Source organism: Amycolatopsis echigonensis (assembly GCF_002846615.1).
Taxonomy (GTDB): Bacteria; Actinomycetota; Actinomycetes; order Mycobacteriales; family Pseudonocardiaceae; genus Amycolatopsis; species Amycolatopsis echigonensis.
Map to the genome: position 1 here is coordinate 964,883 of NZ_PJMY01000003.1, position 57,020 is coordinate 1,021,902.

The following is a 57,020-nucleotide window of genomic DNA, read 5'->3' on the forward strand; positions in this document are numbered from 1 at the left end:
TCGGATTCTCCGGATCCAGGCACGCCCCGCAGCTTGGCACGCGAAGCCGCCCGGCGCTACCCGATCGGCCCAGTCGTTACCAGGGAACGGCTTGCCGAAGCGGTCGAGGAACCGCAGCCCCGGCTCGCCTGCCTGCGCTTCCAGCACCTCGACGACCGCGGGCACGCTTTCCCCGGGCAGCAACGGCCGTTTTGTAGAGCTCGTATCCAGGCTCGACGTTCATCGAGATGCTGCCCTGCTCGGACGACATCACCGCGACCGTGCCGCCCGGCGCGACCAGATCATGCAGTCCTTCGAGAACTCTCAACGGGCCCAACGCGTTAGTGATCATCACTTCGGAGAACACCTCGGCAGAAACTTCGCTGATCGGCAGATTCCCTCAGTCGATCGCCGCGTTCACGAAGAGCAGATCGAGCGGATCGTCCATTCTGCCGCGCAACGCGGCGATCTGTGCGTCGTCGGTCATCTCGAGTCGCTCGATCCGCAGCCCTTCTCGAGGCACCGCACCATCACGAGTCGTCGCGACGACCTCCCACCCGCGCCGGTCCAGTTCGGTGACCAGCGCCCGCGAAGCTCCGACCACCAGTGCCCGGCGGCAGCCATGACCTCTCTTGTTTAGACGCAACGTCACGTCTAGCCGTTAGCACGGGTAAAGTGCCCGGTATGCCCGCCGTCAATTCCCAGCCCCGCAGGGCACGCTCCGGCAACCGGCGCGACGAGGCCGCGCGCCTGGCCGTCCTCCACGCTGCCGACGACCTGCTGGTCGAACACGGCTTCAGCGCACTGACCGTCGAGGCGATCGCGCGTCGTGCCGGCGTCGCCAAGCAGACGATCTACCGCTGGTGGCCGTCCAAGGTCGAAATCCTGCTGGACACGCTGATCGAGGACAGCGAGAAACGCCTGCCGGTGCCGACGGAACTGCCGACGGCCGACAGCATCCGCACGTATCTGCGCGACTTCGCGCACTTCCTCGCCGAAGACCCGGCGGGCAAATGCCTGCTCACCCTGCTGGCCGAGGCACAGCACGACGTCGCGACCGCGGCTCGCTTCCACGAGCGTTACCTGGAACCGCGGCAGATCGCCGAACGCGAGATGCTGACGCGGGCCGCCGAGGAAGGCGAGGTTTCTCCGGCGCTGGGACCAGAAGCCACAATGGACGCTCTGGTCGGGCCGATTGTCTACTGTGCACTGACCGGGGCGGCAGTGCCGGAGGAATTGGTGGATACGTTGGTGGAGAAGCTGCTTCGCCCGCGAGCTTGACCTACCGTCGCACCTCCGCGACCCGCACCGGACGATTCTCCTTACGGGAGACCTCGCACGCCTCCGCGATGTAGAACGCCTCCAACGCATCCCCCGCCCCCGCTGGCGACGGGATCCGTCCGGCGGCCACGTCCAGGAACGCCCGCAGCTCAGCGGCATAAGCCGTCCGGAAGCGTTCCATGAAGCCTGGGTACGCCGGTCCCGGCAATGGCTCGACGCCGGGCTCCACCGACCGCAGCGGAGCCTGGTCGTCCAAGCCCACCACGGCATTCCCCGATGAACCGAGGGCCTCGAAACGCACGTCGTAGCCCGCGCCGTTGTAGCGCGTCAGCGAGACCGTCGCGAGAGTTCCGTCGTCGAGCGTCATCGCGACCGCTGCGGTGTCGACGTCTCCAGAATCGGCGAAGAACTGCTCGCCTTTGTTGCGTCCCAAGGCGAATACCTCCTCGACCTCCCGGCCGGTCACCCAGCGGATGATGTCGAAGTCGTGCACCCCGCAGTCCCGGAACAAGCCGCCGGAGTGCGCGATATAGGCGGCAGGCGGCGGGGCCGGGTCCAAAGTGGTCGCCCGCACGGTGTGCAGCCAGCCCAGTTCCCCGCTTTCCACCGCGACCCGCGCGGCCTGGTAGCCCGCGTCGAACCGGCGCTGGAAGCCGATCTGCACCGGGACGTCCGCGTCCGCGATCCGGTCGATCACCGCGAGCGTGCCGGGGATGTCCGCGGCGACCGGCTTCTCGCAGAACACCGGGACCCGCGCGTCGACCGCCTGGATGATCAATTCCGGATGCGCGTCCGTGGCCGCCGCGATGACCAGGCCGTCGAGGCCAGCGCGGAACAGCGCGTCGATTCCCTCGGCCGCCTCGACCCCGAGCCGAACGGCCACCGCTTGCGCTCGCGCGGGATCCACGTCCGCGACGACCACGGACGTGACCTCTTCGAAGCCCGCCAGCGTTTCCGCGTGCGAAGCACCGATCCGCCCGGCCCCTGCCAGTCCCAACCTCACCGCTGTGCCTCCCCTGAGTTCGGCCCCGTGGTCTGCCGCACGACCAGGGACGGATGGAGCAGATGCCGCACCGGTTCAGTGCGTTCACCGCGGACGCGCTCCAGTAACGCGTCGAAAGCCAGCCGCGCCATTTCCGCGCGCGGCTGGTCCACTGTGGTCAGTGAAATGTGCCGCAGGGCGGCCAAGGACGTGTTGTCGTAGCCGACCACCGAAACGTCCTCCGGTACCCGCAAACCGTGTTCCTCAAGCGCTGAGATCGCGCCGACCGCGTTGAAGTCGTTGCCCGCCAGCAGCGCGGTCGGCCGCGGGGAGTGCGAGGACAGCAACTCCTGCACGGCTTTCTCGCCCGCGGTGTCGGTATGTTCGCTGCGCACCACGATCGGTTCGAGCCCGTGCGCCCGCATCGCCTGCCGAAACCCTCGGCGCCGCGCCGCGGCACCGGCCGCTCCCCCGCCGTCGAGGTGCGCGATCCGGCGATGCCCCAGCTGCACCAAGTGCTCGACGGCCAACGCAGCGCCAGCTTCGCCGTCGTCGTTCACCGTATCCACAGTGGACAGCCGGGAAGTACGCGACACCAACACTACTGGACACTGCCGTGCCGCGGCTTCGATCGCCGCGGCCGGAACCACCGGCGACAACAGCACCACGCCAGCCGGACGGAACGACAGAAGACTGCGCAATGCCGCGCCTTCCCGAGAAGGCATCCGGCCGCCGGTGTTGAGGATCAAGTCGAACCCGGCCGCTTGGGCCGCCGCGTCCAGCCCTTCCACGACGTCGGCGAAGAAGGCGTTGCGCAGGTCGTTCACCATCACGCCCAGCACCGTCGACGTCCGGCTCGCGAGAGACCGCGCCATCACATGCGGCGAATAACCCAGTTCCTCGGCCGCTTTCAGCACCGCCGCGCGCCGCTGCGCCGAGACGTTCGGCGCGTTGCGCATGACGAGCGAGACCAGCGCCCGGGAGACTCCGGCTCGCTCCGCGACGTCCTCCATGGTGGGCTTCCCCATGCGGAAACCTCCCCGGAGAAACGCTTGACTCGACGGGTCGGACGCTACAAGCTTAGAGCGCTCTAATCAAGGGCACGCGCACCGCATCCATCGGAAGGCACTGTCCCCGACCGGAGAGGGATCCATGACCGCGAAGATCCGTGTCGCCGCCGCCCCGATCTCGTGGGGAGTCTGCGAGGTGCCCGGCTGGGGCCGAGTGCTCGAGGCCCCGGCAGTACTCGGCGAGATGGCCGAATTAGGCGTCACCGCAACGGAATTGGGTCCGCCCGGCTACCTGCCGCGCGAACCGGCCGCGCTGAAGAAGCTGCTGGGCAGTCACCGGCTCGAACTCGTCGGCGGCTTCCTTGCGGTGCCGCTGCACGTGAACCCGGACGCGGCGGTCGGCGAGGCGGAAGACTCAGCGGCGCTCTTTGCGGCGTGTGGCGGCGGAACACTCGTCCTCGCCGCGGCGACCGGCCTCGACGGTTACGACGAACGGCCCACCCTGACCGACGCCGAATGGTCCACTTTGGTCAACACGGCGGGCAGGATCCGCGACACAGCGGCAAAACACGGCCTTCAGACGGTCCTGCATCCGCACGTCGGCACGCACGTGGAGACCGAGGCCGAGGTCGAACGCTTTCTCGCCGACTCGGATCTCCAGCTCTGCCTGGACACCGGCCACCTGCTGATCGGCGGCACGGACCCGGTCGCGCTCGCGCAGCGGCACCCGCGGCGGATCGGGCACCTGCACCTCAAGGACGTCCGCGGCGAGCTGGCCGAGGCTGTCCGAGCAGGCCAGCTGCCGTACGCCGAAGCCGTCGGCAAGGGGCTCTACGTGCCGCTCGGCGAGGGCGACGTGGACATCGAAGCCATGGTCCGCTCCGTCGCCGAAGCGGGCTACGACGGCTGGTACGTCCTGGAGCAGGACACCGCGCTGAGCGACGACAGCCCGGTGGACCGCCCCGGCCAGGACGTCGCGACCAGCCTCTCGTATCTGCGCACAATCACCGGTTGACGTAGGAAGACAAGCGAGGAGAGACAACGATGTCCCATCGCTGGGAGCGCGTACGACGCTCCAGCCGCGCGGTGGCGGGCCTGCTGGCCGCGGGCTTGCTGCTGACGGCGTGCACCGGTCCGGCCGCCGAGCCGAAAACGACCGCGCCCGCCGCCGCGCCGACGCCGTCCGGACCGTTGAAGGTTTCGGTGATCACCCACGGCACCGCGGGCGACGCGTTCTGGAACGTGGTGAAGAACGGCGCCGAACAAGCGGGCAAGGACCTGGGCGTCCAAGTCGAATACACGTCCGACGGAGATCCGGGCGCGCAGGCGAAGCTGATCGACAACGCAGTCGCGCAGCAGACCGGCGGGCTCGTGGTGTCGATGGCCAACCCGGAGGCGCTGCGTCCGTCCATCGAAGCCGCGGTGCGCGCCGGGATCCCGGTGATCACCATCAACTCCGGCGAGGACAAGAGCGCGGAGTACGGCGCGCTCACGCACGTCGGGCAGAACGAGTCGATCGCCGGACAGGAAGCCGGGAAGAAGTTCAAAGACCTCGGCAAGCACAAGCTGTTGTGTGTGATCCACGAGGCCGGAAACGTCGGACAGGCGCAGCGCTGTGACGGTGCCAAGGCCGGGTTCGCGGGCACGGTGCAGACGCTGCAGGTGGACATCTCCAACCCGACCGACGCCGAGTCGCGCATCCGCGGCGCGGTGCAGACCGACTCGTCGATCGACGCGGTCCTGACGCTCAACTCGCAGGTCGCCGCCCGTGCGGTGAGCGCGATCAAGTCGGTGAACTCGAAGGCGCAGGTCGCCACGTTCGACCTCAACTCCGACGTGGTCGCCGCGATCAAGGCCGGGGACGTGCTGTTCGCGGTCGACCAGCAGCAGTACGAACAGGGTTATCTCCCGGTGGAGTTCCTGAAGCTGTACCGGGACAACGCGAACGTCGTCGGCGGCGGCAAACCGGTGCTCACCGGACCCGACCTGGTCGACAAATCCACAGTGGACAAGGTCGGCCAGTACGTGCAAAGGGGCACCCGATGACGACCCTCGACGAACGCCTGGCGAAGCCGCGGCTGACCGACCGGCTGGTGGTGCGCCCGGAGATCGGCGCGCTGCTCGGCGCGGTAGTGGTCTTCCTGTTCTTCACCTTCGCGTCCGACAAATTCTTCAGCGCCAGCGGAGCCGCGACCTGGCTGGACGACGCGGCGACGCTCGGCATCATGGCGGTGGCCGTCTCGCTCCTGATGGTCGGCGGCGAGTTCGACCTGTCCGCGGGCGTGATGACCGCCTCGACGTCGCTGGTCACCGCTATCCTCGCCACCCAGGCGGGCTGGAACGTGTGGCTCGCGCTGCTCGTCTCGCTGGTCTTCGCGCTGACGGTCGGCGCGTTCAACGGCTGGCTGGTGATGAAGACCGGACTGCCGAGCTTCATCGTCACCCTCGGCACTTTCCTTGCCCTGCAAGGATTGAACCTCGGCGTGACCCGGCTGGTGACCGGCACCGTCCAGGTGTCCGGCATGCGCTCGACCGACGGCTACGCGTCCGCCGGGTTCGTCTTCGCCTCCACGGTGGACATCGGCGGCACCCCGTTCCAGATCTCCATCGTCTGGTGGCTCGGCGCGATCGCGGTGGCCGCGTGGCTGCTGGTCCGGACGCGGTTCGGCAACTGGATCTTCGCGGTCGGCGGTTCGGCGGCGAGCGCACGCGCGGTCGGCGTTCCGGTGGTGCGCACGAAAATCCTGCTGTTCATGGGCACCGCGCTGGCCGGATGGCTGGTCGGCTCGATCAACATCCTGCGGTTCGCGAGCGTCCAGGCGAACCAGGGCATCGGGCTCGAATTCCAGTACATCATCGCCGCGGTGATCGGCGGCTGCCTGCTGACCGGCGGGTTCGGCTCGGCCGTCGGCGCGGCGATCGGCGCGCTGATCTTCGGCATGGCGCGCCAGGGCATCGTGTTCGCCGGCTGGGACAACGACTGGTTCATGCTGTTCCTCGGGATCATGCTGCTCGCGGCGGTCCTGGTCAACAACGCTCTGCGGCGGCGCGCGGAAAGGGTCCGGCGATGAACGCTCTCCTCGAAGTCAAGGACGTCGGCAAGCGGTACGGCACCGTGGTCGCGCTGCGCGACGTGTCCACAGTGGTCAACGCGGGCGAAGTCACCTGCGTGCTCGGCGACAACGGCGCCGGAAAGTCCACTTTGATCAAGATCCTCGCCGGGGTGCACCAGCACGACGAAGGCGAGTTCCTGGTCGAAGGCGCGCCGGTACGGTTCGCTTCGCCCCGGGAAGCGCTGGATCGCGGAATCGCCACGGTGTATCAGGATCTCGCGGTGGTGCCGTTGATGAGCGTGTGGCGCAACTTCTTCCTCGGCTCCGAGCCGACCGTCGGGTTCGGCCCGTTCCGGGCCCTGGACCGGCGGAAAGGCCGTGAGCTGACGAAGAAAGCTCTTGCCGAGATGGGCATCGACCTGCGAGACGTCGAACAGCCGGTCGGCACGCTGTCCGGCGGCGAACGGCAGTGCGTCGCGATCGCTCGAGCCATCCACTTCGGCGCGAAGGTACTGATCCTGGACGAGCCGACCGCCGCGTTGGGCGTGAAGCAGGCCGGCGTGGTGCTGAAGTACGTGGCCCAGGCCCGCGACCGGGGCCTGGGCGTCGTCCTGATCACGCACAACCCGCACCACGCGTACCCGGTGGCCGACCGCTTCCTGCTCCTCAAACGCGGCGCGGCGCTCGGGTCCTACGAGAAGACCGAAATCGACCTGCCGGAGCTGACCCGGCAGATGGCCGGCGGCGCGGAACTGGAGGCATTGGAGCACGAGCTACGGCAGGCGGAGGCGTCGTGAGTGTTCATCGCGGCTAGAACCGCGATTGCCACTCACGAGGTCACCTTCTCCAGCCACGGCCGCACCACCGGAACCACCGCGGCCGCCTGCATGGCGCTCAGGTGGTCCAGCCCGTCGAGCACCTCGACGGTCCATCCGCGCGCCTCCAGCTCGGCGCGCTCCCGCAGCAACGGACCGGCGATGTCGACGGTCACTCCGCCCCACCGTTCCCCATATTCGATCCGGTCCTCCGAACCCGCGAAACACAGCCGGGGGCACGACAGCTCGACCGCCCGGTCGTCGAAGTCCCGCAACGCCTCATACAACGTCACGAACTGCTTCGTCTGCCCGGCGGACAACGTGACGTCCACCGAATCCCAGTCCCCCGGCTCAGCCGCTGACCCCGAAAGAACAGGCCCGGCCGACGCCATCTCGTGCGTCGCCCGGGTCACCGCGAGCATCGCCGCATACGGCCCGTCCAGCGGCGGATACCCGCCCATCGCCAGCGCGTCCAGCCGATCCGTCCGCAACGCCAGCTGCAACCCGGAAAGCGCCAGCCACGAGTACCCGTAGTACGAGAACCGGTCGACCCCGACCGCGTCCGCCACCGCCAGGAAATCCGCCGCGACCGCGTCCGGCGTCAAGTCGGCCGGATGCGCCATCCGGTGTCCCTGGTAGTCGAAGGCCACCACTCGGAACCCGGCGAATCCCTCGATCAGCGAACGGCCCAGCTCCGGGTCCGCACCCCACTGCCGGGCCGCTTCGGCCTCCGGTCCTTCCGCGGGCCGGGGGTCGACCGGGAGCAGCAGCACCGGCCCGTCCCCGTGGACCTGCGCTTCGATCCGCGTTCCATCGTGCAGAGCAGCCTCAGCCATCTCATCTCTTTACGTCGTAAAGTGTCGTCGGACCCGACCGTACTATACGACGTAAAGAGATGTCGAATCAGCTGGTGACGGCGGGCGACGCCGCGTCGGAGACGAGCTTGCGCGGGGTCCCGGACCCGTCCGCGGGCACCGACCACACGGCGTTCTCGAGGCCATACAGGATCGTGTGGTCGTCCTGCCAGAGCGCCTGGTCGTCGACGCTGCGGGTCTCGGCGAGCGCGGTCTCCCGCATCGTCTTGAGGTCGAGCACGGACAGCCGCCAGACGCCCTCGCCGACCTTCTTCTTGAACGCGATCCGCGTCTCGTCCGGCGACAGCGACGGGCATTCCACGTTCTCCCGCAGCGCTTTGCCGCGGTAGGTGTCGTAATTGCCTTCGATCAGATACGTCTTGCCCTTGGTGCCCAGCGTCGAGTAGAAGCGCTTGCCGTCCTTGCTGAACGTGATGCCCCAGTAGTTGACGTCGGAGGAGAAATACCGCTTCCCGTCGACCAGGACCGGCAGTTCCTCGATCGTCTTTTCCAGCTCGCCGTTGTCCAGCTGGTACACCCCGGCCCGCGTCGAAAACCCGGTGGCCGCGTAGGAATCGCCGGTGACGAACACCGTCCAGTACACCCGTTTGCCGTCCGGCGACACCCGCGCCCGGCTCGGCGTCCCCGGCAGATAGTCCTTGTGCACCGTGGTGAAATTCCGGTCGAGGACGCTGAAATCGCTGACCGCGGGCAATGTGCCGGGCCGCACCGCGAGACACATCCCCGTCGACGCGGAGACCGCGAACCGATCGCACTTCAGATCGCTGAACTTCGGCGCGGCGCCGGGATTCGCGAGCGGAACGACGCCGACGTTGCCCGTCTTGGTGCTGCGAAAGAACAACTGCCCAGGCGCGAGCGAAAGATGTTCGACCTTCGCGGGTTCAGCCGGACTCGGCCGCGCGGCAACTGTGTAAACCACCGCGGCGGCTGCGAGCACCACCGTTCCGGCAACCGCGAGAAGTACTTTTTTCATGTGCGCACCGGCCTTGCGAAAGCAGCGCCGAGCGCCACGACAGCGAGCGCTCCGGCAGCGACGAGAACCGCGGGCTGGAGATCCCACAAGGTCCAGGCGAGTCCGAAGAGGACAGACGAGAGCATCCGCGCGGCAGCCTGTCCGGTTTGGACCACGGCCAGACCGGTCGCGCGGAGATCGGCGGGCACCAGTGGTCCGGCAGCAGCCATCAGCACCCCGTCGGTGGCCGCGTAGAACACGCCGTGCAGCCCCAAAGCGAGAGCCGCGAGCCAGAACCCGGACACCGGCCCGCACAACGCGATCAGCGCGGCGACGAGCGCGACGTGCCCGCCGAGGAACACCGGCCAGCGCCCGATCCGGTCGGCCAGTTTGCCCAGGGGCACCGCCAGCACCAGATACACCGCGGCAGTGCCGAGCGGCAGCAACGGGAAGAACGTCGCCGCGACGTCCCAGCGTCGCTGAAGCACCAGGTACACAAAGGAATCGCCGAGGGTCACGAACCCGAGCAGCGCCGCCCACACCGCCACACGGCGGAAACCCCGCTCGCGCAACAGCCCGAGCGCGGCCCGCACGGACACCGCTGCCCGGTCGACCGCAGCCGGCCGGTCGCGGACGAACAACACGAGCAGCAACACCGCGATCGCCGCGATGCAGAAGCTGGTGAAGAACACCGACGGGTAGCTGCCGAGGCTCAGCGCGAGCACCGCCATCGCGACGAGCGGACCGAGGAACGCGCCGACGGTGTCCATCGCGCGGTGCACGCCGAAAGACCGGCCGAGCGTCGCGGGCTCGCTGCTGAGCGAGATCAACGCGTCGCGCGGGGCGGTGCGCAGCCCCTTGCCGGTGCGGTCGGCGGCGAGCACCACGCCGATCGCCGCGACCGACGAACCGGCCGCGACCAGGCCGAGCTTGCACACCGCGGACAAGCCGTAGCCGAACCCGGCGACCGCCTTGAGCCGGCGCCACCGGTCGGCCAGATGCCCGCCGAGCACGCGGACCACGGCGGTGGCTCCCGCGTAAAGCCCGTCGAGCAGGCCGAACTGCAGCGGGTTCAGCCCGAGGCCGAGCACCAGATACAGCGGGAGCACCGCGGTCACCATCTCCGAGGAGATGTCGGTGACCAGGCTGACCGCGCCGAGTGCGACGACGTTCGCCGACACCCGGCGCAGGCCGGCCTTGCGCTCGGTGCCCGCCGCGACGTCCGAACTACGGCTTGCCGCGATGTACATGACCGGCCCCTAGTTGTGGCAGGTGTAGGTCGGGCTGCTGTCCAGCACCGTGCCGTCGAGACCGATCAGCTGCTCGGAGAACGTCGTGTCGGTCATCGTCAGTTTCAGCACGCCGAAGGTGTCCTTGAGCAGCTTCGCCGTGGTCGGGTGCGCGGCGTGGACCGGGTACGGGTTCGCGCCGCCCATGCCGCCGACGATCTCGACCGGGCCCGCCGGGTCCGCCTTGCCGTTCGCGTCCTGCGGGACGAACCGCTCGTAGTGGTGGTCGTGGCCGTTGAGGATCAGGTCGACCTTGTTCTGCGCGAACAGGTCCCACAGCTGCTTGGACCCGCGCTGGTCGCCGTGGTCGCCGGAGCTCCACCGCGGGTGGTGGTAGTACGCCGCGACGCAGCCCTTGGTGTTCTTGGCCAGATCCTGCTTGATCCAGTTCATCTGGTCGGTGTCCTTCAGCTCGCCGCCGTCCTTGTCGTCGACGAAGCCGTTGGAGTCGAGGGCGATGAAGTGCCAGTTGCCCATTTCCCAGCTGTAGTACCGCTTCCCGTTCGGCGTGGCGATCTTGCCGAAGTACTGCTCGTAGGCCTGGAACGGGGTGTCGTCGTAGGTCTCGTGGTTGCCCGGGACCGGATGCGTGATGCTCTTGAACTTGCCCCAGGTCTTGTCGTAGTAGTCCTTGAAGTTCTGCAGCGTCAGCGAGTCGTTCTCGGCGTCGTACTGGTTGTCGCCCATGGTGATCACCGCGGCGGGGTTGATCTGCTGGACGAGCTTCGCGGTCTTCGGGTGCATGCAGCTGGAGCTGCTGGCGGTGCACTGTTCGGCGATGTCGCCCGCCGCGGCGAGGACGAAGGTGTTGCCCGCCGTCCCCGGCTTCGTGTGCACCTTGACCGCGGCGCTGACCGGCGAAGCGTTGCCGGCGGCGTCCTTCGCCCGGACGGTGTAGGTGTAGTCGGTGTCCGGCGAAAGGCCGTTGTCGGTGTAGGACGTGGACGTGCTCGTGGCGATGGACTTGCCGTCCCGCAGCACCTCATACCCGCTGACGCCGACGTTGTCCGTCGCGGCGGCCCAGGTCAACGCGACGCTGTTCGCACCGATCTCGCCCGCGGCGAGGTTCGACGGAGCAGTGGGCGGCTGGGTGTCACCGGACGAGTCCGGCGTGCCGTACGCCTGGAGCTCCCACAGCGAGTAGCCGTACTTCGTGGCGCGCTCGGTGCCGACGAAGCGCAGGAACCGGCCGTGCCCGGACAACCCGGTGAGGTCGTCGGTGCCGCCGTCGCCGTTGGTGATCGTCGCGATCGGCTTGAAGTTCTCGCCGTCGTCGGAGATCTCGATGCGATACTTCTTGGCGTAGGCCGCTTCCCAGTTCAGTTTCACGCGGTGGACCGTGGCGGCCTGTCCCAGATCGACGCGCAGCCACTGGGCGTCGGCGCTGACCGCGCTGGCCCAGCGGGTCTTGAGATTCCCGTCGACGGCGTTCTCGCCGCTCAACGCGGACGCCTCGAGCGTGGACGTGCTGACGGGTTTCCCTTGGGACAACAGCACATCGGCGGCAGCGGCACTGGCGTCGCGCGCGGGCGAGACCGCGGCGGGCAACAGCACCACCGCGGCCGCCGGCAACGCGAACCGGGCGAGACTTCGGACACGGGACGAGGACACGTCGCACTCCTTCGGGCCGGACGGGAACAGGGCGGCGGCGTTGCGGTTCTGCGGCGTCTCGTTGTGTTAAGAAAGTTTCCTAACTAAACGGCAGAGTAGCGGGACCGGTTTCTCCCGACAAGCCCGGAACGGACGTGAAACGATCAAGACCGCCCGTTCAGCGGAACCCCTGCCTCCCGTGAACATCCGTGCGGGGTTCAGTCAGGGAATCTGCTTCCGGCACGGAGTCTTCACGGAGCTCTCAAGGCCGCAGCAGCCGCCGAACCTCCTGCACGGCGGCGCGACCGGCCCGGTTCGCCCCCACCGTGCTCGCCGAAGGCCCGTATCCGACCAAATGCAGCCGCGGCTCCGCGACCACCCGAGTCCCGTCCATCCGGATCCCGCCGCCCGGCGTCCGCACATGCAGCGGAGCCAGGTGATCGATCGAGGCCCGGAACCCGGTCGCCCACAGGATCACGTCCACGGGCTCGAAACTGCCGTCCTCCCAGACGACCCCGTCGGCGACCAGGCGCGAGAACATCGGCCGCCGGTCCAGATATCCCGCCGCCCGGCCGGCGAGGACCTGCGGCGTCACCGGCAGGTCTGTCACGCTCACGACGCTCTCCGGAGGCAGCCCGGCCCGCACCCGCTGCTCTACCTTCGCCACCGCCCTGCGGCCCCAGTCCTCGCTGAATTCTTCCTCGCGCCACACCGGCGGACGCCGCGTCACCCACACCGTCGAACGGGCGACCGGGCCGATCTCCATCAGCAACTGCACCGCCGACGTCCCGCCGCCGACGACCACCACGCGCTGGTCGCGAAACTCGTCAGCGCCGCGGTAATCCGCCGTATGCAGCTGCCGTCCGGCGAAATTGCCGGGATAACGCGGCCAGAACGGGCGGTCCCATGTCCCGGTCGCGCTGATCACCGCGCGCGCCGCCCAGGTCTCCGCGGGCGATTCGACCAGCAGCCGCTCCCCCGCGCGCCGCACCGCGGTCACGTCGACCGGACGATGCACGGGCAAGTCGTACGTCTTCTCGAAGCGCCCGAAGTACTCCGACACGGCTTCGCTCGCCGGGCGCGCAGGGTCCGGAGTCCCGAACGCCATCCCCGGCAGGTCGTGGATCCCGTGCACCTTGCCGACCACCAGCGACGGCCACCGGTACTGCCACGCGCCGCCCGCGCGCTTGCCGTGGTCGAGCACGACGAACCCGCGTTCGTTGGCGAACCCGGCCCGGCGCAGGTGATACGCCGCCGACAGCCCGGCCTGCCCGGCCCCGATCACCACGACGTCGGTCTCGTGATCCGCAGTGCTCATACAACGTTCAACAATTGCCCGCGCCCGGTATTTCCGGCTCAGACCGCCACCCAGTTGCGGCCGGCGTCTTTCGCCCGGTACAGCGCGGCGTCGGCCGATCGCAGCACCTCGTCGAGCGTGGTGCCCGCCTGCGGATAGCACGCGACCCCGACGGACACGGAGAGTCCGCTGATCCGCAGCGGACCTCCCACCGAGACGGTCAGCTCCCCCACCGCGACCCGCACGCGTTCGGCGATCCCGAGCACGTCCGTGCCGCCGGTCGCGGGCAGCAGGACCACGAATTCCTCACCGCCGAACCGGCCGACGGTGTCGCTTTGCCGCACCGAGGACTCGATCGTCACGGCAACCGCGGCGAGCACCTCGTCGCCGGTGAGGTGCCCGTACGTGTCGTTGATGCGCTTGAAGTGGTCGAGATCGATCATCAGCACGGCGAACCCGCTGCCGGTCCCGCGCCGCCGGGCCCGGGTGAATTCGCGGGTCGCCAGCTCGTGCCAGCCCGCGGTGTTGAGCAGACCGGTCTTCTCGTCGGTCACGACCGCCACCTGCAACTGCTGCTTCAGCAGGAGGTAGCGGTGCAGCAACAGCAACGGCGGCAGCACGAACACCACGAGCACTGGCTGATGGACGAACGCCAGCGCGACGAGCCCGCCGAGACAGAGTGTCGCCAGCTCGAAGGCGTTGTCCTCCCATGTGCCGACGAGGTCCGCGGGCGAGCGACTGTTCGTGTACAGGTAAATGCCTGTCGCCACGAGCACGACGTTCACAAGTTCAAAGGCAACTGCCGCCAGTACCAGCGCGAGGACGCCGTACGCGGTGTCGAGCCGCGCTTGATCCAGACCGCCGATGGTCAACACCGCAGACGCCCCGAAGCACGACAGCATCGCCCACGCGGTACTCGCCGCGAAGCGATGTGCGGGCCGCGTACGCACGTGTCGCCACACTCGCAGCCAAAGATGCAGGTACAGCACCAACGCCAGCAACGCGACCCACGCCGGCGGAAGCAGGAACGCGCCGGCGAGGTACCAGACGGAGGTGACGTTGATGTGCGTCTGGCCGCTCATCCACCGCCGCAGCCGCTCGATCCGCCGCGACATTTCGGCCTGCGCGATGCCCAGCCCGGCGAGCACGCCGAACGAACCGAACTGCACCGGCCCGCCGAACCCGGTCGCCAGGCCGGTCGCCGTGAGCACCGTCGCGACCGCTTCGCACGCTAGCGCGTAGCCGATCCACCGCCGCCGCGCGACCGCCCACATCGCCCAGCGCGGAGGCCAGCCGCGCCAGGCCGTCACCGCGCCGCGCACCCCGATGGGGACAGGTGCCTGCGTCACGGGCGCCCCCACGCGAAATTCGGCCTATGGAAGTTGCCCAGGGTAGCGGGTCGGCTCCGCAACTAACCGAACCGAGCGAAAACTCCTTCGCGAATTGCCCGCTGGGCACGCTCTGGGTAGAGCACGCGGGCAGGCACCGGACCGGTCAGCGACGCAGCTTTCGCACGATGGCCAGCACGATCAGCAGCACGACCACGCCCGCGGCCACCGGAGCCAGCCGCTTCGCGACGGACTGGCCCGCGTAGTCGAGCAGGTCGATCGCCTCGGTCTCGCCGGTCGAACCGCCGGCCGGAACGCTCCGCAGGTGCGGCTTTTCGTCGGCGGCCGGCTTCTCCTCGGCAGGCTTCTCTTCGGCCTTCTCTTCCGGCTTCTCCGCCGGAGCCGCGGCTTCTTCGGCCGGGGTCTTCAGCGAGGCCGCGAGGTTCCCCGCGAAGGTGTCGAGGATCTTGCCGCCCACCTCGGAGATCAGGCCGCGCCCGAACTGCGCCGGGCGTCCGGTGATCGCCAGGTCGGTGGCGACCGCGCCGTGCGTGCCGCCGTCGCGCTCGGTGAGCGTGAGGGTGACCGTCGCGGCCGCGGTGCCGCCGCCGCGGGCGTCCTTGCCGGACGCCTTGATGACGACCTTGCGCGCCGCCTCGTCCTTCTCCAGGAACTCGCCGGTTCCCTTGTACAGCAGCGAAATCGGCCCCAGCTTGACCTTCACCGTGCCCGCGAAGGTGTCCCCCTCCACCTTGGTGAGCGAGGCGCCCGGCATGCACGGGGCGACCCGCTCCGGGTCGATGACGGCCTGCCAGACCTCCCCGATCGGGGCGGGGACGGTGAATTCGTGGTCGAGCCGCACGGGCCGACCTCCTCTCCTGCACACTGCTTCGAGCCGTTGCCGTCCACCTTACGGCCGTCTCGCGGGGAGCGGCCCGGGAAGGACTCCTTGGGGGACTCAGATTCCCTCAAGGAGTCCTTCCCGGGCGGTCAGCTCAGGCGCCCACCGCCGCCGCGACGGCACGCCCGGTCAGCACCCGCGCGAGATGCTGGCGGTACTCGACGTCGGAATTGCCGTCCGCGACCGGGTTGGTGCCCTCGGCCGCGTGCGCGGCGGCCGCCCGGATCGTCTCCGCGTTGGCCTGCGCGCCGAGCAGCGCCTGCTCCACGGCTGTCGCGCGGACCGGCGTCGCGCCCATGTTCGTGAGCGCCACCCGGGCTTCCTCGATCACGCCGCCCTCGGTGCGCACGGTGGCCGCCACCGCGCACATCGACCAGGCTTGGGCGACCCGGTTGAACTTCTCGTAGTGCGCCCGCCAGCCGGTGTGCTTGGGCAGCCGCACCTCGACGAGCAGTTCGTCCGGGGCCAGCGCGGTGGTGAAGTAGTCCTGGAAGAACTCCGCCGCGGACACCGTGCGCCGCCCGTCCGGACCGGCCAGCACCAGCTCGCCGTCCAGTGCGAGCACCGGAGCCAGCAGGTCGCCCGCCGGGTCCGCGTGCGCGATCGCGCCGCCGAACGTGCCGCGGTGCCGCACCTGCGGGTCCGCGACGGTGTCGGTCACTTCCTTCACCAGCGCGGCGTGCTCGGCGATCAACGAGTCGCGCTGGACCTCGTAATGCGTCGTCATCGCACCGACCACGAGCGCGTCGCCGTCCTCGCGCACCCCGCGCAGTTCGGCGATTTTCCCGAGGTCGATCAGCGTTGTCGGCGCGGCGAGGCGCATCCGCAGCACCGGCAGCAGGCTTTGCCCGCCCGCCAGTACCTTGGCGTCCTCGCCCGCCGCGGCGAGCGCCTGCACGGCTTCGTCCACCGTGGACGGAGCGACGTAGTCGAACGGAGCCGGGATCACTGGGCACCTCCGGAGGCGTCGATCGAACCGAGGCCGCCGCCGGCCTCGCCGCCGGGTCCGCCGGCGTTGGCGGCGCCGCCCCGCACCGCGTTCCACACGCGCATCGGGGTAAGCGGCATTTCGATGTCGTTCACGCCGAAGTGGCGCACCGCGTCGACCACCGCATTGACCACGGCGGGCGTCGAGGCGATGGTGCCCGCCTCGCCGACTCCCTTGGCCCCCAGCGGGTTCGTGGTCGACGGCGTTTCCGTGCGGTCCGTGGTGAACGACGGCAGGTCGGCCGCCGAGGGCAGCAGGTAGTCGGCGAACGTGCCGGTGGTGAGCGTGCCGCTCTCGTCGTGCACGGCCTCCTCGAACAACGCCTGCGCGATGCCCTGTGCGAGCCCGCCGTGCACCTGGCCTTCCACGATCAGCGGGTTGACCACCTTGCCGACGTCGTCCACGCAGACGTACGACCGCAGTTTCACCCGGCCCGTTTCCGTGTCCACTTCGGCCGCGCACAAGTGGGTGCCGTGCGGGAAGGAGAAGTTCTCCGGGTCGAAGGTGGCGTCGGAATCGAGCGACGGTTCGACGCCGTCCGGCAGGTTGTGCGCGGCGAACACCGCGAGCGCGACGTCCTGGATCGTCGTCGACGAATCCGTGCCCTTCACGGTGAACTTGCCGCCGGAGAACTCGAGATCGTCCTCCGAGCACTCCAGCAGATGCGCGGCGATCGGCTTCGCCTTCGCGACCACCTTCTCCGCGGCCTTGACGATCGCGATGCCGCCGACGACCAGCGAACGCGAGCCGTAAGTGTCGAGGCCCTTGTGCGAGGACTGCGTGTCGCCGTGCAGCACCTCGACGTCCTCGAAGGACACGCCCAGCTGGTCGGCCACGATCTGGCTCCACGCCGTCTCGTGCCCCTGGCCGTGCGCGGACGCACCCGTCGTGACCTCGACCTTGCCGGTCGGCAGCATCCGCAGCGACGCGTATTCCCAGCCGCCGGCGCCGTAGTCGAGCGAACCCAGCACCCGCGACGGCGCGAGCCCGCACATTTCGGTGAACGTCGAGACCCCGATGCCGAGCTGCACCGGATCGTTCGCCTCGCGGCGTTCCTTCTGCTCGCGGCGCAGCGCGTCGTAGCCGAAGAGCTCCTTGGCCTTCGCGGTCGCGGCCTCGTAGTTGCCGGAGTCGTAGGTGAGCCCGCACACCGTGGTGAACGGGAATTCCTCGTGCTTGATCCAGTTCTTTTCGCGCAGCTCCACCGGGTCCATGCCCAGTTCGTCGGCCAGCTCGTCCATGATCCGCTCGATCGCGAACGTCGCTTCCGGACGGCCCGCGCCGCGGTAGGCGTCGGTGAGCGTGGTCGTGGTGAAGACGTTGGTGCAGGCGAAGTGGTAGGCCGGGATCTTGTAGATCGCGTTGAACATGAACGCGCCGAGGATCGGCACGCCCGGTCCGACCAGGCCGTTGTACGCGCCGAGGTTGGCGAGCAGTTCGACCTTGAGCCCGGTGACCGTCCCGTCGGCCTTCGCCGAGATCGTGATGTCCTGGATCTGGTCGCGGCCGTGGTGCGCGGCGAGCATCGTCTCGGACCGGGATTCGTTCCACTTCACCGGCTTGCCGAGCTTGTTCGCGACGAGCACGGTCATCATTTCCTCGGGCAGCACGCCGATCTTGCCGCCGAACCCGCCGCCGACGTCCGGGGCGATCACGCGCAGCTTGTGCTCCGGGATGCCGAGCGTCAGCGCGGACATCACGCGCAGGATGTGCGGCACCTGGGTGGCCGACCACATGGTCAGCTGCGCGCCGGTCGGGTCGACCACGCACGCGCGCGGCTCCATGAACGCGGGCACCAGGCGCTGCTGACGGAACCGTCGCTTCAGCACGATCTCCGAAGAGGACAGTGCTTCCTCGACGTTGCCGCCGGTGCCTGCTTCAGCCGAGTCGAAGGCCCAGAAGGCGTTCTTGTTGCTGCCGAGTTCTTCGTGCACGAGCGGCGCGTCTTCGGCGAGCGCGGCTTCCAGGTCGAGAACCGGCGGCAGTTCGTCGTACTCCACCTCGATCGCCTCAAGCGCGTCGTGCGCCTCCGCAGCGGACCGTGCGACCACGACGGCCACGCCCTCGCCAGCGAAATTCACCCGATCCGACGCCAGCACCGGACGTCGTGGGGCAGCCATGTCCGGCGTGATCGGCCACGCGCACGGCATGCCGATCGCCCCCTCGGGATCGAGGTCAGCCGCGGTGTAAACAGCGACGACACCGGCGGATTCTTTCGCCGCCGACGTGTCGATCGAAACGATCTTCGCGTGCGCCAGCGGACTCCGGAGCACCGCGAGGTGCAGCATGCCGGGCAACGCGATGTTGTCCGTCCACCGGGTACGCCCGGTGATGAGCCGCTCGTCTTCCTTGCGGCGACGGGACTTTCCGACTTCAGGCTCGATCGTGGCAGTCATCATTCACCACCCACGCCGACGTGGTTGGGCTGATCGATCTTCTCGGCATCCGGCCCGGCACCAGGACTCATGTGCTTCGCGGCGTCGCGAACCGCCTTCACGATGTTCTGGTAACCGGTGCAGCGGCAGAGGTTGCCCTCGAGCCCCTCGCGGACCGCTTGTTCGTCCGGATCCGGGTTGTCGGCCAGCAGGTCGATGGACTGCATGATCATGCCCGGTGTGCAGAACCCGCACTGCAGCGCGTGGTTGTCGTGGAACGCCTGCTGGACCGGGTGCAGCTGGCCGTCGCGGGCCAGCCCCTCGATGGTGGTGACCTCGCATCCGTCGGCCTGCACGGCGAGGACGGAACAGGATTTCACGCTGTGTCCGTCGAGATGGACGGTGCACGCGCCGCAGTTGCTGGTGTCGCACCCGACGACGGTGCCCACCTTCCCGACGCGTTCCCGTAAGTAGTGGACGAGCAGGGTGCGCGGCTCGACGTCATCGGTGTATTTCGTGCCGTCGACAGTGACGGTGATGCGCATCAAAGGCCTCCAAGTGCAAATGCCCGCCAGCCCCGGCGGAGGCGGCGGGCCGGTTCGGGAACGGCCAAGGCGCGATCGTGATCGGCCTCACAGGGGAGCGTGCTACGCCTTTCGCGCGCGGACAAGTCCTGATGTCGCACGTCGGCTGGGTCGTTCCGCAGATGCGGTGTTTTTGGGGTCTTTGATGCGCAGATGCGTGAAGCCGGACGGGTGATTTTTCCTCCGTCGGAGCTGGCGGGCGGATCTTCCCGAGGGTGCCGGGTTTCGGGTCGGGGGTTCACCGGGTTTCGTTGCGGGGAAGGGGGTTTCCCGGCGAATCGCGCCGACTCGCCGCATCGTTCGCATGAGGCTCTGCCGGGCCTGGCGCTCCTTGGCAGGTGATGCCCTCCGCACCAGCAGCCACACCCCGACGCTCTGGCCACCTCGTACGGCTGTCTGATCTCCGCCTGTCCGTCGAACTGGTGGCATTTCCGGACGGTTGGCGCGCCACCAGCCGGAATGCACCCTCGCGGCCACCCGCACGACCGTTCGAGCTCCGCCTCCCCTCGACCTAGCAGCGCTTCCACACAGTTCGCGCACCACCAGCCGAAATGCACCATCCCGGCCACCCGCACGGCTGCCGCGCTTCCCGGCAGCGGCCGCTCGATCCTCGCAACGCCTACTGCGCTGCCCGGGGCAGCCGCCCTCAGGTGGCGGATTCCTGGCCGGAGTTGCGAGGTCTTCAGCTCCGTGTCCGCCCAGCCCGCACCTGGCCACCAGCCGCCGCATCCGCTCCGCGAAGCCGATCAGCCGCTCGGCCCAGCGCCGTCAGGCACCGAATCCCGGGCCGGGCCTCAGCTCTCCCTGCAGATCAGCTGTGGATCCGCCCGCTCAACGCCGCCAGCCGCTGCCCGGTCCCGCTCCAGCGCAGGGCGATGATCTCCGCGGCGATCGACACGGCCGTCTCTTCCGGCGTGCGCGCGCCGAGGTCGAGGCCGATCGGCGACGACAGGCGTTCCAGCTCGCTCTCGGTGATCCCCGCCTCGCGCAGCCGCGCGAACCGGTCGTCGTGTGTCTTGCGGGAACCCATCGCGCCGACGTACCCGACGTCGAGCCGCAGCGCGACCTCCAGCAGCGGCACGTCGAACTTCGGATCGTGCGTGAGGACCGCGATCGCCGTCCGCCCGTCGATCCGGCCCGCCTCAGCCTCGGCCTTCAGGTAACGGTGCGGCCAGTCGACCACCACGTCGTGCGCCTCCGGGAATCGGCTGCTGGTCGCGAACACCGGACGCGCGTCGCACACCGTCACCTGATATCCGAGATAAGCACCCATCCGTGCCATCGCGGCGGCGAAGTCGATCGCTCCGAACACAAGCAGTCGCGGCGGCGGCTCGAAGGAGTTCACGAAGACGGCCATACCCTCGCCGCGACGTTGCCCGTCCGGTCCGTAGTGGAGGGTCCCGGTGCGTCCGGCGGCAAGAAGCCCGCGCGCGTCGTCCGCGACGGCATCGTTCATCCGGGACGAGCCAAGGGACCCCTCGACCCGGTCCGGCCACACGATCATGTGCTCGCCGACCAAACCCGGTGTCTCGTGCTCCACGATCGTGACGACCGCGACCGGCTCGCCGCCGCGCACCGACTCGACGACGCGCTCCAGTTCCGGCATCGATTCGCGGTCCACCGGCTCGACGTAGATGTCGATGATCCCGCCGCAGGTCAGCCCGACCGCGAAGGCGTCGTCGTCGCTGACGCCGTACCGCTGCAAAACCGGCTTCCGCTCGGCGACGACCTCGTTGGCCAGTTCGTACACCGCGCCCTCGACGCAGCCGCCGGACACACTCCCTACGACCGTGCCGTCCGGCGCGACCATCATCGACGCGCCCGGTGCCCGCGGCGCCGACGAAAACGTGGCCACCACCGTGCCGAGCCCGACCGTTTCGCCCGCCTGCCAGCGGCGGTACACGTCGTCCAGTACGTCACGCATCGGCAATCTCCCCGAGGAGTCGTTCCAACGTCGCCAGGCTGTGCCCGGCCAGCAACCGGTCGATGTGCGGCAGGGCGGCCACGATGCCGGATTGGACCGGAGCATAACCCTCGCGCCCTGCGTGCGGATTCACCCAGAATACGGCGTGCGCGAGGCGGCGCAGCCGGCCAAGCTGCTCGGCCAGCAGGCTGACGTCGCCGCGCTCCCACCCGTCGGAGAACACGGTGACTACCGCCCGTCGCGCGAACCCGCGCTGGCCCCACCGGTCGAGAAAGACCCGGAGCGTCTCGCCAAGCCGCGTCCCACCAGCGAAATCGGGCACCGCGGTGCCGGCGGCGAGCATCGCCTGCTCCGGATCGCGTTGCCGGAGCTGACGGGACACTCGCGTCATCCGAGTACCCAGCGTAAATACCTCGACCGACATCGGTGCCGCCCGCGCGACGACATGCGCGAACCGCAGCAACGCGTCGGCATACGGGCTCATCGAACCGGAAACGTCGATCAGCAACACGACTTTCCGCGCCCTTGTCCCCCGGCGATGATGGGCCAGCCGAACAGGCTCGCCGCCGGACGCGAGCATCGCCCGCAAAGTCCGCGCCGGGTCAAGCGCACCCCGATGCGCAGGTGCCCGCCGCGCCGCTCGCCGCCGCGGCAAGACCGGATGCAGTGTCGCGAGCAACTCCCGCAAGTGCTCCCGCTCAGCTTTGGTGAGCTCGGCGAGATCCCGATGCCGGAGAACCTCGTGGTCGCTCGCCGCGACCCGGAGCGAGTCGTGGGATTCCTGGGTGCTGTCCCCCTCGCCACCAGCCGCGACCAGCGGCGCGATGCGGGCCCGTTTCCGCACCGGAGTCCCCGACGTCGCCTTCGGACTGTCGTCCCCCTCGAACCATCGCGCGAAGGCTTCCTCGTACCGGGGCAGGTCGTCGGGATCGGAACAGAGCGTCAACCGCCCGACCCAGTACAACTGCGTGGGCCGAGCGACGTCGACCTTGGCCACCGCGGACAGGTAAGCCTGCACCCGCCGCGCGTCACAGGCGACGCCCGCCTCCCGCAACGCCGCCGCGAACCCAGCGTAGCCAGCAAGCGGGTCAGCGACTTCGGTGCTCATGTCCCCCATTGTGACCCCAACACCGGAAACCGCGCCCCGACAGCCGATCCGGCCTGGTTCAGGCGTCCTTCACTAGCTCCGACGGACGGTTCAGCTGTCTTGGGCGACTGTTCGACCACGTGCCGGGGGTTGCCAGCAACGATCTTGGCGCGCGGCGGGTTTTGGTCTCGCGGAACTTCGCGGCCGTGTGGCACGTCGTGGTCACGACCTTCGTGGTCGTGCGGAGCTTCGTGGTCATGCGAAGCTTCGTGGTCGCGCGGGCCTTCGTGGTCGCGCCGAGGTCCTTGGCCGGACCGAGGTTCTCGCGCACGCCAAGGATCCGGCTTGAGCTGCTCCAGCTCGCCAGCGTTCCTCCGCACCGCCATTCCAGTGTGAACCGCACCGGCCCCGCAGATGTTCCGGCGCGCGCCATCTCATTTCCAGTTCGCCGCGCCTTGCGATCACAACCGATCCTGCCCATACCGCGCTGTCCAGCCGGTGTCTGCCCGCCCGGCCGACACCTAACCTCCCGCTTCCGATGCCCGGCCCGAGCTGCTCAAGATCGGCAAAGCTCCCGCGCCGCATCCGAACCATCCGGCAACTTCGGCCCGTGCACGCAACCGGAACTCCTAGCCGGTAGCGCTCGCAAGCACCCGTGCCGTACCGATGATTCCGCGCACTACTGCTCTTCCTTAGAGAAGCACCATCACAGTTCCCCGGGCTCCAACCTCCCAGGCACTGCCCCGCTTGCCCACCCGACGCCCCATCGCGTCGAGCCGCCGAGGCACCCGCCTGGCCCAAGCAACCCGCGCGCCGCATCAAGCGGCCCAGCCGCTCCGCCCCGCTCGGCCCACCAGCCGCACGCCGCGCCGAACTCCCCAGGCCCCACCCCACGCAACCCATCGCGTCGACGAGGGGCGGCCGCGCACGCCGTCCCGCCTCCGGGACAGCGTGCGCGGACCGTGGTTGCGCGCAGCGGCCAGCCTCGGTAGCGCAAGGCGGGCGCGCGGAACCTTCAGGAAAGAACGGAACTCAGCGGACAGCCAGGAGGGCAGTCCGGTCGAAGTCGGTCACGAGCCCTCCTTCCGGCACAGTCACAGTCACAAAAACAAAATCAGTGAAGTCGGCGAAGTCGTTCCAGCGATGGTTCAAGCATGCCCGATCCCGCACACCGCCGCAACGGAATTATCCGATCGTCCACAATAGACGGAAAATCAAGAGAACAGCGTGTCCAGTTTCGCCCGCACCCGGTCGAGATCCTCGCTGTACTTCAGCACCGCACCCAGGGTGCGCGCGGCCGTCGCGGCGTCCAGTTCGTCACGCTTGAGCGCGAGCAAAGCCCGTGCCCAGTCAAGAGATTCGGCGACGCCCGGCGGCTTGAGCAGGTCCATCGCTCGCAGCCGGTGCACCGCGTCGGCGATCTGCCGGGCGAGCGTCTCGCCGATCCCGGGCAGCCGACGGCGCAGGATGCTGATTTCCCGAGCCAGGTCCGGATGCTCGAGCCAGTGGTAAAGGCACCGGCGCTTGAGCGCGTCGTGCACCTCGCGGGTCCGGTTGGACGTCAGCACGACCAGCGGCGGCTGCTCCGCACGCACCTCGCCGTACTCCGGGATCGTGACGGTGTACTCGTCCAGCAACTGCAGAAGGAACGCCTCGAACTCGTCGTCCGCGCGATCGATCTCGTCCACCAACAGCACGCACGGCGTCGTGGTGAGCGCCTGCAGCAGCGGACGCGCGAGCAGGAAACGCTCCGTGTACAGCGAACGCTCGGCAGTGTCCGCGTCGAGCCGTCCGCCGTCGGCCGCTTCGAGGGCCCGCAGGTGCAGCAGCTGACGGGGGAAGTCCCATTCGTAAAGCGCCTGCGCGGCGTCGATGCCCTCGTGACACTGGAGCCGCACCAACGGCCACTTCAGCGCCTCGGACAAGGCAAGCGCCAGCGAGGTCTTCCCGGTGCCCGGCTCGCCTTCGCAGAAGAGCGGACGCTGCATCTGCGTCGCGAGAAAACCCGCGGTGGCCAGCCCCTCGTCGGCGAGGTAACCGGTGGTGTCGAGGGCGGCCGCGAGCGCGTCGGGCGAGGCGAGGGACTCTGTCACGCCCCCGATCGTAGATCCGAGACAGCCAAGTTCGCCGTTCGCCGCCTCTCGGCCACGGGATACCGCACGCTCAGCGCCACGATTCACCACGAGTTCGTCGCGGACTCCAGTCCTCGCTCGGCGGAACCTCGCCCGGATTCAGTGACCGCAATCCTGGCGACCGGCAAGCCCGCAGCCAGATTTCGCTCGCCGACCGAGCCGCGCACCACCGCACCGCTCATCGCCGCTCCGAACCAGGCCCGGCCAGGTCCCCAGGCCGATCGACATCGCTGCCGCTCCCGAGGTCACCGCACTCGACCAGTCGCACGTCCGCCCGTCCGCGCAACCAGTCCCGCGCCCCGTGGTCGCCGCGCGCCGAATCCGCGATCTCGCCCCACCAACGCCGCCCGAACAACACCGGATGCCCCGGAACCCCCTGGTAAGCGGCCCGCACGACGGCGTCCTCGGAGGCCTCCCCGAGGATCCGCGCGAGCGCCTCGGCCGACACCCACGGCAGATCCACCAGGTGCACGAGCGCCGCCACCGCCGGCTCCTCCGCGAGCGATTCGAGCCCGGCCTTCAGCGACTCCCCCATCCCGGCCTGCCACCGCACCGCGGGCACCGCGGTCACGTCCGGCGGCAGCAGCTCCCGGACCTGCTCAGCCGACGCTCCGACCACCACCCGCACCGAGGCGCATCCGGCCTCGGCCAGGTTCCGGACCGCCCGCCGGACCAGCGGCTCCCCGTCGTACTCGACCAGCGCTTTGGGACCGCCGAACCGCCGTCCCGCCCCGGCGGCGAGGAGCAGTCCGGCAACCGGTTCCGGCATCGGCCCTCCTCAGCCCTGGATCGCTCGTCCGGGCGCGACCGCGGCGAGCTCCGCCGAAATGGCAGCCGCGGTGTCGAGCAACGGCGGAACGAACTGGGTCCGGACGGTCTCGACCGACGTCCGGCTCGCGTGCGTCGAGATGTTCACCGCGGCGACCGCGCGCCCCGCCTTGTTGCGGATCGGCGCGGCGACCGAGCGCAGACCTTCTTCCAGCTCCTGGTCGACCATCGCCCAGCCCTGCTCCCGGACCTTGGCCAGCTCGGCCTCGAGAGCGGCGCGTTCAGTGAGCGTGTGCGAGGTCAACCGGTTGAGGTTGGCGACGATGAAGTAGGCGTTGAGTTCGGTCTGATTCATGTCGGCGAGCAGCACGTGTCCCATCGACGTGGCGTGCGCCGGGAACCGCGTGCCGACGTTGATGCTCACCGTCATGATCCGCGACACCGCGACGCGAGCGACGTACACGATGTCGGTGATCTCCAGCACCGACACCGAACTTGACTCGTGCACCTCCGCCGACAGCCGCTCCAGGTGCGGTTGCGCGATCTCGGCCAGGCTGAGGCTGGACAAATAGGCGTAGCCGAGTTCCAGCACGCGCGCGGTGAGCGAGAAGTACTTGCCGTCGGTGCGGACGTAACCGAGATCCACGAGCGTCAGCAGGAACCGGCGCGCGGCCGCACGGGTCAGCCCGGTGGCGCGCGCGACGTCGCTGAGCGTCGGATGCGGGGCCTCGGCGCTGAACGCCTTGATCACCGCCAGCCCGCGCTCCAGCGACTGCACGTGGTGCGCCCCGCGTTCGGCCTGGTCGTCGGAGTCCATGCGGCGAACCTTATCCGCCCGGCGGCTGGGCGGTGGATTCTCCCAGTTCCGCGAGGACGCGCTGGGCGATCCCGATCGCCGTGTTCGCCGCGGGGACGCCCGCGTACACGCCGGTGTGCAGCAGGACCTCGCGGATCTCGTCCGCGGTGAGCCCGTTGCGCACGGCCGCGCGGACGTGCATCGCCAGCTCGTCGTGGCAGTGCAGCGCGGTGAGCGCGGCCAGCGTGATGCAGCTGCGGGTGCGCCGGTCGAGGCCGTCGCGCGTCCACACCGAACCCCACGCCGCTTCGGTGATGTACTCCTGGAACGGCTGGCTGAACTCGGTGGTCCGCGCGACCGCCCGGTCGACATGCTCGTCGCCGAGCACCTCGCGGCGCACCCGCATGCCCGCCTCGTACCGGTCTCCGGTCACTGCTCCTCCGTGATCCGCTCGAGGATCAGCCGGGTGAATTCGCCCGGCTGTTCGTAGCTGCCCAGGTGCGCGGCGGAGGCGACAACCTCCAGCCGGGCGCCGGGGATCCCTTCCGCGATGACCCTCGCGTGCGGCTCGGCGGGCGTCGACGGATCGTCGGCGCCGGCGATCACCAGCGTCGGAACGGAGATCTTCGGCAGGTCGCCGGTGAGATCCATCCGCTCGATCACCTCGCAGCACCCGGCGTACCCCTCGTCGGGCTGGGACGCGACCATCTCGCGCAGGTACGCCGCCTGATCGGGATGCGCCTGCGCGTAGCCCGGAGTGACCCAGCGTCCGACGGTGGCTTCCGCGACCGCACCGGTGCCTTCGGCTCGTACGAGGCGTGCGCGATCGGCCCACATCTCGGGCGGTCCGAGCAGCGCGGACGTGCAGCACAGCGTGAGGCTCGACAACCGCTCCGCGGCGTTCGCGCCGAGCCACATCCCGGTCATCCCGCCGAGCGACAGGCCGACGAAGTGCGCGCGCTCAACACCGAGGTCATCGAGCAGGCCCAGCACGTCGCCGCCCAGATCGGCCAGGTCGTACGGCCCCGGCGGCACCGGCGACGACCCGTGGCCGCGCGTGTCGTAGCGGACCACGCGGAATCCGCGTTCGGTCAACGGCGCGACTTGCGGCTCCCACATCCGGTGATCGCTGCCGATCGAGTTGGAGAACACCACCACCGGACCCGCTGCCGGACCTTCGACGACCCGGTGCACCCGGACACTGCTCACGCTTGAACCTCCACAATGGACACGGCCGGTCAGACCGCGAAGAACACCGTCTCGCCTTCGCCTTGCAAACGTACGTCGAACCGGTAACCGGCACCGTCCTTCTTGGCCAGCAACGTATCCCGCCGTTCCTCGGGAACGCTCGCCAGCACGGCGTCGCCGGCGTTGTCCTGGTCCTCGAAGTAAATGCGCGTGACGACCCGGTTCAGCAGCCCGCGAGCGAACACCGACACGTCGATGTGGCGCGCCTGGGCGGCCCCGGACGCGTCCGGCACGATTCCGGGCAGCAGCGTGAGAATCCGGTACTGGCCTTGCTCGTCGGTAGGACACCGGCCGAATCCGCGGAACGGACCGGCGGGCTTGCCGCGCGGGTCGTCGGGGTGGTCGAACCTCCCGTCCGGATCCGCCTGCCACGTCTCGATCATCGCGTCGGGAACCGGATTGCCCGATCCGTCGTAGACCCCGCCGCGGATCCACACCGCGCCTTCAGTGCCTTCCGGGACCACGAACGGCCCGTCGTCCCAGGGCAGCCCGATGGACAGGTACGGCCCGACGGTCTGCGAGGGCGTGCTTTCCAGCCTCACTCGTCCTCCTCCTCGTCCTCGAACACCGACTGTTCGCGCCCGCGCACCACGATGTCGAACTGGAACGCCAGGGCCCATTCCTCTTCGGTGCGGTCGAGGTCGAACCGGGAGATCATCCGCTGCCGCGCCTTCTCGTCCGGAATGGAGTTGAAGATCGGGTCCTGGGAGAACAGCGGGTCGTCCGGGAAGTACATCTGGGTGACGAGCCGCTGGGTGAACGCCGAACCGAACACCGAGAAGTGGATGTGCGCCGGACGCCAGGCGTTGTCGTGGTTCTTCCAGGGGTACGCACCGGGCTTGATGGTGGTGAACTCGTAGCGTCCGTCGTCGTCGGTCAGCGTGCGGCCGAGCCCGTCGAAGTTCGGGTCGAGCGGGGACGGCCAGCGGTCGCCGGTGTGCCGGTAGCGGCCGCCCGCGTTGGCCTGCCAGATCTCGACGAGCGAGTTGCGGATCGGCCGCCCGTCTCCGTCGAGAAGCCGTCCGGTGACGATGATCCGCTGGCCCTGCGGCTCGCCCGCGTGCTGGCGGGTGAGGTCGTTGTCGAGTTCGCCGAGCCGCCCCGGGCCGAGCAGCGGGCCGGTGACCTCGGTGAGCATCTGCGGCAGCAGGACCAGCGGCTGCTTCGGATGCCGCAACGCCGTTGAGCGGTACGGCGCGTAGTCGAGCGGCGGATGGGTGCCGTCCGGATCGGGCCGGTACTGCGGCAGGCGCCGGTCGGTTGGTGTGGCCACGATGCCTCCCCTTTCTCAGCGATTCTCGAGCACGACAGCGAGCCCCTGGCCGACGCCGATGCAGATCGCCGCGAGGCCCCAGCGACCGCCGGTGCGGCGGAGGTGATGCGCCAGCGTGCCGATGATCCGGCCGCCGGACGCGCCCAGCGGGTGCCCGATCGCGATGGCCCCGCCGTTGACATTGACGATTTCGGGGTCGAGCTTCGACCACTCTTTCAGGCAGGCCAGCGATTGCGCCGCGAACGCCTCGTTGAGTTCCACCGCGGCGAGGTCGTTCCAGTCGATGCCAGCCCGTTCCAGCGCGATCTCCGCCGCGCGCACCGGGCCGATGCCGAACACGTCCGGATCGACCCCCGCGGCGCCGCGGCCGGCGATCCGGGCCAGCGGCGTCTTGCCGAGCCGTTCGGCCGCGGACTCGTCGCCGAGCAGCAACGCCGACGCACCGTCGTTCAGCGGCGACGCGTTCCCCGCCGTGACGGTGCCATTTTCCTTGCGGAACACTGTTTTCAGCTTCGCGAGCTTCTCAGGCGAGGAGTCCGGCCGGATGCCCTCGTCCCGGGCCAGTTCGACGCCTTCGACCGGAACCACGTGATCGTCGTAGAAGCCCTCGTCCCACGCCCGCGCGGCGTTCACGTGACTGCGCGCGGCGAACGCGTCCTGCTCGTCGCGACCGATGCCGTAACGCTCGGCGAGCAGCTCGGTGGACTCGCCGAGGGAGACGGTCCACTGCGACGGCATCGCCGGGTTGACCATCCGCCAGCCGAGCGCGGTGTTGTACAGCGTCTGGTTGCCGGCCGGGAAAGCCTTGTCCGGCTTCGGCATCACCAGCGGCGAGCGGCTCATCGATTCGACGCCGCCCGCGACCACCAGCGAAGCGTCGCCGACCTGAATCGCCCGGCTCGCCTGCATGGTCGCCTCGACGCCGGACCCGCACAACCGGTTCACCGTCGCGCCGGGCACCGATGTCGGCCAGCCGGCGAGGAGCGCGGCCATCCGCGCCACGTTGCGGTTGTCCTCGCCCGCCCCGTTGGCGTCACCGAGCACCACCTCGTCCACAGTGGACGGATCGAGCCCGTTGCGCTCGGCCAGCGCGCGCAGGACGCCCGCGGCCAGGTCGTCAGGACGCACTCCGGAGAGAGCGCCGCCGTAGCGCCCGAAGGGAGTGCGGATCGCGTCGAGTACGTAAGCGTCGCTCATTCGCCGGCCTTCTTCAGTTCACGGAGCAGGGTCAATTCGCGTTCGGTGGGCGCGGGTGTGGTTGTGAGGTCCGCGGCCGCCTTCAGTGTCCACCCCGTCGCTTCCACGACCTGGTCCAGCTCGACGCCGGGGTGCAGTTCGGTGAGAGTGAGCTCCGCGGTGTCCGGGTCGGGCCGCATCAGCCCGAGGTCGGTGACCACGAGCGTCGGCCCGGCGCCGCGCAGGCCAAGCCGTTCGCGGTCGCCGCGCCCGGTGCCGTGGCCGAACGACGTCACGAAGTCGACCTTGTCCACGAACGTCCGCTTGCTCTGCCGCAGCACGACGAACACTTCCTTGCAGGACGCGGCGATCTCCGGCGCCCCGCCCGCGCCGGGCAGGCGCACCTTCGGATCGTGGTAGTCGGAACCGATGACGGTGGTGTTGATGTTGCCGAACTTGTCGAGTTGCGCCGCGCCGAGGAACCCGACGTCGATCCGGCCGGGCTGCAGCCAGTAGTTGAACACCTCGGGCACGCTGACGACGGCGTCGGCGGTGTCGGCCAGCTCGCCGTCGCCGATCGACAGCGGCAGCCTGCTGGGTTTCGCGCCGAGACAGCCCGATTCGTAGATCAGTGTGAGGTTCGGGGCGTGCGTGCGACGAGCCAGGTTGGCCGCCGTGCTGGGCAACCCGATCCCGACGAAACACGACATGCCCTCGCCGAGCGCACGGGCCGCGGCGATGCTCATCATCTCGTCGGCGGTGTACGCGCTCATGCCTTCACCCCGGTCAGCTCGTTCAGCCACTTGCCGAATTCCTCGCGGTCCCGTCCGATCTCGTCCCACGCCTGGTACGCCGCGTTGTCCCGCTCGTAGTACCCGGCGGCATACGACGGCGCCGCGCCGTGCGGCACCTCGGCCACCGCGGTGACCGCCCAGGACGGAAGGACCAGCGCGCCCGGCCGGGGCTCCAGCTCGTCGACGATCTCTTCGACGGTGACCAGCGACCGCTTGGCCGCGAGCACCGCTTCCTTCTGCACGCCCGCGATGCCCCACAGCTGGACGTTGCCCGCCCGGTCGGCGCGCTGCGCGTGCACGATCGTGACGTCCGGGTTCAGCGCGGGCACCGCGGTGAGCTGCTCGCCGGTGAACGGGCAGGTGATCGGCTTGATCGTGTCCGTCTGCGCGGGCAGGTCGGTGCCGGTGTACCCGCGCAGCACCGCGAACGGCAACCCGGAAGCACCTGCGACATAACGGTTCGCCATGCCCGCATGGCTGTGTTCCTCGATCTCCAGCGGCGACGGCCACGCGTGCTGCACGGCGTCGCGGAACCGGTGCAGCGAGCCGACCCCGGGGTTGCCGCCCCACGAGAAGATCAGCTTGCTCGCACAGCCCGCTCCGATGAGCTGGTCGTAAACGATGTCCGGCGTCATCCGCACGAGCGTGAGGTTCCGCCTGCCCTGACGGATGATCTCGTGCCCGGCCGCCACGGGAATGAGGTGCGTGAAGCCCTCGAGAGCGACGGTGTCTCCGTCGTGCACCAGCTCGGCGACCGCCTCGCCGAGCGACAGCACCCTTGCCATCACGAGCCCTTCCGTCTGGATCTTCCTGCTTCCGGCGTTCCGTGCTAGCGTGTTCGCATCGCGCACAGAAGTTCTACATATGAACATAACACGATCCGGCCGCCCGCGGGAGTGCCAAAAGGTGAAGCGGACGTCCGGACAGACGGCACAAGACACCGCGAGGTTCGCGGCTTCGAGAGGAATGAGGTGAGGCGATAAGACAACACGGTGCGCGAGGAGTCGGCGAACGGGTATAGCGGCAGGCACAGAGCGGCGCGGTCGGCGGGAGACCGGATTTCGTTGCGTGGTACCGCAATGCGGAATTCGGGCACTGCCCTCCGTCGGCGGCGTTCTGTCGCGGTCGGACGCTCCGTCGCAGCTCAGGCGGGTGTCCGGCGGTGAGCGCGCCGCGAACCTCGCCCGGGCGGCACGGTCGGCATTAGGCTGCTCGCCATGCCGAAGATCGCTGTCACCCGCTGGATCCCGGACGAGGCCGTGCAGGTGCTCGGCGAGGCAGGCGAAGTCGAAATCTCGCCGGAGGACCGGCCGCTCACGCCCGAGGAACTGCGGAAGTTCGTCGCCGGATCGGCCGCGGTGGTGTCGATGCTGCACGACCGGATCGACGGCTCAGTCGCGGACGCGGCGGGTCCCGGTCTGAAGATCGTCGCGAACGTCGCGGTGGGCTACGACAACGTGGAGGTCAGTGCACTGGCCGAGCGCGGGGTCGTGGTCGCCAACACGCCAGGCGTGCTCACCGACGCCACCGCGGATCTCACGTTCGGATTGCTGCTGGCCGTTTCGCGGCGGCTCGGCGAAGGCGAACGTTTGCTGCGCGCACGGCAGCCGTGGTCGTTCCACCTCGGCTTCCTGCTCGGGTCCGGACTGCAGGGCAAGACGCTCGGCATCGTCGGGCTCGGGCAGATCGGCCGCGCGGTGGCGACGCGGGCGGCGGCGTTCGGGATGCGGGTCGTCTACTCCGGACGGTCGGCGAAACCGGACTTCGACGGCGAGTTCGTGTCGTTCGACGAGCTGCTGCGGCGTTCCGACTTCGTGTCGCTGCACTGTCCGCTGACTCCCGAGACCCGACACCTCATCGACGCGGACGCATTGCGGACGATGAAGCCGAGCGCGTACCTGGTCAACACCACGCGCGGTCCGGTGGTCGACGAGTCGGCTCTGGCCGACGCGCTCGAAGCCGGCGAGATCGCGGGCGCGGCGCTGGACGTGTTCGAGAAGGAGCCGGACGTCGAGCCACGGCTGCTGAACCGCGACGACGTGGTGCTGACGCCGCACCTCGGATCGGCGACGGTGGAAACGCGTACGGCGATGGCGGTGCTGGCCGCGCGCAACGTCGTCTCGGTGCTCGCCGGCTCCGAGCCGCTGACGGAGGTGGGCCGATGACCCGGGTCGTGATCGCACCGGACAAGTTCAAGGGAAGCCTGACCGCGGTCGAGGTGACGGAGGCGATCGCGCACGGCGTGCGCGATGCGTTGCCGGATGCCGAGATCTCCGCGTGCCCCGTCGCCGACGGCGGCGAAGGGACGCTGGAGGTGCTCGAGAACGCGGGCGGCTCCATGGTGCGGTTGTCGGTGCGCGGGCCGCTCGCCGAACAGGTCGAGGCTCGGTACGTCCTGCTCGACGGCACGGCCTACGTCGAATCGGCGCGGGCCTGCGGGATCGAGTTCGTGACGCCGAGCCGGGAAGTCGCGCTGGCCGCGCACACGTGGGGCGTCGGCGAGCTGCTGAACGACGCCCTCGCTCGCGGAGCGCGGCGGCTCGTGTTGACCGTCGGCGGCACCGCGAGCACCGACGGCGGTGCCGGGATGCTGGCCGCGCTCGGTGCGGAGGTCGTCGACGCGTCCGGTGCACCGGTCGGTCTGGGCGGCGGGTCGCTGGCGCAGGTCGCGCGCGTAAATCTGGGTCCCGTGCGGGAACGGCTGGGCGCCGTGCCGGTCGCGGTCGCGACAGACGTGACGAATCCGCTGCTCGGCGAGAACGGGGCGGCGGCCGTGTTCGGTCCGCAAAAGGGGGCTGGTCCGGAGGACGTGCACGCGCTCGACGAAGCGCTGTCGCACTGGGCTAAGGCGCTTGTACAGGCTGGCGCGCCCGACGTCTCCGACCTTCCCGGAGCCGGGGCGGGCGGAGGTGTCGCGGCGGGAGCGATCGCGGGACTCGGCGCGACGGTCGAGTCCGGCTTCGACCTGATTGCCGCCTTGACCGGCGTCGATACCGCGCTGACCGGCGCGGACCTGGTGATCACCGGTGAGGGTTCGCTGGACGAGCAGTCGCTGTCCGGCAAGGCCCCGGCAGGCATCGCGGCCCGCGCCGGGCGGACGGGTGTCCCGCTGCTGGTGCTCGCCGGACGGATCCAGCTGGACGCGGACGCGCTGGCCGGGCTGGGAGTCGTGGGCAGCAGCGCGCTGATCGACCACGCGCCGTCGCTGGACTATGCCCGCAGCCACGCCGCGGAACTGCTGCGCGAACGGGCCTGCGTGCTGGTGCGGGACTGGCTGCGCACTCAGTAACAGAGCGCTCCCGCGATCGACCGCGGGAGCGCTCTGCACAACAACGCAGCCACCCCGTCATCTGGACAACCCGCGTCTTGGGCGGCAGCGCCGCCCCGGGATCGGCCCTGAATCAACTCGCCGGGCCAGGACGCCCCGAGACGTCCGACGGCACCGGCGAACGGCACACGGGATCAGCGGACGGATGCCGCCGCGCGGACCCCGTGGCCGGGCGCTTGCTTGCGCCGCCCGTCAGGCGGACTGCTGCTGGGGCAGGACGGCGAAGGCGACGTCGCCGGTGTCGTCCTGCTGAACGTCGAGGACCTTGTCGTCGAGCAGCGCCGCTGCTTGCGGCTCGAGGAAGACCTTCGCCCCGCCGTCGGCGCCGACGATGCGGTCGCCGTCCTCCGGGGCCGGGGCTACCGACAGCGCCAGCTGGGCACCGTCGCCTTCCATGCTCTGCAGCGCGAAGCGCAGGCCGCTCTGGTCGGAGTCACTGCCTTGATCAGCGGTCAACGCGGTGATCGCCTCGGCGGCGGCTTCGGTAACGGTCAGCATCTTTCGGCCTTCCCTTCGTCGCAGTCGGATGCGCGCGGTCGGTTGCAGGGTGGTTTTTCACGCTAAAGGCGGCACGACGGTCGCGCAGTGTGAGCGCGAGGCCATTGCCGCGACGGTGGAACCTGTCACAAATACGTTTGAGATCACGATCTTCGGGCCATGGCCGACCGGATCGCGTCGGCGACCGTGCAGCCGCCGTGGTCGACCCGTTCGCCCTGTGGCGACACCGGGGGCCAGCCGGCCCCAGTCGAGTCGAGTGACCCCGGTTCGGCTTCGCCTCCGTTGCCAGACTCGGCGACGGCATCGACCGATCCCTGCTCGCCGGCCACCGGCGGCCGCACCTCGGGCTCGTCCCCCGCCCGCTGACTCTCCCGGACCTCGCCGGAAGCAGCCGCGCCTCTCGAGCCGGACGCGCGAAACGGGGCGACCGGAGAGCCGTCAGCACCGGGTGCTTGACTCTCGCGAAGAGTGTCGTCACCGGGATCGCTCACGGGCACCTCCCGAAAGTCCGGTTGTTCGTGGTGAGCTACCCGAGGCGGCATCGAGTGAAACGGGCCGAACGGCTGTCGTCGGAATCACAGGGTTTCCGACGGCCGGCTAGGGCATCAGCGGGCGAAGCGGAGCTAGCGTCGGAACTATGACCACCACCCGGTGGAAGCCGCGCGGCCGGATCGGAATCCGTCCCCGGCGCAAAGCCAGCAGCGCCCCAGTCGGTGATGACGCGCTGCCGGATTTCCGCACGCTCGACGAGCCTTCAAGCGATCGTTCCCCGGGCTTCGATGCGACTGTGGGCCAGCATCGCGCAGCCGACAACGAGCTGGCCGCGCTCCCCGACGAGATCGACACTCGCCACGACCTCTCCGACGCCGCCGACCGCCGTGGAGAGAATGCCCGTCGCCGCTCAGCGGCAAATCCGAGCGCTGACAGCCGGGGAACGACCGATCTGGACGCTGACCAGTTGCCGTCGAAGCCCGAAGGCGGCAGCTCCCGCCGCCCCCTGCCAGCCGACGCAAGCGTCGATCGCCACGGAACGGCAACTGCCTCTGCACCCTCGCTGCCGCCAGTCCCCCGGGACGGGGCCGTCAGTCACGACCAGCTAAGCGACGCGGACGCGAATCGCCACGAATCGGCAACCAGCGACGGCCAGTTGGCACCATCCGAAATCGCCCGTCATCGCTTGAATGCCCCCGCGAACGCCCGTCGCCCGCTGCCAGCAACCGGTGACGCTGAGCTGTCACGACCGGACGCCGCCACCGATGAACGCGCCGGTCGCCACTCAACGGCGAATCCGAACGAAGCTCGCCATGAAGCGGCGACCGACCCTGAGCTGTTGCCGTCAAAGCCCGCCAACACCACCACCGCTGCAGCCGCCCACCAGCCACGAACCGCGGCGGCTCTGGAAGCCGGACCCGCCCACGACGTGTCCCCCGCGAACCCAGCACCTGCGGACGTCGCCGACAATCGGCCAAACCACCCCGGCGACCGCATCGCCCGCCGCCGCGAAATGGGTGGTCATGCTGCCTGGTACCTGGCCGCCGGAGTCGTGACCACCGGGCTGCAGGCCGTCCTCTTCCTCGCCTTCCGTCCGGAAATCGGCGCGCAATGGGCGAATCTCGTCGCGCTCGCGATCACGACGGCCGGCAACACCGAGTTCCACCGGCGCGTCACCTTCGCCAACCGGACCAGCCGCGCGAGCAAGCGGCATCTTCAGGATCTCGTCACTTTCGCCTTCTACGCCGGCTACGGATCGCTGGTCCTCGCGGCCCTCGACGCCGTGGTCACGCATCCGTCGGCCGGGCAGCAAACCGCCGCGCTGCTCGCGGCCAGCTTCGTCGGCGGGGTCGTCCGGTTCGCCGTTCTGCGATGGTGGGTTTTCGCGCGGACTCGGCGAGCGGACGCGTTACAAGATCACCAACGGTAGTGGAACCCGTTCTACCCGCAGTGCGACCACTCTCGGTTGCGCTACCCGTCTATCACTCTTCGTGATGCACGAAATCGGACATCCGCACATGCTGCGAGGCCGCATTCGTACTGTGCGTCGGCTGGTCTCGTTTGTGTCAAGACCACTGCTGCTAACGGGGTATTCGTAGTTGAAATGTGGACGGTCGGCCTCCGGCCGCTTAAGGTTACGGAGCGTCGCAACGGTCGCAGTGCTCCCCCCGTTCGATCGGAGTACTTGCGACCGCAACATCACAGAGTGTTGACCCCAAGACAGCGACGGTCACAGGGTTGCCGGGGAGACGACCATGACAGCACCGTCAAAGACGTCCCGTACTGCGGTGTCCGGCGTCGCGGGCTACGTGAGCCCTGCGACGCTGCCCCGGTCCGGTGGACGCCTGACCAAAGAAGACCTCGACCCGCTCGTACGCGCCGCGGGAAAGGGCGATCAAGCCGCGATCGCCGACCTGTTACACGTGCTCCGCCCCGTTGTCGCCCGTTACTGCCGGGCCCGGATGGGCGGCCGCGACCTTTCCTATCTCGCCGCCGACGACGTCGCGCAGGACGTCTGCATGGCCGTTCTCAAGGCCCTTCCCGACTACCAGGACCGCGGCGGTTCGTTCCTCTACCTGGTGCACGCGATCGCGGCCAACAAGGTCGCCGACGCCTATCGCGCCGTCGCGCGCGACCGGTCCGAGCCGGTGCCCGAGCTTCCGGAACACCCGCTTTCCGGCGGCAACGAGCCGGAATCGCACGCGCTGCGCCTCGACCTCGGCAGCCGTCTGCAGGAGCTGCTCACCCGTCTCGCGCCGCTGCAGCAGGAGATCCTGGCGCTGCGCATCGTCGTCGGCCTCAGCGCGAACGAGACGGCGGAAACGCTGGGCATTTCGGCTGGCAACGTCCGCGTCACGCAGCACCGCGCGCTGTCCAAGCTCCGCGAGATGGTGCGGGGCCAGGACTTCTGAGCCGTTTGGTCACTCGAACGGCTGGAACGCCGCCGCGGAGCGCCGAATAGGTCGACAGGCTCTGTTTCGCACGGCACTCTGGATTCAGCCCGCCGCATCTCTCAGCTCAGTTCATACACGCGTGCCGCCGTGCGCTCGAAGACCTCCAGCCGTTCCGGGTCGCTCAGCACACCGGTCAGCGACACCGCCGCGTCCAGTACGACTTCGTACGCTGCCGCCAGTTCGCACACTGGCCAGTCGGAGCCGAACATGACCCGGTTCGCGCCGAACGACTCGAAAACGTGGTCTGCGTAGCGGCGCAGATGGTCCACCTGCCATTCGCGCCAGTCGGCTTCCGTCACCAAGCCGGACAGCTTGCAGTGCACGTTGTCGTGCGCGGCCAGCGAGGCCACGCCATCCGCCCACGGCTGCCATTCGCCGGCTGCGATGCCAGGTTTCGCGGCGTGGTCCAGCACCAGCCGAAGGTCTGGCAAGCGTTCGGCGACGTGCCGGGCGGCGGCGAGCTGTGCCGGTGCCACGAGCAGGTCGTAGACGAGGCCCGCCGCGCCGACCGCGGTCAGGCCGCGCAGGATTTCCGGACGCAGCAGCCAATCCGGGTCCGGTTCGTCCTCGACCTGGTGCCGGATGCCGACCAGCGGACCCAGTTCGCGCAGCCGGGCGAGCTGGTCCGCCACATCCGGTGCGGCGAGGTCGACCCAGCCGACGACACCGGCCACCAGCGGTTCGGACGCGGCCGTGGCGAGGAACTCCTCGGTTTCCGCCTGGTCCGAGACGGTCTGCACCAGCACGGTGGCATGGACGCCCGCCGCGGTGGTCACCGCGCGCAGATGGTCGACGGTGTACGGCTTGCGGATCGGGGCCAGCGCGTCGCCGGACATCCACGGGTACTCGCGGCGCGCCGGATCCCACAGGTGATGGTGCGAGTCGATCACTGGGCTCCTCCGGACACGACGGGGCGGGCGGCCGGCCGCAGCAGGCCGGCGTCGGCGAGGTCGTCCCACAGGACGGCCGGGATATTCGCCGCTGCCCGGCGAACGTTCAGCGACACCTGCTCGGCGTCGTGCGCGCCGACGACCACCGACACCACGGCCGGATGCGTGCGCGGCAACGCGAGCGCGGCCTCTGGCAGCGAAACACCGTGTCGCGCACAGATTTCCGCGATCTGCTGCGCTTTTTCCACGAGATCCGCGGGTGCGGTCGCGTAATCGTAAATAGTGCCGGGTTGTTCTGTGGCGAGGATTCCGCCGTTGAACACCCCACCGGCCACGACGCCGACACCGCGTTCGGCGCACAGCGGCAACAACTCGTCCAACGCCGGCTGGTTCAGCAAGGTGTAGCGACCGGCCATCAGGACGTGGTCGAGGTCGAACCGGCGCACGAATTCGGCCAGCATCGGCGCCTGGTTCATCCCGGCTCCGATGGCCCCCACGACGCCCTGCTCCCGCAACTCCAGCAACGCCGGAAACGCGCCCGAAACAGCTTCCTCGAAATGCTCGTCCGGGTCGTGCACGTACACGAGATCGATGCGGTCGAGCCCCAGCCGGTTCAGGCTTGATTCCAGCGAACGCACCACCCCGTCGCGACTGAAATCCCAGCGGCGGCGGTAGGTCGCAGGAACGTCGAAGCCCTGGTCGTCGCGTTCCCCGGGGGCCGCCGCGCGCGGTTCCAGCACTCGTCCGACTTTCGTGGACAGGACGTATTCGGCGCGCGGATACGCCGCCAGCGCGGCTCCGAGCCTGCGTTCGGACAGTCCCAGCCCATAGTGCGGCGCGGTGTCGAAATAGCGGATTCCCTCGTCCCACGCCCGCCGCACGCTCGCCGCGGCGATTTCGTCCGGCACCGCGTGGTAGAGGTTGCCCAGTTGCGCGCCGCCGAGTCCCAGCGGAGGAAGGTCCACGGTCATGCCTCCGCCGGGAGTTGCCAGACCAGTCCGAGGCCGTGGGCGACGTCGGAACGGTCGAGGTCGAGCAGTTCGTTGATCCGCTTCTGCCATGCGATGTCGGCCGGGTCGTCGGCGAGTTTCGCACGCATGTCCTCGAAATCGTCCACCTCGACGAAGTGGAACAGGTCGAGCCCGTCGCGCCAGATCCGCCACGACCGCACGCCGGCTCGGCGCAGGGCGGCGTCCAGGTCCTGCGGGATGACCGCGTGCACCTCCTCGTAGATTTTCTCCATTCCGGGCTTGAGCCGGGTGCGCAAGGCGACCGTTTGCGGCGCCGGGCCGTGGGTCATCGTTCCTCCTGACAGGAGTCGTGGCACGCTGTAGGGGGTAAACATCCGAGGTCTCTGCAGGGAGGGCGGTCCCGATGCCCGTCACCGATGTCGCGATCGACAAGATCAAGGACATGATCATCTCGGGCGAGCTCGCCCCGGGCGACCGGCTCCCCAAGGAGGCCGAGCTCGCGCAGCGGCTGGGGCTTTCCCGCAGTTCGCTGCGGGAAGCGGTGAAGGCGCTGTGCCTGATCCGGGTGCTGGACGTGCGCCAGGGCGACGGCACGTACGTCACCAGCCTGGAACCGAACCTGCTGCTCGACGCGATGACCTTCGTCGTCGACTTTCACCGCGACGACACCGTGCTCGATTTCCTTGCCGTGCGGCGGATCCTGGAGCCCGCGGCCACCGCACTGGCGGCGCTGCACATGCGCGACGAGGACGTCGCCGAACTCGGCGCGCTGCTCGGTGAGCTGGACGAATCGCCGACCGTCGAGGCGCTCGTCGCCAACGATCTGCAGTTCCACCGCAAAATCGCGGACGGCTCGGGCAATCCGGTGCTGTGCTCGCTGCTCGACAGCCTCTCCGGTCCGACCGCGCGAGCCCGGATTTGGCGCGGCCTCACCCAGGAAGGCGCGGTAGCCCGAACCCGGGAACAACACGCGGCGATCTACGACGCGATCGCCGCGCGGGAACCAGAACTGGCCCGCTCGTGGGCGACGGTGCACGTCGCCGGAGTGGAACAGTGGCTGCGAAGCACCCTGGTGGAAGACGACACGTCTGGCGATGAGGCCGAGCCCGCTGCTTCCTGATTGGACCGCGGCGTCGGTTCCTGAGCCGCTCCTTGCAGTGAAGGGTCCCTTCATTCCTTGCGGGTAGGAGTGAAGGGCCCCTTCGCTGCTATCCGGTTGGCGCGAGGGGGACTTTCGCGCCTCCACGGCAAGAGTGAGGGGACCCCTCACACCATGGTGGCCGAAGCGAAGGGACCCATCGCGCACCTTTGGCCGGAGCGAGGAGGACTTTCGCGCAGGCGGCAGGCCGGGCACCGTCAATCTCCGAACCGGAAAAGGTGAACGGACCCGTCGCGCGCGCTCGGACGACGCGGCGGGAACTCGTTCGCCGACCTGCGGGATGAAGGGACCGTTCAGTAACTCCGGCTCTGGTGCGGTGAAGGTTTCCCTCACCGCACCGGAAGCAGCGGAGACAGAGGACGCGGCGGAAGTCAATGCGGTGCAACTGGGAGTGACGGCACAGGTAAAGGTGGCGGCACGGCCGACTGCAACAACGCGGGCGACGACGGCGGCGCGCCCGGCGCGGGAAGAGCCGAGAGACTCGAAGTCCATGAGGGGCCCCTTCACGTACTTCCCCGCCGAACCATGCACCGCACCTGCCATCGAGCCGCCCGGACCAACGGCACGAGACAACCGGCCAGGCAACCGGCCAACCACCGAGCCAGCCGGCCAACTACACACCAAGCTCACCGTGCCAACCCCGCCAGCCAGCGAACCAACCGACGGGGCAGGCACCGAACCAACCGACCAGCCAGCTACCAAGCCGCCCGGACCGATCCTGCGAGGCCAATGGCCAGCCAACGAACCAGCCGACCGGCCACCCACCAAGCCAACCGAGGCAACCGCGCCGGACGACCGGCCAACCAGCGAACCAGCCGAGGGGTCAGGCACCGAGCCTGCTGACCGGCCATCCACCAAATCCACCGGACCGGCCCCGCGAGCCCAACGACCAGCCAGCGAACCAGCCGACCCGCCATCCACCGAGCCCCCGCACCGAGAAGGTCGGATGATCACCGAACCTCCACCGGTCAGGTCTGGGGCTTTCCACCGGCGTACCGGCTGATGATCAACGCGATCAAGATGATCCCCCCGTAAATCGCCTTCAGCCATTCCGCGGGGACCTGGGCGATGCGCAGCAGACTGTCCACCGACTGCAGCAACAGCACCCCGGTCAGTGCCCCGACCAACGTGCCCCGGCCGCCGTCCAGTGAAACGCCGCCGATGACCGCTGCGGCGAAGACCTGCAGGATCAAGCCGTCGCCTTGGTCGGCACCTAGGGCACCGACATAGCCGGTGTACGCGAGGCCGCCGATGGCTGCCAGGACTCCGGCCACCACGAACACCGCCCACGAGATCCGGTCCACCCGGATGCCCGCGGCCCGAGCGGCTTCGCGGTTGCCGCCGATTGCGTAGAGCGAGCGGCCGACTCGGTGGTAGCGCAGGCCCAGCCCGAAGACCACGAACAGCACCGCCGCGAGCCAGACCGACATCGGGAGACCGGCGAACGTCGTCGTCGCCAGAGCGGTGAACGCGTCGAGCTGGTCGAACAGCGTCTTGCCGTTCGTCGTACCGATCTGGGTGCCGCGCAGGACCGTCAGCATCGCCAGCGTCACGATGAACGCGTTCAGCTTCAGCTTCACGATCAGGAAACCGTTCACGAAGCCGATCAGGGCGCCCACCAGCGGGATCGCCACCAGGCCGAGCACCGAGGGCCATTGCGTGCCGAAGCCGGAGGACGCCGCCGGAATGACCAGCATCGCGCCGATCGCGGGGGCGATGCCCATCGTGGATTCCAGCGACAGGTCGAACTTGCCGGTCAGCAGCACGAGCGATTCGCCGAGCACGACCAGAGACAGCGCGGCCGCCGCGGAGAGGATGCTGATGATGTTGTCGAAGGTGAAGAACGTGTCGCTGATCAGCCCGCCGATCACGAACACCACCACGAGCGCGGGCAGCAGCGCCAGTTCGCGCAGCCACGCCGACTTCCGGCGCTTCGCCCGCACCGCGGGCAGCGCCGTCTGCGGGTCGCTCATCAGGTCAGTCATGGAGCCCGACTCCTTCGATATCCGCCACCAGATCCCCGTCGGACCAGCCGGCCCGGTGAACAGCGGCCACCTCGCCGGCGCGCAGCACGAGCACCCGGTCGGCCAGGCGCAGATCGTCCAGCTCGTCGCTCACGAGCAGCACCGCCTTCCCCTCGGCCCGCACCCGGTCCACGACCGCGAGCAGGGCCTCCTTCGACTTCACGTCCACGCCCGCGGTCGGGTTGATCAGCACCACCACGCGCGGATCGCTCTCCAGCGCCCTGGCGAGCACGACTTTCTGCTGGTTCCCGCCGGAGAGATCGGAAACGGGCTGGTCCGGGCCGGCCGCCACGATGTCGTAGGCGGTCAGGGCACGTGACCCGCGTTCGCGGCGAACCTTCGGAGACGCCAGGCCGCCGCGGCCCATGCGATCGAGCACGGAGAGGGTCGCGTTGTCCATAATGGAGTGTTCCAGCACGAGACCTTCGTGGTGCCGGTCCCGGGGGACACAGCCGATGCCTGCGCGCAGGGCGGCGGGAATGTCACCGGGTGGCAGGCGTTTTCCGTTCACCGAAACGGTTCCGGAGGTGGGCGCGCGCAGACCGTAGACCGTCTCGGCCACCTGGTGCTTGCCGCTCGCGTTGCTGCCGGCGAGCCCCACCACCTCGCCGCGGTGGACCCGCAGGGAGACGTCGTGGAAGCCGTCGCCGGACAGGCCGTCCACGGCGAGCACCTCTTCGGCGTCTACCGCGAGCGGGTCGCGGGTCGCTGCGTCGCGGACGGCGAGGCCGCCCTGCTCCCCCGTCATCGCGTCGACCAGCGCCGCGCGGCTGACCTCCTCGACGGGGCGGTGAGCACGTGCCGAGCGTCGCGCAGGACCGTAACCGCTTGGCACACCTCGTAAACCTCGTGCAGGTGGTGCGAGATGAACAGAAAGGTGACGCCGTTCTCCTGCATCTGCCGCATGCGCTCGAAAAGCCGCTCGATGGCCTGGCTGTCCAGCTGCGCGGTCGGCTCGTCCAGCACGATGAACCGCGCACCGTAACTCAACGCGCGGGCGATCTCGACGAACTGACGGTCCTCAACGGACAGTTCGCCCGCCGGAGTGTCCACATCGACGCGGACGTCCCACGAGTCCAGCAGCTCCCGCGCCTGCCGGCGAAGCTTTTTCCAGCCGATCGCGAATCCGCCCCCGGCCTGCCGGTTCAGGAACAGGTTCTCCGCGACGGTCAGCTGCGGCACCACCATCGCGTGCTGGTAGACGCACGCCACGCGCGCCTTCCAGTCGTCCTGTTTGGACAAGGAAGGCGCCGGTTCGCCGCCGAAGGAAACGCTGCCGGTGTCCGTTTCGGACAGTCCAGTGAGGATGGACACGAGCGTGGACTTGCCCGCCCCGTTGCGGCCGACGAGTGCGTGTGACTCGCCGGGCCGCACGGTGAGGCTGACGTCCTGAAGCGCCACGGTGGGCCCGTACCGCTTCCCGACGCCGTCCGCCTGCACTACCGGCGCGCTCACAGGTTGTTACCCCACAAAGCTTTGTCGTCCACGTTGTCCTTGGTCACGACCGGCGCGGGCAGCTGGTCTTCCAGGATGCCGGGGCTGATCTCGACAATCGTGGAGTCGTGGTCGGTCGGGCCCGGTTTGAACGTCTCGCCCGCCATCGCCTTCTTGAGCCAGTACATGCCGTACTTGGCGTAGGCGTCCGCGGGCTGCGAAACCGTTGCGTCCAGTTCGCCGTTGCGGATCGCGGCGAGCTCCTGCGGAATGCCGTCGTTGCTCACCAGCACCACGTGCTTCGGGTCGCCGACCGGGAAGAACAGGTTCTTGCGCTTGAGCGCCTGCTCGGTCGGCGCGAGATAGACGCCGCCCGCCTGCATGTACACGCCCTTGACGTCCGGGTTCGCGGTCAGCAGACTGTCCAAACCGGACGACGCCTTGTCCGCCTTCCATTCGGCGGCGACCTCGAGCACCTTGACGTCCGGGTACTTCTGCTTCATGCACTCGCGGAACGCCGCCGAGCGGTCGCGGCCGTTGACCGACGCGAGGTCGCCCATCACCTGCACGACCTTGCCGCTCTTCACGCGCTTGCCGATTTCGTCGCACGCCTTGGTTCCGTACGCCTTGTTGTCCGCGCGGACCACCATCGCGACCTTGCCGCTCTCCGGCGCGACGTCCACCGCGACCACCGGGACGCCCTTGTTTTCGGCCTGCTTCAGCCCGGCGACGACCGCGGCCGAGTCGAGCGGCGTGACGACGAGCCCCTTCACACCCTGGCTGAGCAGCGTGCCGATGTCCGTGATGAGCTTCGCCGGGTCGCTGTCGGCGTTCACCGTGGGCAGTGCGTCGAGCCCCTGCTCCTTCGCCATCTGCGGCACGTATTTGTTGTAGGCCTGCCAGAACGGCGAGGTCAGCAGGGGCAGCGTCGCCCCGACCTTGCCGGTGCCGCCCGCGCCGGCCGCTGCCGCCGGTTTGTCCTTAGTGGACCCGCACGCGCCGAGCACCAAACCGCAGGCGGCCACCGCGGCGGCCAGCCGGATCACCTTCGTACGCACCGCATCCTCCTTGATGACAGGCCTTGTTGGCTGAGCAGATCAGTTCTGCACGGGTCCGCGCGGGCGCAGGCCGTACATGCCGCCGTCCACCGCGAGCGCGGTGCCGGTAGTCGATGCCGAAAGCGGGCTGGCCAGGTACGCGATCGCGTTCGCGACCTCGTCCGCGGTCACCAGCCTTCCCATCGGCTGGCGGGCGGCGAGCGCCTTCCGCTCGGCCGACGGGTCCGCGGCGGTGTCGAGCAGCCTGCCGACCCACGGCGTGTCCGCGGTGCCGGGGCACACGCAGTTGACGCGGATCCGGTCCGGCAAGTGGTCGGTGGCCATCGCGAGGGTCAGCGACAGCACCGCGCCCTTCGTTGCCGAGTACAGCGCCCGCGCGGGCAACCCGGCCCAAGCGGCGATCGAGCAGGTGTTCACGACCGCTGCCGCGGGCGAGTTTTTCAAGTGCGGCAACGCAGCCCGGGCCGTGCGCACCATGCCGACCACGTTCACGTCGTACGCGCGATGCCATTCGTCGTCGTCATTCGCGGTGACGTCGCCCTGCGCGCCGATCCCCGCGTTGTTGACCAGGATGTCGAGCCGGCCGAAGCGTTCGGCCACCGCGTCGACGGCGGCGCGGACCTCGGCGTCGGACGTCACGTCACAGCGGAATCCGGCCAGCGGCTCGGGCACCTCGTCGGTCTTGAGGTCGAGCACGGCCACCCGCGCGCCGCGCTGGGCCAGCAGGTTCGCCGTGGCCAGGCCGATGCCCGAAGCGCCGCCGGTGACCGCGGCGACCAGGCCGTCGAATTCGCTCACTGCGCGTTCTCCGTCCATTCAGGACCGTCCGGGAAGCTGAACCGGCGCAGCGTAGCGTCGTGCATGCGCGCGGAAAAGCCCGGTGCGGTCGGGGCGAGGTAGCGGCCGCCGCGCACGACGGCCGGGTCGGTGAAGTGATCGTGCAAGTGGTCGACCCATTCGATCGAACGGTCTTCGTCCAAACCGGACACGGCCACGAAGTCGAACATGGACAGATGACGCACCAGCTCGCACAACCCGACCCCGCCGGCGTGCGGACACACCGGAACGCCGAATTTGGCTGCCAGCAACAGGATCGCGAGATTCTCGTTCACTCCGCCGACGCGCGCGGCGTCCAGTTGCAGCACGTCGATCGAACCGGCCTGCAGCAATTGCTTGAACACCACGCGGTTCTGCACGTGTTCACCGGTGGCGACCTTGATCGGTGCGAGTGCCTTCGCGATGGCCGCGTGGCCAAGAACGTCGTCCGGCGAGGTCGGCTCTTCAATCCAATACGGATCGAACGGGGCCAGCGCGGTCATCCACGACACCGCCGTCGCGACATCCCAGCGCTGATTCGCGTCGACCGCGATCCGGATATCCGCGCCGACAGTCTCGCGGGCCAGCTTCATCCGCCGGACATCGTCCTCGAGATTCCCGCCGACCTTCAGTTTGATCATCTCAAACCCGTCGGCTACAGCCTGTTCGGCCAGCCGCACCAGTTTCGCGTCGGAATAGCCGAGCCAGCCCGCCGATGTGCTGTAAGCGCGGTAACCCTCGGCCTCGAGCTTCGCGATCCGCTCGGCCTTCCCCGGTTCGGCGGCGCGGAGAATGTCGAGCGCTTCCTCTTCGGTCAGCGCGTCGGAGAGATAGCGGAAGTCCACAAGGGACACCAGCTCCTCCGGGGTCATCCGGGACGCGAACTTCCAGAGCGGCAGCCCGGCACGCCGTGCGGCGAGGTCCCACGCGGCGTTGACGATCGCGCCGATCGCCATGTGCGACACACCCTTTTCCGGGCCCAGCCACCGAAACTGCGAGTCGCCGACCAATGCCCGCGAGAGCGCGCCGAGCGCTTCCGCGTCCTCCGGCACATCGCGTCCGACGACATGCGGTGCCAGCGCGCGGATCGCGGCGGCCTGCACGTCGTTGCCGCGGCCGATGGTGAACGCGAGGCCGTAACCGTCCGGTCCGGCGTCGGTGTGCAGTTCGACGTAGGCCGCCGAATAGTCCGGATCCGGGTTCATCGCGTCCGAACCGTCGAGGTCGCGCGACGTCGGGAAGCGGACGTCCCGGACCTCCATGGCCACGATTTTCGCCATCTCAGGCCTGCCCGAGGGTCTGGCGCTGCTTGCCGAGGCCGTCGATCTCCAACTCGACGACGTCGCCCGCGCGCAGGTACGGCTTCGGCTCGGGCTGCCCGAGCGCGACGCCCTCCGGGGTGCCGGTGTTGATCAGGTCGCCGGGGCGCAGCACCATGAACTGGCTCAGGTAATGGATGATCTCGGCGACGGTGAACACCATGTCCTTTGTGGACGAGTCCTGCACCTTCGCGCCGTTGACCCACGTGCGCAGGCCGAGCGCCTGCGGGTCCGGGATCTCGTCGGCGGTCACCAGTTCCGGGCCGAGCGGGTTGAAGGTCTCGCAGTTCTTGCCCTTGTCCCACTGGCCGCCGCGGTTCAGCTGGAAATCGCGCTCGGAAACGTCGTTGGACACGACATACCCGGCGACGTGCGCCAGCGCCTCGTCCGCGCTTTCCAGGTAGCGGGCGGTTTTCCCGATGACGACACCGAGTTCGACCTCCCAGTCCGTGGCCGTGGAGCCGCGCGGGACGAGCACCTCGTCGAACGGTCCGACCATCACGTCGGGCGCCTTCATGAACAGCACGGGTTCGGTCGGCACCGGCGCGCCGGTTTCCTCAGCGTGACGGCGGTAGTTCATGCCGATGCAGACGATCTTTCCCGGCGCGGCGATCGGCGCGCCGACCCGCAGCCCGGCCCCGTCGGCGACCGGCAGTTCACCGGCTTCGAGCGCCCGCGCGGCCTTCGCCGGCCCGTCGCCGGCGAGGAACGCGCCGTCGATGTCCGGCGTGACCCCGGAGAGGTCGTGGAGGGTGCCGTCACCGGCACGGACGAACGGACGCTCAGCCCCCGCTGCCCCGAGACGCACAAACCGCACGGACGAACCCCTCTCTCGACACCGTCTTCGCGATACATCCGATGTATAGCGCACCGGAGGGCGGCAGATCTAGAGGGTGACGGGATTTGGTGCGGAAATTGATCCGATCACCGGGTCGGCGGGCGGATAACGGACACTCGTCCTGGCGGGGAAATCCCGCCGCGACGGAGGGGACGGTGCGGCGCGGATGAGCCCAGGAGAGGCAACGGGACCAGACGGGCGGGCGACGACTGGCGGTTCGCCCGGCGGCGAAGAGCACGCGGGAAGGCCGAGTTCGGACCGCACTGGAGGCGCGGAGGACGAGCGGGTTCCGGGCGACGCGGACAGAGCGACCATCGATTCGTGTGCCGCTGACTGGGAAGATCCTTTGGCAGGCAACGCGCCTCCGCCTGCCGACGAGCATTCCGCGGCGGACCACCCCACCTCGGATCGTTCGACGGCCGAGCACTCCGCCGCCCAGTCCAGCACGGAACACCCCGCCACCCTCCCCGAGCACCTCGGCCGGGGCAAGATCCGACGTCTCCTCATTCTCGGCGGCCTCTCCGCCTTCGGCCCGCTCTCCATCGACATGTACCTCCCCGCCCTCCCCCGGATGGCGGGCGATTTCCAGGCCTCCGACACCACCGTCCAGCTGACGCTCACCGCGTTCGTCGTCGGGCTCGCGATCGGGCAGATCGTCGCCGGGCCGTTGTCGGATGCCTTCGGCAGGCGGCGGCCGTTGCTGGTCGGGCTGGGGCTGTACCTCGCCGGGTCGGTTGCGGCGGCGGCGAGCCCGGGCGTCGAACTGCTGATCGCCGCGCGGAGTGTCCAGGCGCTCGGCGCGGCGGCCGGGATCGTGATCGCCCGCGCGACCGTCCGCGACCTCTACACCGGCACCGCGATGACGAAGTTCTTCTCGCTTCTCCTGCTCGTCAACGGCCTCGCGCCGATCCTCGCTCCGGTCATCGGCGGGCAATTGCTCACCTTCACGTCCTGGCGTGGCGTCTTCGTCGTCCTCACCGCGTTCGGCGCATTGCTGCTCAGCGCGGTCACGTTCGCGCTTCCGGAGCCGCTGCCCGTCGAGCGTCGGCATCCGGCGCGGCTGGGCGGGGTGCTTCGCACGTACGGGCGGCTGCTCACCGACCGCACATTCCTCGGCTACGCGCTCACCGCAGGGCTGAACTTCGCCGCACTGTTCGCGTACATCTCGGGTTCCTCGTTCGCGCTGCAGGACGTTTACCGCCTGAGCCCGCAGGAATACAGCATCGTCTTCGGGCTCAACGGCGTCGGCATCGTGCTCGCCGGACAGCTGAACGGATGGCTCGTCGGCCGGTTCCCCGAACGCACGCTCCTGCGGACGGGACTGACCGTGTCGACGCTCTCCGGCCTTGCGACGCTGACCGCCGCGGTCCTGCGACTGCCGTTGCCAGCGTTGCTGATTCCGTTGCTGCTCATGGTTTCCTGTATCGGAATCATCAACCCGAACGCCAGTTCGCTCGCTCTCGCCGCGCACGCGCGCACGGCGGGATCGGCGTCCGCGCTGCTGGGCGTGCTGCAGTTCGCGGTCGGCGGGATCGCGACGCCGCTGGTCGGCCTCGGCGGATCCGGCACGGCGGTTCCGATGACCGCGGTGATGGCCGGGTTCGGGGTGCTCGCCCTGCTGTCGTTCGCGACGCTGGCGGTCAGCCCAAATCGGCGAGATTCCCGCTCCGCAGCTGGTCGTCGGTGACCGCGATGCGTTCGTCGACCAGCTTCTGCAGCGCGTCTCCGTCGTCCCACTGGTTGACGTTCATCGCGGCCGAAACCTCGTTGTCCGGGGTCACCCAGAACGCGGTGAAGTCGTAGCCCGCGAGGTCGCCGCGCACGACGACGCGATCCCGGTCCAGGACGGGCAGGCCGCGGTATTCGCAGCCGATCGCCGGGCCGCCGCGATCGGGGTCGTATTGGTCGGTGAAGAAGTACGGGCTGTTCAAGTACGGCTCGTTCGCCCCGAAGAGGTTGGCCGCCACATGCTCACCCTGCGTACGCGCTGTCGCCCAGTGCTCGACGCGTACGCGGCGGCCGTAGCGCGGATGGAACTGCGAAGCAATGTCGCCGATCGCGTACACATCGGGTGCCGCAGTACGCAGACCAGCGTCGACATCGACGCCGCCGTCGTCTGCCAGCTCCAGGCCAGCGGCGTGCGCCAGCTCGACGCTAGGGGCCGCACCGACCGCGATAAGCACAACGTCGGCGTACAGCTCTTCGCCGCTCGACAGTCGAACACCGGTCGCCGCCGTGTCACCGGTGATCGCTGCGACGCCTTCGCCGAGACGCCACTGCACACCGTGCTCTTCGTGCAGACGGTAGAACGCTCCGGCAACCTCGTCGCCGACGACGTTCGCGAGCGGCAGCTTCTCCGGAGCGACCACAGTCACTTCGGCACCGTGCGTACGCGCGGCTGCGGCGGCTTCGGTGCCAATCCAGCCCGCGCCAACGATCAGTACGCGCTTCGCCGCCGTAAAGGCCTCTCGCAGCCGCAGTGCATCGTCGAGAGTGCGAAGCGTGTAGAGGCCGGGCAGGTCGCCACCGGGCACCTTCAACGTCCGCGGACGCGAGCCGGTCGCTAAGACCAGACGGTCGTAGCGGTGTTCGCCACCAGCGTCGTCGAGGACCAGGCGTGCGCCCAGCTCGACCCGCGTCGCGATGGTGCCGGAGAGCAGCTGGATGTCGTGCTCGGTCCAGTAGCCCTCGTCGCGCACCCAGTCGGGTTCGTCGGCGTTGCCGAGCAGCACCGCTTTCGACAGCGGCGGCAGTTCGTACGGCCGGTGCGTATCGGCTCCGAGCAGCAGAATCTCGCCGTCGAAACCGCGTTCTCGCACTGTCGCCGCCGCAGTGGCGCCCGCCAGTCCGGATCCGACGACGACGATTTTCCGAGGTTCCGACATCCGTCCTCCTGAGTGCCGCGGCGTGCGGTCGCCGACGCTACTCCGGTATGCGGCCGGTCACACCCGGTGGAAAACCGGCCAGTAGGCAATTCGGGTGAACCGGCGTAAGACGCCGCGGAAGGCTCGGTCCCACCCCCGCACGAAGGACACGGGCAGTACGTGATCGGAGGGCGAGTGCCGTGGCAGGGCGGGACGACAGTGCGGTGCGGAACGAGTGGACGGTCGGCTGCCGGGATCTGGCGGGCAGGCGGCGCGACGTGACGGTGTTCGTGAGCAGCGACGACAAAGTCGTCCTGGTCGCGCCGCCGGGAGAGGCGGCCGTGCTGGGGCCGCTGGAGGTCGGGCGGCTGCGCGCGGCCCTGCGCGACGCCGTGGTGGCCACCGCGACGTCGGCGCGACGCACCGGCACCGACTGACAACTACCGTTCCTACTCATGAGTAGGTAGAGTCGGCACCCGCAGACCCCCGAAAGGTGCCGGCCATGACCACCTACTTCGTCACGGGCGCGACGGGCTTCCTCGGGAAGCGCCTGGTCGCCCGGTTGCTCGCGCGGCGGGACACGACCGCCGTCCACGTGCTCGTCCGCAACACCTCGCGCGACCGCCTGGCCGCGCTCGCGCGGGACTGGCCGAACGCCGACCGCCTGGTCCCCGCCGTCGGCGACCTCACCGAACCGCTGCTCGGCCTCGACCCGACCGGCTACGACGGGGTCGACCACGTCGTCCACCTCGGTGCGATCTACGACTTCACCGCCGACGACGCGGCGAACCGGGCCGCGAACGTCGACGGCACCCGGAACCTTCTCGCCTTCGCCGCGGCCGCCGGCGCGCGGCTGCTGCACCACGTTTCGTCCATCGCCGTCGCGGGCGATCACGCCGGGCGGTTCACCGAAGCCGACTTCGACCTCGGCCAGTCCTTCAGTTCTCCGTATCACGCGACGAAGTTCGAGGCCGAGAAGCTGGTTCGCGCCCAATCCGACGTGCCGTTCCGCGTCTACCGGCCTTCGGCGGTCGTCGGCGATTCGCGCACCGGCGAGATGGACAAGATCGACGGCCCGTACTACTTCCTGCCCGCGATCTCGCGCCTCGCCGCGCTGCCGAAGCAACTGCCGCTCGTCGCGCCCGAGCTCGGGGCCACCAACCTCGTCCCGGTCGACTACGTCGTCGCCGCGATGGAAAACCTCATGCACCGCGAAGCGCCTTCGGGCAGTACGTACCACCTCGCTTCGCCGCGACCGCAGAAGCTGCACGAGGTCTACAACGCCTTCGCCCGCGTCGCCGGAGCGCCGCGCGTACGCAGGACGGTGCCGTCAGGCTTGCTTCGCAGCACAGCGTCTCGCCTCGCGACCGCTGTGGACCGCCTGCCCACTGGACGGGCAACGCGCGCCGCAGTGTTGACAGAGCTGGGAATCCCGCTCGAAGTACTCCCCCACCTGAACATGGAGGTGGAGTTCGACACCGCGCGCACCACTTCGGAGCTGTACGGCAGCGGCGTCCACCTTCCCGAGCTTCGCGACTACGCCGAACCGCTGTACCGCTACTGGCGGACACATCTCGATCCAGATCACGCTCGCCGTCCAGGCCTTAAAGGGCGCGTTGTCCTCGTTACCGGGGCGTCGTCCGGTATCGGCCGCGCCAGTGCACTCGCTGTCGCGCGTCGCGGTGCGAAGGTGCTTCTCGTCGCGCGCCGTGCCGAAGAACTCGAAGACGTGCGTAGCGAAATCACCGCAGCTGGCGGCGAAGCAGCGGCGTACCCGTGCGACCTCACTGACGGCGACGCGGTGGACAGTCTCGTGAAGGCAGTCCTCGCCGACCACGGTGCGGTGGACGTCTTGGTGAACAACGCCGGACGCTCCATCCGACGCTCGGTACAGCTGTCGACGGAACGCTTCCACGACTACGAACGCACCATGGCCATCAACTACTTCGGCCCGGTGCGGCTGATCCTCGGCCTGCTGCCGTCGATGACGGAACGCCGGTTCGGCCACATCGTGAACGTCACCACGCAGGGCCTGCAGACCGACACCCCGCGCTTTTCCGCTTACCTGGCTTCGAAAGCCGCGCTCGAGGAGTTCGGCCTGACCGCCGGGCGCGAGACGCTGTCCGACGGCGTCACGTTCTCCTCGGTCCGGATGCCGTTGGTGCGCACGGACATGATCGCGCCGACCGGGTCGTACCGCGGGCTGCCCGCGAGTTCGCCGGAACGCGCCGCGGCGCTGGTGGTGAAGGCGATCGAGCGGCGGCCGCAGATCCTGAGCCTGCCCGAGGGCCGGGCCGCGGAACTGGCCTCGCTGGCCATGCCGGACCTCGCGCGATTCGCGGCGCACCTCGTGTACCGGGTAATGCCGGAATCCGCGCCAGAAGCCAAAAAGCGGCCCCGGCAGCCCGCTCCGGCGGCGGTCGCGGGGACGCTCACACGACTCGCGTGGCGACGGAAGGCTTAAGGACGTCGTGAGTGGCTATCGCGGTTCTAACCGCGATAGCCACTCACGAGTCCACCAGCGTGTCGTCCGGCGAACCGCTCGCCAGCCCGGCCAGCACGTCCAGCGCGCTCGCCAGCGTCGCCTCCGAAGGCGCGGACACCGCGATCCGTACCGCGTTCGGCGCGTGCCCCGGCACCACTGAGAACGCCGCCGCCGGGGACAACGCGATCCCCCGGCGGGCAGCGGCAGCCACGAAGGTCTCGGCCCGCCACTGGTCCGGCAGCACCCACCACCGGTGGTAAGCCGAGGCGTCGCCGTACACCTGGAAGCCCGCCAGCCGGTCCGCCACGATCCTCGCCCGTACCCCGGCGTCGGCGCGCTTCGCCGCTTCGACCTCCGTCAGCACGCCACCGGTGATCCACCGCCGCGCTGCCTCCACGGAAAACCGCGACGCCGCCCACCCGCCGGACCGGATCGCGCTCGCCAGCCGCGGAACCCACGGCGGCGGCACCACGAGGAACCCGGCGGTGAGCCCGGGCGCGACGCGTTTCGACAGGCTGTCCACGAAAACCGTCCGCTCCGGCATCAGCGCGGCAAGCGGTTCGGTGTCGGGGCGGAGGAAGGTGTAGATGCCGTCCTCGACCACCGGCAGGTCCAGCCTCCGGACGGTCTCCGCCAGTTCGGCGCGACGCTGCGGCGGCATCGTGGTGCCGAGCGGGTTGTGGAGGGTCGGCTGGACGTACAGCGCCCGCACCGGAGCGCTCGCCGCGAGCGCGGCCGGGACCAGGCCGTGCACGTCGGTCTCGATCGGCACCAGCTCGATGCCGAGCCGGGTCGCCACGGCTTTGACCACCGGATACGTCAGAGATTCGACCGCCAGCCGCTCGCCGGTCGGCACGAACGCCGCGAGCGCGGCCGCGATGCCCTGCCGTCCGTTTCCCGCGACCAGCACCGATTCCGGGTCCGGCGTCCAGGCGCCGCGCGCGAGCATCGTGACTGCCGCCTCGCGGACCGCTCTGGTGCCGGCCGCGCCGAGCGGATGCAGTGCGTCGGTGAAGACGTCCGCGCGCAGGACGGGTTCGAGTGCTTGCGCCAGCTTGGCCGATTGGCTCGGCAGCACGGCGAAGTTCAGTTCGAGGTCCACGCGCGCGCCGCCGGGTTCGGACAGCGCCGGTTCGGGACCGGGCTTCGCCGCGCGCACGAAGGTGCCCCGGCCGACCTCGCCGATCGCCAGGCCGCGGCGGACGAGTTCGCCGTACACGCGGGCCGCGGTGGAGCCGGCGATGCCGCGGTCGCGCGCGAAACGGCGCTGCGGCGGCAGCCGATCGCCGGGGCGCAGCCGACCGGCCTCGATGTCGGCGGCGAGTTCGTCCGCGACGACGCGGTAGTCGTCCATCCCACCCTCGCTCTGCCGGGATTCTCCCGGACGCATCATGGCACCGGCCGGTCACTGGTCGCTCATGCGACCCGCGGAACTCCCCGAACGAGGGTCACTAGGTTAGCCTTACCTGTGTGGCACTGACGAGCGAAGAGACCCGACTGCACGCTGAGGACCTGACGCTGGCCTACGACGGCCGCACGGTCGCCGAACGGCTCGGCGTGGTCATCCCGGACAAGTCGTTCACCGTCATCGTCGGCCCCAACGCCTGCGGCAAGACGACGCTGCTGCGCGCGCTCGCGCGAATGCTGAAGCCGCGCGAGGGCTCGGTGTACCTCGACGGCGAGGTGATCTCCAGCTACGGAGCGAAGGAGGTCGCGCGACGGCTCGGCCTGCTGCCGCAAAGCTCGATCGCGCCGGACGGGATCACCGTGTCCGACCTGGTCGCGCGCGGCCGCTACCCGCACCAGAAACTGCTGCGCCAATGGTCCCGCGAGGACGCGAAGGTGGTCGCCGATTCGATGCGCGCGACCGGCGTCGACGACCTCGCCGAGCGGATGGTCGACGAGCTGTCCGGCGGGCAGCGCCAGCGCGTCTGGATGGCCATGGCGCTGGCGCAGCAGACCGACCTGCTGCTGCTCGACGAGCCGACGACGTACCTGGACATCGCGCACCAGCTCGACATCCTCGACCTGTGCGCGACGCTGCACAGCGAGCAGGGCCGCACCCTCGTCGCGGTGCTGCACGATCTCAACCACGCGGCCCGGTACGCGACGCACCTGATCGCGATGCGCGACGGGAAGGTGCTGGCCACCGGGACGCCGGAAGAGGTCGTGACGGCGGAGAACGTCGAGCGGATCTTCGAGCTGCCGTGCCGGGTGATGGAGTGCCCGGAGAGCGGAAGCCCGATGGTGATCCCGAAGGTCAGCCGCCGGGCAGCCTGACCTCAGCGGCGGGCCATGAAGGACCGCCACACGTCCGCGGGCACCGACGAACCGGTCACCTTCTTGCCCTCCGCGTCGATCAGCCGGCGGTCGTCGTCGGACCCCAGCCACACCGCCGTCGCCAGCTGCGGGGTGTAGCCGACCGCCCAGGCGTCCTGGTTGTCGCGTGAATTGCCGCGTTCGAACTCGCCGGTGCGCAGAGCCGCCGCGCGACCGTCTGGCAGCCTCGTCCGCAACGCCGAAGTCACGTCCTGTGCCACGGTCTCCGGAACTGCGGAAACCGGCTGGTTTTCGTGCTGCCACACGACTTTCCCCGACCGATCGAGGACCTTGTCCACCAGGTGCACCGCCGCGTGCATCCCGTTGGCGGCGTACGTCGCGTATGCACCGGCCACGTCGAGCGGCCGCATCGGATACCGGCCGACGACGATGCCCGAGCCAATCGTGACGCCGTCCTGTTCGCGCATAGTCGGCGTGCCGTCCACCTCGTCCGGAATCCCCGCCGCACGGGCCGCCGCGCTCACCTCGTCGACGCCGATCTTCTTGGAGACCGAGATGAACGGCGTGTCCGCGCCGGAGGTCAAGGCGCTGCGCAAGGTGCAGGGCTGCGGGCACTTCGGCGGATAGTCGAACTTCTCGCCGAGGTACTGAATTTCCCGGGGAGCAGCCACTTTCTCGTCCAGCGACATCCCGTTCTTCAACCCGGCCGCCGCGGTGAACGGATAGAACGCCGAGCCGAGCGCGTGCCCCGTTGCGGCATAGTCCCGGACGCCGTTGTTGCCGCCGTCGTACGCGCGCACCGCGCCGTTCGTCGGATCGACGGCGACCAGCGCACCGCGAAACTCTGCTGGCTCACCCTTCAACCGGTCGCTCAGCGCGGCGTGCGCGGCGGCCTGCAACCCTGGGTCCAGCGTGGTCTGGACGGTAAGATTCCCTTGCTGCAACCGGGAAAGCGAGAATCCCGCCGTTTCCAGTTCGGCAATCACTCGCTGCTTGAGGTGGTACTGGCCGTAGTTCAGGCTCACGCGCGTCTCCGCGGGCGGCTTGATTTCCGCGCCCGGATAAGCCATGCCGTCAGCGTTCTTCACATACCCGCGTTCGACCAGCTTGTCCCGCACGTACCGCCAGCGCTTCGCCGCGTGCTCGTCGCCGGACACCGCCGGATCGTGCACCGACGGCGACTGGATCATCCCGGCCAGGAACGCGGCCTCGCTCCAGGTGATGCTGTTGTCGAGCGGGCGGCCGAAAAACGCGTTCATCGCCGCGGCCGGACCGAAAGTGTTGCGGCCGAAGGAAATGATGTTGGCGTAGCTCTCGAAGATCTGTTCCTTGCTCTGCTGCTGGGTGATTTTCGTGGCGAGCACGAGTTCCTGCATTTTCCGGCAGAGCGTCGAATCCTCGTCGCCGGTCGATTTCTTGATGTACTGCTGGGTGATCCCGGACCCGCCGCCGACGCCGGTCAGGAACGCGCGGCCGATCCCGGTCGGGTCGAAACCGGAGTTGGCCCAGAAGGTCGGGTCCTCGGTGGCGACGATGGCGTCGCGCAGCTTCTGCGGGATCTGGTCGAACGGCACGAACCGCCGGTCGCCGCCCGGGGGCACGACGCGCAGCAGT

At 69.3% G+C, this 57,020-nt stretch carries 53 protein-coding genes and 1 pseudogene (2 of these 54 running past the window's edge); 14 read left to right on the forward strand and 40 right to left on the reverse strand.

The window, feature by feature from the left end:
- Together ATK30_RS09025 and ATK30_RS47090 are read right to left on the reverse strand one after the other, a co-directional pair.
- Window positions 1–23, reverse strand: partial view of a GNAT family N-acetyltransferase gene (locus ATK30_RS09025; RefSeq protein WP_244194563.1) — the start only. 481 nt of this gene lie to the left of the window's left edge; 23 of the gene's 504 nt are visible here — the first part of the coding sequence; it begins with the start codon at window positions 21–23; its stop codon lies off the left edge, out of view.
- A gap of 356 nt (window positions 24–379) precedes the next feature.
- A complete protein-coding gene (locus tag ATK30_RS47090; RefSeq protein ID WP_312878334.1) occupies window positions 380–631 on the reverse strand; it encodes a Rossmann-fold NAD(P)-binding domain-containing protein in 252 nt (83 codons plus the stop codon).
- Window positions 632–663: 32 nt separating this feature from the next.
- Between ATK30_RS47090 and ATK30_RS09035 the strand changes: the two genes are divergently transcribed.
- Entirely contained in the window at window positions 664–1,260 is a 597-nt protein-coding gene (locus ATK30_RS09035; RefSeq protein ID WP_101435189.1) for a TetR/AcrR family transcriptional regulator, read from the forward strand.
- A 1-nt stretch (window position 1,261) separates the two neighbouring features.
- Here the strand turns inward: ATK30_RS09035 and ATK30_RS09040 are convergent, their stop codons facing one another.
- Entirely contained in the window at window positions 1,262–2,263 is a 1,002-nt protein-coding gene (locus ATK30_RS09040) for a Gfo/Idh/MocA family protein (RefSeq protein WP_183124277.1), read from the reverse strand.
- A complete protein-coding gene (locus ATK30_RS09045) occupies window positions 2,260–3,270 on the reverse strand; it encodes a LacI family DNA-binding transcriptional regulator (protein WP_101435190.1) in 1,011 nt (336 codons plus the stop codon). The genes ATK30_RS09040 and ATK30_RS09045 overlap by 4 nt, the downstream gene beginning before the upstream one ends.
- Window positions 3,271–3,394: 124 nt before the next feature.
- Here ATK30_RS09045 and ATK30_RS09050 point away from each other — a divergent pair, with 124 nt between their 5' ends.
- The 4 genes from ATK30_RS09050 to ATK30_RS09065 are packed head-to-tail and all read left to right on the forward strand — an operon-like array spanning window position 3,395 to window position 7,102.
- Entirely contained in the window at window positions 3,395–4,267 is an 873-nt protein-coding gene (locus ATK30_RS09050; RefSeq protein WP_101435191.1) for a sugar phosphate isomerase/epimerase family protein, read from the forward strand.
- Between the two features lie 29 nt (window positions 4,268–4,296).
- Complete coding sequence (locus ATK30_RS09055) at window positions 4,297–5,298, forward strand: sugar ABC transporter substrate-binding protein (RefSeq protein WP_101435192.1); 1,002 nt, start codon at window positions 4,297–4,299, stop codon at window positions 5,296–5,298.
- On the forward strand, window positions 5,295–6,323 hold the full coding sequence (locus ATK30_RS09060; RefSeq protein WP_101435193.1) for an ABC transporter permease: 1,029 nt from the start codon (window positions 5,295–5,297) through the stop codon (window positions 6,321–6,323). Before ATK30_RS09055 ends, ATK30_RS09060 begins: the two co-directional genes overlap by 4 nt.
- Window positions 6,320–7,102: an ATP-binding cassette domain-containing protein gene (locus ATK30_RS09065; RefSeq protein ID WP_101435194.1), complete on the forward strand. Its 783-nt coding sequence runs from the start codon at window positions 6,320–6,322 to the stop codon at window positions 7,100–7,102. Before ATK30_RS09060 ends, ATK30_RS09065 begins: the two co-directional genes overlap by 4 nt.
- A 32-nt stretch (window positions 7,103–7,134) precedes the next feature.
- Here ATK30_RS09065 and ATK30_RS09070 read toward each other — a convergent pair whose 3' ends face one another.
- The 23 genes from ATK30_RS09070 to ATK30_RS09180 all read right to left on the reverse strand — a co-directional run bounded on the left by ATK30_RS09070 (window position 7,135) and on the right by ATK30_RS09180 (window position 31,282).
- Window positions 7,135–7,956, reverse strand: coding sequence for an alpha/beta fold hydrolase (locus ATK30_RS09070; RefSeq protein WP_101435195.1), 822 nt, complete (start codon window positions 7,954–7,956; stop codon window positions 7,135–7,137).
- Window positions 7,957–8,023: 67 nt separating this feature from the next.
- Window positions 8,024–8,968 carry a TolB-like translocation protein gene (locus tag ATK30_RS09075; protein WP_101435196.1) on the reverse strand — a complete coding sequence of 315 codons (945 nt, stop codon included), beginning with the start codon at window positions 8,966–8,968 and terminating at the stop codon, window positions 8,024–8,026.
- The gene (locus tag ATK30_RS09080; RefSeq protein WP_101435197.1) at window positions 8,965–10,197 is read right to left on the reverse strand and encodes an MFS transporter; all 1,233 of its coding nucleotides are present in this window, start codon (window positions 10,195–10,197) and stop codon (window positions 8,965–8,967) included. The genes ATK30_RS09075 and ATK30_RS09080 overlap by 4 nt, the downstream gene beginning before the upstream one ends.
- 9 nt (window positions 10,198–10,206) lie before the next feature.
- A complete protein-coding gene (locus ATK30_RS09085; RefSeq protein WP_101435198.1) occupies window positions 10,207–11,847 on the reverse strand; it encodes a discoidin domain-containing protein in 1,641 nt (546 codons plus the stop codon).
- Between the two features lie 241 nt (window positions 11,848–12,088).
- Entirely contained in the window at window positions 12,089–13,144 is a 1,056-nt protein-coding gene (locus ATK30_RS09090; RefSeq protein WP_101435199.1) for an NAD(P)-binding domain-containing protein, read from the reverse strand.
- Between the two features lie 38 nt (window positions 13,145–13,182).
- On the reverse strand, window positions 13,183–14,397 hold the full coding sequence (locus ATK30_RS09095) for a GGDEF domain-containing protein (protein ID WP_101435200.1): 1,215 nt from the start codon (window positions 14,395–14,397) through the stop codon (window positions 13,183–13,185).
- A gap of 220 nt (window positions 14,398–14,617) precedes the next feature.
- Entirely contained in the window at window positions 14,618–15,313 is a 696-nt protein-coding gene (locus ATK30_RS09100) for an SRPBCC family protein (protein WP_101435201.1), read from the reverse strand.
- Window positions 15,314–15,446: 133 nt separating this feature from the next.
- A complete protein-coding gene (locus tag ATK30_RS09105; RefSeq protein WP_101435202.1) occupies window positions 15,447–16,301 on the reverse strand; it encodes an FAD binding domain-containing protein in 855 nt (284 codons plus the stop codon).
- Window positions 16,298–18,736 (reverse strand): xanthine dehydrogenase family protein molybdopterin-binding subunit, encoded by a 2,439-nt coding sequence (locus ATK30_RS09110; RefSeq protein ID WP_101435203.1) that lies wholly within the window; start codon window positions 18,734–18,736, stop codon window positions 16,298–16,300. Before ATK30_RS09110 ends, ATK30_RS09105 begins: the two co-directional genes overlap by 4 nt.
- Complete coding sequence (locus tag ATK30_RS09115) at window positions 18,736–19,260, reverse strand: (2Fe-2S)-binding protein (protein ID WP_101435204.1); 525 nt, start codon at window positions 19,258–19,260, stop codon at window positions 18,736–18,738. Before ATK30_RS09115 ends, ATK30_RS09110 begins: the two co-directional genes overlap by 1 nt.
- A gap of 850 nt (window positions 19,261–20,110) precedes the next feature.
- On the reverse strand, window positions 20,111–21,223 hold the full coding sequence (locus ATK30_RS09120) for an XdhC family protein (protein ID WP_101435205.1): 1,113 nt from the start codon (window positions 21,221–21,223) through the stop codon (window positions 20,111–20,113).
- Window positions 21,216–22,331, reverse strand: coding sequence for a vWA domain-containing protein (locus ATK30_RS09125; RefSeq protein WP_101440717.1), 1,116 nt, complete (start codon window positions 22,329–22,331; stop codon window positions 21,216–21,218). The genes ATK30_RS09120 and ATK30_RS09125 overlap by 8 nt, the downstream gene beginning before the upstream one ends.
- 58 nt (window positions 22,332–22,389) lie before the next feature.
- Entirely contained in the window at window positions 22,390–22,641 is a 252-nt protein-coding gene (locus tag ATK30_RS09130) for a hypothetical protein (RefSeq protein WP_101435206.1), read from the reverse strand.
- 883 nt (window positions 22,642–23,524) lie between these two features.
- Entirely contained in the window at window positions 23,525–24,403 is an 879-nt protein-coding gene (locus ATK30_RS09135) for an AAA family ATPase (protein ID WP_101435207.1), read from the reverse strand.
- Window positions 24,404–24,620: 217 nt separating this feature from the next.
- Window positions 24,621–25,211: a nucleotidyltransferase family protein gene (locus ATK30_RS09140; RefSeq protein WP_101435208.1), complete on the reverse strand. Its 591-nt coding sequence runs from the start codon at window positions 25,209–25,211 to the stop codon at window positions 24,621–24,623.
- Window positions 25,212–25,220: 9 nt separating this feature from the next.
- Window positions 25,221–26,027: an IclR family transcriptional regulator domain-containing protein gene (locus ATK30_RS09145; protein WP_101435209.1), complete on the reverse strand. Its 807-nt coding sequence runs from the start codon at window positions 26,025–26,027 to the stop codon at window positions 25,221–25,223.
- Between the two features lie 10 nt (window positions 26,028–26,037).
- Window positions 26,038–26,439: a 4-carboxymuconolactone decarboxylase gene (gene pcaC, locus ATK30_RS09150; RefSeq protein ID WP_167441868.1), complete on the reverse strand. Its 402-nt coding sequence runs from the start codon at window positions 26,437–26,439 to the stop codon at window positions 26,038–26,040.
- Window positions 26,436–27,215, reverse strand: a complete 780-nt coding sequence (gene pcaD, locus ATK30_RS09155) for a 3-oxoadipate enol-lactonase (RefSeq protein ID WP_101435210.1) — start codon at window positions 27,213–27,215, stop codon at window positions 26,436–26,438. Before pcaD ends, pcaC begins: the two co-directional genes overlap by 4 nt.
- Before the next feature lie 29 nt (window positions 27,216–27,244).
- A complete protein-coding gene (gene pcaG, locus ATK30_RS09160) occupies window positions 27,245–27,796 on the reverse strand; it encodes a protocatechuate 3,4-dioxygenase subunit alpha (RefSeq protein ID WP_101435211.1) in 552 nt (183 codons plus the stop codon).
- Window positions 27,793–28,527 (reverse strand): protocatechuate 3,4-dioxygenase subunit beta, encoded by a 735-nt coding sequence (gene pcaH, locus ATK30_RS09165; protein ID WP_101435212.1) that lies wholly within the window; start codon window positions 28,525–28,527, stop codon window positions 27,793–27,795. The genes pcaG and pcaH overlap by 4 nt, the downstream gene beginning before the upstream one ends.
- A 15-nt stretch (window positions 28,528–28,542) precedes the next feature.
- Entirely contained in the window at window positions 28,543–29,724 is a 1,182-nt protein-coding gene (locus ATK30_RS09170; protein ID WP_101435213.1) for a thiolase family protein, read from the reverse strand.
- Window positions 29,721–30,476: a CoA-transferase subunit beta gene (locus ATK30_RS09175; RefSeq protein WP_101435214.1), complete on the reverse strand. Its 756-nt coding sequence runs from the start codon at window positions 30,474–30,476 to the stop codon at window positions 29,721–29,723. Before ATK30_RS09175 ends, ATK30_RS09170 begins: the two co-directional genes overlap by 4 nt.
- Window positions 30,473–31,282 carry a CoA transferase subunit A gene (locus ATK30_RS09180; RefSeq protein WP_101435215.1) on the reverse strand — a complete coding sequence of 270 codons (810 nt, stop codon included), beginning with the start codon at window positions 31,280–31,282 and terminating at the stop codon, window positions 30,473–30,475. Before ATK30_RS09180 ends, ATK30_RS09175 begins: the two co-directional genes overlap by 4 nt.
- A gap of 432 nt (window positions 31,283–31,714) precedes the next feature.
- On the opposite strand from ATK30_RS09180, the gene ATK30_RS09185 reads away from it, so the two are divergent.
- Window positions 31,715–32,662 (forward strand): 2-hydroxyacid dehydrogenase, encoded by a 948-nt coding sequence (locus tag ATK30_RS09185; protein WP_101435216.1) that lies wholly within the window; start codon window positions 31,715–31,717, stop codon window positions 32,660–32,662.
- Window positions 32,659–33,786: a glycerate kinase gene (locus ATK30_RS09190; RefSeq protein WP_101435217.1), complete on the forward strand. Its 1,128-nt coding sequence runs from the start codon at window positions 32,659–32,661 to the stop codon at window positions 33,784–33,786. Before ATK30_RS09185 ends, ATK30_RS09190 begins: the two co-directional genes overlap by 4 nt.
- A 231-nt stretch (window positions 33,787–34,017) precedes the next feature.
- On the opposite strand, the gene ATK30_RS09195 is transcribed toward ATK30_RS09190, so the two are convergent.
- Window positions 34,018–34,323, reverse strand: coding sequence for an iron-sulfur cluster biosynthesis protein (locus ATK30_RS09195; RefSeq protein ID WP_101435218.1), 306 nt, complete (start codon window positions 34,321–34,323; stop codon window positions 34,018–34,020).
- Between the two features lie 1,504 nt (window positions 34,324–35,827).
- Between ATK30_RS09195 and ATK30_RS47655 the strand changes: the two genes are divergently transcribed.
- Window positions 35,828–36,244, forward strand: a complete 417-nt coding sequence (locus tag ATK30_RS47655) for a GtrA family protein (RefSeq protein WP_101435220.1) — start codon at window positions 35,828–35,830, stop codon at window positions 36,242–36,244.
- A gap of 325 nt (window positions 36,245–36,569) precedes the next feature.
- Window positions 36,570–37,226: an RNA polymerase sigma factor ShbA gene (gene shbA / locus ATK30_RS09210; RefSeq protein ID WP_167441869.1), complete on the forward strand. Its 657-nt coding sequence runs from the start codon at window positions 36,570–36,572 to the stop codon at window positions 37,224–37,226.
- A gap of 101 nt (window positions 37,227–37,327) precedes the next feature.
- On the opposite strand, the gene ATK30_RS09215 is transcribed toward shbA, so the two are convergent.
- From ATK30_RS09215 to ATK30_RS09225, 3 genes are read right to left on the reverse strand one after another with little or no spacing between them, the layout of a single operon-like run.
- Window positions 37,328–38,158, reverse strand: coding sequence for an amidohydrolase family protein (locus tag ATK30_RS09215; protein ID WP_101435221.1), 831 nt, complete (start codon window positions 38,156–38,158; stop codon window positions 37,328–37,330).
- A complete protein-coding gene (locus ATK30_RS09220; RefSeq protein WP_101435222.1) occupies window positions 38,155–39,129 on the reverse strand; it encodes an aldo/keto reductase in 975 nt (324 codons plus the stop codon). The genes ATK30_RS09215 and ATK30_RS09220 overlap by 4 nt, the downstream gene beginning before the upstream one ends.
- Window positions 39,126–39,458, reverse strand: coding sequence for an L-rhamnose mutarotase (locus ATK30_RS09225; protein ID WP_101435223.1), 333 nt, complete (start codon window positions 39,456–39,458; stop codon window positions 39,126–39,128). The genes ATK30_RS09220 and ATK30_RS09225 overlap by 4 nt, the downstream gene beginning before the upstream one ends.
- A gap of 74 nt (window positions 39,459–39,532) precedes the next feature.
- Here ATK30_RS09225 and ATK30_RS09230 point away from each other — a divergent pair, with 74 nt between their 5' ends.
- Complete coding sequence (locus ATK30_RS09230; protein ID WP_101435224.1) at window positions 39,533–40,249, forward strand: FadR/GntR family transcriptional regulator; 717 nt, start codon at window positions 39,533–39,535, stop codon at window positions 40,247–40,249.
- Window positions 40,250–41,256: 1,007 nt separating this feature from the next.
- On the opposite strand, the gene ATK30_RS09235 is transcribed toward ATK30_RS09230, so the two are convergent.
- The 6 genes and pseudogenes from ATK30_RS09235 to ATK30_RS09260 all read right to left on the reverse strand — a co-directional run bounded on the left by ATK30_RS09235 (window position 41,257) and on the right by ATK30_RS09260 (window position 47,756).
- Entirely contained in the window at window positions 41,257–42,273 is a 1,017-nt protein-coding gene (locus ATK30_RS09235; RefSeq protein WP_101435225.1) for an ABC transporter permease, read from the reverse strand.
- Window positions 42,266–43,767 (reverse strand): annotated as a pseudogene (locus ATK30_RS47660) (sugar ABC transporter ATP-binding protein). Before ATK30_RS47660 ends, ATK30_RS09235 begins: the two are co-directional and overlap by 8 nt.
- Window positions 43,764–44,804 carry a sugar ABC transporter substrate-binding protein gene (locus tag ATK30_RS09245; RefSeq protein ID WP_167441870.1) on the reverse strand — a complete coding sequence of 347 codons (1,041 nt, stop codon included), beginning with the start codon at window positions 44,802–44,804 and terminating at the stop codon, window positions 43,764–43,766. Before ATK30_RS09245 ends, ATK30_RS47660 begins: the two are co-directional and overlap by 4 nt.
- Window positions 44,805–44,843: 39 nt before the next feature.
- Complete coding sequence (locus ATK30_RS09250; protein WP_101435226.1) at window positions 44,844–45,602, reverse strand: SDR family NAD(P)-dependent oxidoreductase; 759 nt, start codon at window positions 45,600–45,602, stop codon at window positions 44,844–44,846.
- Complete coding sequence (locus ATK30_RS09255) at window positions 45,599–46,900, reverse strand: enolase C-terminal domain-like protein (protein ID WP_101435227.1); 1,302 nt, start codon at window positions 46,898–46,900, stop codon at window positions 45,599–45,601. The genes ATK30_RS09250 and ATK30_RS09255 overlap by 4 nt, the downstream gene beginning before the upstream one ends.
- 1 nt (window position 46,901) lies before the next feature.
- Window positions 46,902–47,756: a fumarylacetoacetate hydrolase family protein gene (locus ATK30_RS09260; RefSeq protein WP_101435228.1), complete on the reverse strand. Its 855-nt coding sequence runs from the start codon at window positions 47,754–47,756 to the stop codon at window positions 46,902–46,904.
- A 187-nt stretch (window positions 47,757–47,943) separates the two neighbouring features.
- Here ATK30_RS09260 and ATK30_RS09265 point away from each other — a divergent pair, with 187 nt between their 5' ends.
- Window positions 47,944–49,464: a multidrug effflux MFS transporter gene (locus ATK30_RS09265; RefSeq protein ID WP_244194565.1), complete on the forward strand. Its 1,521-nt coding sequence runs from the start codon at window positions 47,944–47,946 to the stop codon at window positions 49,462–49,464.
- On the opposite strand, the gene ATK30_RS09270 is transcribed toward ATK30_RS09265, so the two are convergent.
- Window positions 49,418–50,662: an NAD(P)/FAD-dependent oxidoreductase gene (locus ATK30_RS09270; protein WP_101435229.1), complete on the reverse strand. Its 1,245-nt coding sequence runs from the start codon at window positions 50,660–50,662 to the stop codon at window positions 49,418–49,420. The genes ATK30_RS09265 and ATK30_RS09270 overlap by 47 nt on opposite strands.
- 179 nt (window positions 50,663–50,841) lie before the next feature.
- On the opposite strand from ATK30_RS09270, the gene ATK30_RS09275 reads away from it, so the two are divergent.
- Both ATK30_RS09275 and ATK30_RS09280 read left to right on the forward strand, forming a co-directional pair.
- On the forward strand, window positions 50,842–51,078 hold the full coding sequence (locus tag ATK30_RS09275) for a hypothetical protein (RefSeq protein ID WP_244194566.1): 237 nt from the start codon (window positions 50,842–50,844) through the stop codon (window positions 51,076–51,078).
- A gap of 65 nt (window positions 51,079–51,143) precedes the next feature.
- Window positions 51,144–53,105, forward strand: a complete 1,962-nt coding sequence (locus tag ATK30_RS09280) for an SDR family oxidoreductase (RefSeq protein ID WP_101435230.1) — start codon at window positions 51,144–51,146, stop codon at window positions 53,103–53,105.
- Between the two features lie 43 nt (window positions 53,106–53,148).
- Here ATK30_RS09280 and ATK30_RS09285 read toward each other — a convergent pair whose 3' ends face one another.
- Window positions 53,149–54,480 carry an aminotransferase-like domain-containing protein gene (locus ATK30_RS09285; RefSeq protein ID WP_101435231.1) on the reverse strand — a complete coding sequence of 444 codons (1,332 nt, stop codon included), beginning with the start codon at window positions 54,478–54,480 and terminating at the stop codon, window positions 53,149–53,151.
- A gap of 116 nt (window positions 54,481–54,596) precedes the next feature.
- On the opposite strand from ATK30_RS09285, the gene ATK30_RS09290 reads away from it, so the two are divergent.
- Window positions 54,597–55,406, forward strand: coding sequence for an ABC transporter ATP-binding protein (locus ATK30_RS09290; RefSeq protein ID WP_101435232.1), 810 nt, complete (start codon window positions 54,597–54,599; stop codon window positions 55,404–55,406).
- Between the two features lie 2 nt (window positions 55,407–55,408).
- Here ATK30_RS09290 and ATK30_RS09295 read toward each other — a convergent pair whose 3' ends face one another.
- On the reverse strand, window positions 55,409–57,020 hold the 3' portion of the coding sequence (locus ATK30_RS09295; RefSeq protein ID WP_101435233.1) for a transglycosylase domain-containing protein. It continues 206 nt past the right edge of the window; only the last 1,612 of its 1,818 coding nucleotides appear in the window; its start codon lies beyond the right edge, outside the window; its stop codon occupies window positions 55,409–55,411.

Bases quoted from the DNA above. Each gene is read 5' to 3' on its own strand.
- ATK30_RS09035 (WP_101435189.1), top strand. From the start codon at position 664: ATGCCCGCCGTCAATTCCCAGCCCCGCAGGGCACGCTCCGGCAACCGG.
- ATK30_RS09045 (WP_101435190.1), bottom strand. From the start codon at position 3,270: ATGGGGAAGCCCACCATGGAGGACGTCGCGGAGCGAGCCGGAGTCTCC.
- ATK30_RS09050 (WP_101435191.1), top strand. From the start codon at position 3,395: ATGACCGCGAAGATCCGTGTCGCCGCCGCCCCGATCTCGTGGGGAGTC.
- ATK30_RS09055 (WP_101435192.1), top strand. From the start codon at position 4,297: ATGTCCCATCGCTGGGAGCGCGTACGACGCTCCAGCCGCGCGGTGGCG.
- ATK30_RS09060 (WP_101435193.1), top strand. From the start codon at position 5,295: ATGACGACCCTCGACGAACGCCTGGCGAAGCCGCGGCTGACCGACCGG.
- ATK30_RS09065 (WP_101435194.1), top strand. From the start codon at position 6,320: ATGAACGCTCTCCTCGAAGTCAAGGACGTCGGCAAGCGGTACGGCACC.
- ATK30_RS09070 (WP_101435195.1), bottom strand. From the start codon at position 7,956: ATGGCTGAGGCTGCTCTGCACGATGGAACGCGGATCGAAGCGCAGGTC.
- ATK30_RS09075 (WP_101435196.1), bottom strand. From the start codon at position 8,968: ATGAAAAAAGTACTTCTCGCGGTTGCCGGAACGGTGGTGCTCGCAGCC.
- ATK30_RS09080 (WP_101435197.1), bottom strand. From the start codon at position 10,197: ATGTACATCGCGGCAAGCCGTAGTTCGGACGTCGCGGCGGGCACCGAG.
- ATK30_RS09090 (WP_101435199.1), bottom strand. From the start codon at position 13,144: ATGAGCACTGCGGATCACGAGACCGACGTCGTGGTGATCGGGGCCGGG.
- ATK30_RS09095 (WP_101435200.1), bottom strand. From the start codon at position 14,397: ATGTGGGCGGTCGCGCGGCGGCGGTGGATCGGCTACGCGCTAGCGTGC.
- ATK30_RS09110 (WP_101435203.1), bottom strand. From the start codon at position 18,736: ATGACTGCCACGATCGAGCCTGAAGTCGGAAAGTCCCGTCGCCGCAAG.
- ATK30_RS09115 (WP_101435204.1), bottom strand. From the start codon at position 19,260: ATGCGCATCACCGTCACTGTCGACGGCACGAAATACACCGATGACGTC.
- ATK30_RS09120 (WP_101435205.1), bottom strand. From the start codon at position 21,223: ATGCGTGACGTACTGGACGACGTGTACCGCCGCTGGCAGGCGGGCGAA.
- ATK30_RS09125 (WP_101440717.1), bottom strand. From the start codon at position 22,331: ATGAGCACCGAAGTCGCTGACCCGCTTGCTGGCTACGCTGGGTTCGCG.
- ATK30_RS09140 (WP_101435208.1), bottom strand. From the start codon at position 25,211: ATGCCGGAACCGGTTGCCGGACTGCTCCTCGCCGCCGGGGCGGGACGG.
- ATK30_RS09145 (WP_101435209.1), bottom strand. From the start codon at position 26,027: ATGGACTCCGACGACCAGGCCGAACGCGGGGCGCACCACGTGCAGTCG.
- ATK30_RS09170 (WP_101435213.1), bottom strand. From the start codon at position 29,724: ATGAGCGACGCTTACGTACTCGACGCGATCCGCACTCCCTTCGGGCGC.
- ATK30_RS09175 (WP_101435214.1), bottom strand. From the start codon at position 30,476: ATGAGCGCGTACACCGCCGACGAGATGATGAGCATCGCCGCGGCCCGT.
- ATK30_RS09180 (WP_101435215.1), bottom strand. From the start codon at position 31,282: ATGGCAAGGGTGCTGTCGCTCGGCGAGGCGGTCGCCGAGCTGGTGCAC.
- ATK30_RS09185 (WP_101435216.1), top strand. From the start codon at position 31,715: ATGCCGAAGATCGCTGTCACCCGCTGGATCCCGGACGAGGCCGTGCAG.
- ATK30_RS09190 (WP_101435217.1), top strand. From the start codon at position 32,659: ATGACCCGGGTCGTGATCGCACCGGACAAGTTCAAGGGAAGCCTGACC.
- ATK30_RS09195 (WP_101435218.1), bottom strand. From the start codon at position 34,323: ATGCTGACCGTTACCGAAGCCGCCGCCGAGGCGATCACCGCGTTGACC.
- ATK30_RS47655 (WP_101435220.1), top strand. From the start codon at position 35,828: ATGGGTGGTCATGCTGCCTGGTACCTGGCCGCCGGAGTCGTGACCACC.
- shbA (WP_167441869.1), top strand. From the start codon at position 36,570: ATGACAGCACCGTCAAAGACGTCCCGTACTGCGGTGTCCGGCGTCGCG.
- ATK30_RS09220 (WP_101435222.1), bottom strand. From the start codon at position 39,129: ATGACCGTGGACCTTCCTCCGCTGGGACTCGGCGGCGCGCAACTGGGC.
- ATK30_RS09225 (WP_101435223.1), bottom strand. From the start codon at position 39,458: ATGACCCACGGCCCGGCGCCGCAAACGGTCGCCTTGCGCACCCGGCTC.
- ATK30_RS09230 (WP_101435224.1), top strand. From the start codon at position 39,533: ATGCCCGTCACCGATGTCGCGATCGACAAGATCAAGGACATGATCATC.
- ATK30_RS09235 (WP_101435225.1), bottom strand. From the start codon at position 42,273: ATGACTGACCTGATGAGCGACCCGCAGACGGCGCTGCCCGCGGTGCGG.
- ATK30_RS09255 (WP_101435227.1), bottom strand. From the start codon at position 46,900: ATGGCGAAAATCGTGGCCATGGAGGTCCGGGACGTCCGCTTCCCGACG.
- ATK30_RS09265 (WP_244194565.1), top strand. From the start codon at position 47,944: ATGAGCCCAGGAGAGGCAACGGGACCAGACGGGCGGGCGACGACTGGC.
- ATK30_RS09270 (WP_101435229.1), bottom strand. From the start codon at position 50,662: ATGTCGGAACCTCGGAAAATCGTCGTCGTCGGATCCGGACTGGCGGGC.
- ATK30_RS09280 (WP_101435230.1), top strand. From the start codon at position 51,144: ATGACCACCTACTTCGTCACGGGCGCGACGGGCTTCCTCGGGAAGCGC.
- ATK30_RS09285 (WP_101435231.1), bottom strand. From the start codon at position 54,480: ATGGACGACTACCGCGTCGTCGCGGACGAACTCGCCGCCGACATCGAG.